At 39.2% G+C, this 55,251-nt stretch carries 67 protein-coding genes, 5 tRNA genes and 1 other RNA gene (2 of these 73 cut by a window edge); 55 read left to right on the plus strand and 18 right to left on the minus strand.

Annotation, left to right across the window (positions count from 1 at the left end):
* The 4 genes from IMZ28_RS00555 to IMZ28_RS00570 form a co-directional block, all read left to right on the plus strand.
* Positions 1–221, plus strand: partial view of a TAXI family TRAP transporter solute-binding subunit gene (locus IMZ28_RS00555; protein ID WP_232087483.1) — the 3' portion only. The gene continues 730 nt to the left of window position 1, outside the view; 221 of the gene's 951 nt are visible here — the last part of the coding sequence; its start codon lies beyond the left edge, outside the window; the stop codon is at positions 219–221.
* A 27-nt stretch (positions 222–248) separates the two neighbouring features.
* Positions 249–2,303: a TRAP transporter permease gene (locus IMZ28_RS00560; protein WP_232087484.1), complete on the plus strand. Its 2,055-nt coding sequence runs from the start codon at positions 249–251 to the stop codon at positions 2,301–2,303.
* 23 nt (positions 2,304–2,326) lie between these two features.
* Positions 2,327–3,553 carry an OprD family outer membrane porin gene (locus IMZ28_RS00565; protein ID WP_197548721.1) on the plus strand — a complete coding sequence of 409 codons (1,227 nt, stop codon included), beginning with the start codon at positions 2,327–2,329 and terminating at the stop codon, positions 3,551–3,553.
* Positions 3,554–3,657: 104 nt separating this feature from the next.
* Complete coding sequence (locus IMZ28_RS00570) at positions 3,658–4,266, plus strand: fumarylacetoacetate hydrolase family protein (RefSeq protein ID WP_197548722.1); 609 nt, start codon at positions 3,658–3,660, stop codon at positions 4,264–4,266.
* Positions 4,267–4,507: 241 nt separating this feature from the next.
* Here the strand turns inward: IMZ28_RS00570 and IMZ28_RS00575 are convergent, their stop codons facing one another.
* The 3 genes from IMZ28_RS00575 to IMZ28_RS00585 all read right to left on the minus strand — a co-directional run bounded on the left by IMZ28_RS00575 (position 4,508) and on the right by IMZ28_RS00585 (position 5,608).
* Entirely contained in the window at positions 4,508–5,116 is a 609-nt protein-coding gene (locus tag IMZ28_RS00575) for a porin family protein (RefSeq protein ID WP_197548723.1), read from the minus strand.
* Between the two features lie 272 nt (positions 5,117–5,388).
* Positions 5,389–5,476 (minus strand) — tRNA-Ser (locus tag IMZ28_RS00580).
* A gap of 56 nt (positions 5,477–5,532) precedes the next feature.
* A tRNA-Cys gene (locus IMZ28_RS00585) sits at positions 5,533–5,608 on the minus strand.
* A gap of 19 nt (positions 5,609–5,627) precedes the next feature.
* Between IMZ28_RS00585 and IMZ28_RS11035 the strand changes: the two genes are divergently transcribed.
* Complete coding sequence (locus IMZ28_RS11035) at positions 5,628–5,762, plus strand: hypothetical protein (protein WP_269472896.1); 135 nt, start codon at positions 5,628–5,630, stop codon at positions 5,760–5,762.
* On the opposite strand, the gene IMZ28_RS00590 is transcribed toward IMZ28_RS11035, so the two are convergent.
* Together IMZ28_RS00590 and IMZ28_RS00595 are read right to left on the minus strand one after the other, a co-directional pair.
* Positions 5,722–5,808: transfer RNA gene (locus tag IMZ28_RS00590), tRNA-Leu, on the minus strand. The genes IMZ28_RS11035 and IMZ28_RS00590 overlap by 41 nt on opposite strands.
* A 97-nt stretch (positions 5,809–5,905) precedes the next feature.
* Positions 5,906–5,980 (minus strand) — tRNA-Gly (locus IMZ28_RS00595).
* A gap of 199 nt (positions 5,981–6,179) precedes the next feature.
* Here IMZ28_RS00595 and ilvD point away from each other — a divergent pair.
* Positions 6,180–7,868 carry a dihydroxy-acid dehydratase gene (gene ilvD, locus IMZ28_RS00600; protein ID WP_197548724.1) on the plus strand — a complete coding sequence of 563 codons (1,689 nt, stop codon included), beginning with the start codon at positions 6,180–6,182 and terminating at the stop codon, positions 7,866–7,868.
* 333 nt (positions 7,869–8,201) lie between these two features.
* Here ilvD and IMZ28_RS00605 read toward each other — a convergent pair whose 3' ends face one another.
* The gene (locus IMZ28_RS00605; protein ID WP_197548725.1) at positions 8,202–9,395 is read right to left on the minus strand and encodes a C40 family peptidase; all 1,194 of its coding nucleotides are present in this window, start codon (positions 9,393–9,395) and stop codon (positions 8,202–8,204) included.
* 263 nt (positions 9,396–9,658) lie between these two features.
* Between IMZ28_RS00605 and radC the strand changes: the two genes are divergently transcribed.
* Entirely contained in the window at positions 9,659–10,366 is a 708-nt protein-coding gene (gene radC / locus IMZ28_RS00610; RefSeq protein WP_232087485.1) for a RadC family protein, read from the plus strand.
* Positions 10,367–10,430: 64 nt separating this feature from the next.
* Here radC and IMZ28_RS00615 read toward each other — a convergent pair whose 3' ends face one another.
* Both IMZ28_RS00615 and IMZ28_RS00620 read right to left on the minus strand, forming a co-directional pair.
* Positions 10,431–10,778: a hypothetical protein gene (locus IMZ28_RS00615; RefSeq protein WP_197548726.1), complete on the minus strand. Its 348-nt coding sequence runs from the start codon at positions 10,776–10,778 to the stop codon at positions 10,431–10,433.
* A 261-nt stretch (positions 10,779–11,039) separates the two neighbouring features.
* Entirely contained in the window at positions 11,040–11,798 is a 759-nt protein-coding gene (locus IMZ28_RS00620) for a TIGR01458 family HAD-type hydrolase (protein WP_197548727.1), read from the minus strand.
* Between the two features lie 279 nt (positions 11,799–12,077).
* Between IMZ28_RS00620 and IMZ28_RS00625 the strand changes: the two genes are divergently transcribed.
* From IMZ28_RS00625 to IMZ28_RS00635, 3 genes are all read left to right on the plus strand, one after another.
* Entirely contained in the window at positions 12,078–12,305 is a 228-nt protein-coding gene (locus IMZ28_RS00625) for a helix-turn-helix domain-containing protein (protein WP_197548728.1), read from the plus strand.
* On the plus strand, positions 12,306–14,279 hold the full coding sequence (locus tag IMZ28_RS00630) for a DUF2075 domain-containing protein (protein WP_197548729.1): 1,974 nt from the start codon (positions 12,306–12,308) through the stop codon (positions 14,277–14,279).
* A 315-nt stretch (positions 14,280–14,594) separates the two neighbouring features.
* Entirely contained in the window at positions 14,595–15,686 is a 1,092-nt protein-coding gene (locus IMZ28_RS00635; RefSeq protein WP_197548730.1) for a tyrosine-type recombinase/integrase, read from the plus strand.
* 77 nt (positions 15,687–15,763) lie between these two features.
* On the opposite strand, the gene IMZ28_RS00640 is transcribed toward IMZ28_RS00635, so the two are convergent.
* A complete protein-coding gene (locus IMZ28_RS00640; RefSeq protein ID WP_197548731.1) occupies positions 15,764–16,906 on the minus strand; it encodes a Fic family protein in 1,143 nt (380 codons plus the stop codon).
* A 339-nt stretch (positions 16,907–17,245) separates the two neighbouring features.
* On the opposite strand from IMZ28_RS00640, the gene IMZ28_RS00645 reads away from it, so the two are divergent.
* The 3 genes from IMZ28_RS00645 (at position 17,246) to IMZ28_RS00655 (ending at position 20,030) form a co-directional block, all read left to right on the plus strand.
* A complete protein-coding gene (locus IMZ28_RS00645) occupies positions 17,246–17,491 on the plus strand; it encodes a helix-turn-helix transcriptional regulator (protein ID WP_197548732.1) in 246 nt (81 codons plus the stop codon).
* Positions 17,492–17,514: 23 nt separating this feature from the next.
* The gene (locus IMZ28_RS00650; RefSeq protein WP_197548733.1) at positions 17,515–18,690 is read left to right on the plus strand and encodes a hypothetical protein; all 1,176 of its coding nucleotides are present in this window, start codon (positions 17,515–17,517) and stop codon (positions 18,688–18,690) included.
* Between the two features lie 185 nt (positions 18,691–18,875).
* Positions 18,876–20,030 (plus strand): hypothetical protein, encoded by a 1,155-nt coding sequence (locus IMZ28_RS00655; RefSeq protein WP_197548734.1) that lies wholly within the window; start codon positions 18,876–18,878, stop codon positions 20,028–20,030.
* Between the two features lie 34 nt (positions 20,031–20,064).
* On the opposite strand, the gene IMZ28_RS00660 is transcribed toward IMZ28_RS00655, so the two are convergent.
* Positions 20,065–21,152 (minus strand): IS3 family transposase gene (locus IMZ28_RS00660; RefSeq protein WP_197547972.1). Its coding sequence is split into 2 segments (ribosomal slippage): positions 20,065–20,900 and positions 20,900–21,152, totalling 1,089 coding nucleotides; the frame shifts between segments, so codons are not numbered across the junction.
* Positions 21,153–21,409: 257 nt separating this feature from the next.
* Between IMZ28_RS00660 and IMZ28_RS00665 the strand changes: the two genes are divergently transcribed.
* The 3 genes from IMZ28_RS00665 (at position 21,410) to IMZ28_RS00675 (ending at position 24,864) form a co-directional block, all read left to right on the plus strand.
* Positions 21,410–21,646, plus strand: a complete 237-nt coding sequence (locus IMZ28_RS00665) for a hypothetical protein (protein WP_197548735.1) — start codon at positions 21,410–21,412, stop codon at positions 21,644–21,646.
* Between the two features lie 392 nt (positions 21,647–22,038).
* Positions 22,039–23,103, plus strand: a complete 1,065-nt coding sequence (locus IMZ28_RS00670) for a DUF4297 domain-containing protein (RefSeq protein ID WP_197548736.1) — start codon at positions 22,039–22,041, stop codon at positions 23,101–23,103.
* Between the two features lie 42 nt (positions 23,104–23,145).
* The gene (locus IMZ28_RS00675) at positions 23,146–24,864 is read left to right on the plus strand and encodes a synaptonemal complex protein 1 (protein ID WP_197548737.1); all 1,719 of its coding nucleotides are present in this window, start codon (positions 23,146–23,148) and stop codon (positions 24,862–24,864) included.
* A gap of 77 nt (positions 24,865–24,941) precedes the next feature.
* On the opposite strand, the gene IMZ28_RS00680 is transcribed toward IMZ28_RS00675, so the two are convergent.
* Positions 24,942–25,205, minus strand: a complete 264-nt coding sequence (locus IMZ28_RS00680; protein WP_197548738.1) for a hypothetical protein — start codon at positions 25,203–25,205, stop codon at positions 24,942–24,944.
* A gap of 128 nt (positions 25,206–25,333) precedes the next feature.
* Between IMZ28_RS00680 and IMZ28_RS00685 the strand changes: the two genes are divergently transcribed.
* The 7 genes from IMZ28_RS00685 to IMZ28_RS00715 all read left to right on the plus strand — a co-directional run bounded on the left by IMZ28_RS00685 (position 25,334) and on the right by IMZ28_RS00715 (position 34,884).
* Positions 25,334–25,576 carry a helix-turn-helix domain-containing protein gene (locus IMZ28_RS00685; protein WP_197548739.1) on the plus strand — a complete coding sequence of 81 codons (243 nt, stop codon included), beginning with the start codon at positions 25,334–25,336 and terminating at the stop codon, positions 25,574–25,576.
* Positions 25,577–25,681: 105 nt separating this feature from the next.
* Complete coding sequence (gene hsdR / locus IMZ28_RS00690; protein WP_197548740.1) at positions 25,682–28,039, plus strand: EcoAI/FtnUII family type I restriction enzme subunit R; 2,358 nt, start codon at positions 25,682–25,684, stop codon at positions 28,037–28,039.
* Entirely contained in the window at positions 28,036–29,517 is a 1,482-nt protein-coding gene (locus IMZ28_RS00695) for a type I restriction-modification system subunit M (protein ID WP_197548741.1), read from the plus strand. Before hsdR ends, IMZ28_RS00695 begins: the two co-directional genes overlap by 4 nt.
* Positions 29,518–31,284 carry a restriction endonuclease subunit S gene (locus tag IMZ28_RS00700; RefSeq protein WP_197548742.1) on the plus strand — a complete coding sequence of 589 codons (1,767 nt, stop codon included), beginning with the start codon at positions 29,518–29,520 and terminating at the stop codon, positions 31,282–31,284. It abuts the gene before it with no gap.
* Between the two features lie 9 nt (positions 31,285–31,293).
* Positions 31,294–33,126: an SIR2 family protein gene (locus IMZ28_RS00705; protein WP_197548743.1), complete on the plus strand. Its 1,833-nt coding sequence runs from the start codon at positions 31,294–31,296 to the stop codon at positions 33,124–33,126.
* A 76-nt stretch (positions 33,127–33,202) separates the two neighbouring features.
* Complete coding sequence (locus IMZ28_RS00710; RefSeq protein WP_197548744.1) at positions 33,203–34,243, plus strand: phosphoribosyltransferase-like protein; 1,041 nt, start codon at positions 33,203–33,205, stop codon at positions 34,241–34,243.
* Complete coding sequence (locus IMZ28_RS00715) at positions 34,243–34,884, plus strand: NADAR family protein (protein ID WP_197548745.1); 642 nt, start codon at positions 34,243–34,245, stop codon at positions 34,882–34,884. Before IMZ28_RS00710 ends, IMZ28_RS00715 begins: the two co-directional genes overlap by 1 nt.
* A 155-nt stretch (positions 34,885–35,039) precedes the next feature.
* Here IMZ28_RS00715 and IMZ28_RS00720 read toward each other — a convergent pair.
* The 3 genes from IMZ28_RS00720 to IMZ28_RS00730 form a co-directional block, all read right to left on the minus strand.
* Positions 35,040–35,127, minus strand: a tRNA-Ser gene (locus IMZ28_RS00720).
* A 15-nt stretch (positions 35,128–35,142) separates the two neighbouring features.
* Positions 35,143–35,240, minus strand: an RNA gene (gene ffs, locus IMZ28_RS00725) — signal recognition particle sRNA small type.
* A gap of 119 nt (positions 35,241–35,359) precedes the next feature.
* Positions 35,360–36,439, minus strand: coding sequence for an AAA family ATPase (locus IMZ28_RS00730; protein WP_197548746.1), 1,080 nt, complete (start codon positions 36,437–36,439; stop codon positions 35,360–35,362).
* 190 nt (positions 36,440–36,629) lie between these two features.
* Between IMZ28_RS00730 and rpsJ the strand changes: the two genes are divergently transcribed.
* From rpsJ to IMZ28_RS00890, 32 genes are all read left to right on the plus strand, one after another.
* On the plus strand, positions 36,630–36,941 hold the full coding sequence (gene rpsJ, locus IMZ28_RS00735) for a 30S ribosomal protein S10 (RefSeq protein WP_197548747.1): 312 nt from the start codon (positions 36,630–36,632) through the stop codon (positions 36,939–36,941).
* A gap of 9 nt (positions 36,942–36,950) precedes the next feature.
* The gene (gene rplC / locus IMZ28_RS00740; RefSeq protein WP_197548748.1) at positions 36,951–37,532 is read left to right on the plus strand and encodes a 50S ribosomal protein L3; all 582 of its coding nucleotides are present in this window, start codon (positions 36,951–36,953) and stop codon (positions 37,530–37,532) included.
* Complete coding sequence (gene rplD / locus IMZ28_RS00745) at positions 37,529–38,122, plus strand: 50S ribosomal protein L4 (protein WP_197548749.1); 594 nt, start codon at positions 37,529–37,531, stop codon at positions 38,120–38,122. The genes rplC and rplD overlap by 4 nt, the downstream gene beginning before the upstream one ends.
* 1 nt (position 38,123) lies before the next feature.
* On the plus strand, positions 38,124–38,405 hold the full coding sequence (locus tag IMZ28_RS00750) for a 50S ribosomal protein L23 (RefSeq protein WP_197548750.1): 282 nt from the start codon (positions 38,124–38,126) through the stop codon (positions 38,403–38,405).
* Positions 38,406–38,414: 9 nt separating this feature from the next.
* Positions 38,415–39,242, plus strand: coding sequence for a 50S ribosomal protein L2 (gene rplB / locus IMZ28_RS00755; protein WP_197548751.1), 828 nt, complete (start codon positions 38,415–38,417; stop codon positions 39,240–39,242).
* Between the two features lie 11 nt (positions 39,243–39,253).
* The gene (rpsS, locus tag IMZ28_RS00760) at positions 39,254–39,532 is read left to right on the plus strand and encodes a 30S ribosomal protein S19 (RefSeq protein WP_197548752.1); all 279 of its coding nucleotides are present in this window, start codon (positions 39,254–39,256) and stop codon (positions 39,530–39,532) included.
* A 1-nt stretch (position 39,533) separates the two neighbouring features.
* Positions 39,534–39,872 (plus strand): 50S ribosomal protein L22, encoded by a 339-nt coding sequence (rplV, locus tag IMZ28_RS00765; RefSeq protein ID WP_197548753.1) that lies wholly within the window; start codon positions 39,534–39,536, stop codon positions 39,870–39,872.
* Position 39,873: 1 nt separating this feature from the next.
* The gene (gene rpsC / locus IMZ28_RS00770; RefSeq protein ID WP_197548754.1) at positions 39,874–40,572 is read left to right on the plus strand and encodes a 30S ribosomal protein S3; all 699 of its coding nucleotides are present in this window, start codon (positions 39,874–39,876) and stop codon (positions 40,570–40,572) included.
* 2 nt (positions 40,573–40,574) lie between these two features.
* Positions 40,575–41,000 carry a 50S ribosomal protein L16 gene (gene rplP, locus IMZ28_RS00775; RefSeq protein ID WP_197548755.1) on the plus strand — a complete coding sequence of 142 codons (426 nt, stop codon included), beginning with the start codon at positions 40,575–40,577 and terminating at the stop codon, positions 40,998–41,000.
* Positions 40,987–41,178 carry a 50S ribosomal protein L29 gene (gene rpmC, locus IMZ28_RS00780; RefSeq protein ID WP_197548756.1) on the plus strand — a complete coding sequence of 64 codons (192 nt, stop codon included), beginning with the start codon at positions 40,987–40,989 and terminating at the stop codon, positions 41,176–41,178. Before rplP ends, rpmC begins: the two co-directional genes overlap by 14 nt.
* Before the next feature lie 10 nt (positions 41,179–41,188).
* The gene (gene rpsQ / locus IMZ28_RS00785) at positions 41,189–41,437 is read left to right on the plus strand and encodes a 30S ribosomal protein S17 (RefSeq protein ID WP_197548757.1); all 249 of its coding nucleotides are present in this window, start codon (positions 41,189–41,191) and stop codon (positions 41,435–41,437) included.
* Positions 41,437–41,805: a 50S ribosomal protein L14 gene (gene rplN, locus IMZ28_RS00790; protein ID WP_012084107.1), complete on the plus strand. Its 369-nt coding sequence runs from the start codon at positions 41,437–41,439 to the stop codon at positions 41,803–41,805. The genes rpsQ and rplN overlap by 1 nt, the downstream gene beginning before the upstream one ends.
* A complete protein-coding gene (gene rplX / locus IMZ28_RS00795) occupies positions 41,805–42,038 on the plus strand; it encodes a 50S ribosomal protein L24 (RefSeq protein WP_197548758.1) in 234 nt (77 codons plus the stop codon). Before rplN ends, rplX begins: the two co-directional genes overlap by 1 nt.
* A 4-nt stretch (positions 42,039–42,042) precedes the next feature.
* Positions 42,043–42,588: a 50S ribosomal protein L5 gene (gene rplE, locus IMZ28_RS00800; RefSeq protein WP_197548759.1), complete on the plus strand. Its 546-nt coding sequence runs from the start codon at positions 42,043–42,045 to the stop codon at positions 42,586–42,588.
* The gene (locus IMZ28_RS00805) at positions 42,588–42,773 is read left to right on the plus strand and encodes a type Z 30S ribosomal protein S14 (protein ID WP_046551842.1); all 186 of its coding nucleotides are present in this window, start codon (positions 42,588–42,590) and stop codon (positions 42,771–42,773) included. Before rplE ends, IMZ28_RS00805 begins: the two co-directional genes overlap by 1 nt.
* A 13-nt stretch (positions 42,774–42,786) precedes the next feature.
* A complete protein-coding gene (gene rpsH, locus IMZ28_RS00810; protein ID WP_197548760.1) occupies positions 42,787–43,182 on the plus strand; it encodes a 30S ribosomal protein S8 in 396 nt (131 codons plus the stop codon).
* Between the two features lie 9 nt (positions 43,183–43,191).
* Positions 43,192–43,728 carry a 50S ribosomal protein L6 gene (rplF, locus tag IMZ28_RS00815; protein WP_197548761.1) on the plus strand — a complete coding sequence of 179 codons (537 nt, stop codon included), beginning with the start codon at positions 43,192–43,194 and terminating at the stop codon, positions 43,726–43,728.
* A 10-nt stretch (positions 43,729–43,738) separates the two neighbouring features.
* The gene (rplR, locus tag IMZ28_RS00820) at positions 43,739–44,095 is read left to right on the plus strand and encodes a 50S ribosomal protein L18 (protein ID WP_197548762.1); all 357 of its coding nucleotides are present in this window, start codon (positions 43,739–43,741) and stop codon (positions 44,093–44,095) included.
* A gap of 9 nt (positions 44,096–44,104) precedes the next feature.
* On the plus strand, positions 44,105–44,551 hold the full coding sequence (gene rpsE, locus IMZ28_RS00825; RefSeq protein WP_197548763.1) for a 30S ribosomal protein S5: 447 nt from the start codon (positions 44,105–44,107) through the stop codon (positions 44,549–44,551).
* Between the two features lie 10 nt (positions 44,552–44,561).
* Entirely contained in the window at positions 44,562–44,960 is a 399-nt protein-coding gene (gene rplO, locus IMZ28_RS00830) for a 50S ribosomal protein L15 (RefSeq protein WP_197548764.1), read from the plus strand.
* 2 nt (positions 44,961–44,962) lie between these two features.
* On the plus strand, positions 44,963–46,225 hold the full coding sequence (gene secY, locus IMZ28_RS00835) for a preprotein translocase subunit SecY (protein WP_197548765.1): 1,263 nt from the start codon (positions 44,963–44,965) through the stop codon (positions 46,223–46,225).
* Positions 46,225–46,992 carry a type I methionyl aminopeptidase gene (gene map, locus IMZ28_RS00840; protein ID WP_197548766.1) on the plus strand — a complete coding sequence of 256 codons (768 nt, stop codon included), beginning with the start codon at positions 46,225–46,227 and terminating at the stop codon, positions 46,990–46,992. The genes secY and map overlap by 1 nt, the downstream gene beginning before the upstream one ends.
* Before the next feature lie 26 nt (positions 46,993–47,018).
* On the plus strand, positions 47,019–47,237 hold the full coding sequence (gene infA / locus IMZ28_RS00845) for a translation initiation factor IF-1 (RefSeq protein WP_197548767.1): 219 nt from the start codon (positions 47,019–47,021) through the stop codon (positions 47,235–47,237).
* Positions 47,238–47,532: 295 nt separating this feature from the next.
* Positions 47,533–47,646: a 50S ribosomal protein L36 gene (gene rpmJ / locus IMZ28_RS00850; protein ID WP_008244830.1), complete on the plus strand. Its 114-nt coding sequence runs from the start codon at positions 47,533–47,535 to the stop codon at positions 47,644–47,646.
* 2 nt (positions 47,647–47,648) lie between these two features.
* Entirely contained in the window at positions 47,649–48,011 is a 363-nt protein-coding gene (rpsM, locus tag IMZ28_RS00855) for a 30S ribosomal protein S13 (protein WP_197548768.1), read from the plus strand.
* A gap of 13 nt (positions 48,012–48,024) precedes the next feature.
* Entirely contained in the window at positions 48,025–48,399 is a 375-nt protein-coding gene (gene rpsK, locus IMZ28_RS00860; protein ID WP_197548769.1) for a 30S ribosomal protein S11, read from the plus strand.
* A gap of 2 nt (positions 48,400–48,401) precedes the next feature.
* Positions 48,402–49,028, plus strand: coding sequence for a 30S ribosomal protein S4 (gene rpsD / locus IMZ28_RS00865; RefSeq protein ID WP_197548770.1), 627 nt, complete (start codon positions 48,402–48,404; stop codon positions 49,026–49,028).
* Positions 49,029–49,047: 19 nt separating this feature from the next.
* Complete coding sequence (locus IMZ28_RS00870) at positions 49,048–50,049, plus strand: DNA-directed RNA polymerase subunit alpha (RefSeq protein ID WP_197548771.1); 1,002 nt, start codon at positions 49,048–49,050, stop codon at positions 50,047–50,049.
* A 26-nt stretch (positions 50,050–50,075) separates the two neighbouring features.
* Complete coding sequence (rplQ, locus tag IMZ28_RS00875; protein WP_197548772.1) at positions 50,076–50,426, plus strand: 50S ribosomal protein L17; 351 nt, start codon at positions 50,076–50,078, stop codon at positions 50,424–50,426.
* Between the two features lie 213 nt (positions 50,427–50,639).
* Entirely contained in the window at positions 50,640–50,918 is a 279-nt protein-coding gene (locus tag IMZ28_RS00880; protein ID WP_197548773.1) for a NifU family protein, read from the plus strand.
* A gap of 1 nt (position 50,919) precedes the next feature.
* Positions 50,920–51,501: a hypothetical protein gene (locus IMZ28_RS00885; RefSeq protein WP_197548774.1), complete on the plus strand. Its 582-nt coding sequence runs from the start codon at positions 50,920–50,922 to the stop codon at positions 51,499–51,501.
* Positions 51,498–52,790, plus strand: a complete 1,293-nt coding sequence (locus IMZ28_RS00890) for a UDP-N-acetylmuramoyl-L-alanyl-D-glutamate--2,6-diaminopimelate ligase (RefSeq protein WP_197548775.1) — start codon at positions 51,498–51,500, stop codon at positions 52,788–52,790. The genes IMZ28_RS00885 and IMZ28_RS00890 overlap by 4 nt, the downstream gene beginning before the upstream one ends.
* Positions 52,791–53,024: 234 nt before the next feature.
* Here IMZ28_RS00890 and IMZ28_RS00895 read toward each other — a convergent pair whose 3' ends face one another.
* The 4 genes in view from IMZ28_RS00895 to IMZ28_RS00910 are tightly spaced (at most 20 nt apart) and all read right to left on the minus strand, a layout consistent with a single transcriptional unit that may run on beyond the window.
* Positions 53,025–54,326 carry a hypothetical protein gene (locus tag IMZ28_RS00895; protein ID WP_197549754.1) on the minus strand — a complete coding sequence of 434 codons (1,302 nt, stop codon included), beginning with the start codon at positions 54,324–54,326 and terminating at the stop codon, positions 53,025–53,027.
* A complete protein-coding gene (locus IMZ28_RS00900) occupies positions 54,319–54,579 on the minus strand; it encodes a DUF2249 domain-containing protein (RefSeq protein ID WP_197548776.1) in 261 nt (86 codons plus the stop codon). Before IMZ28_RS00900 ends, IMZ28_RS00895 begins: the two co-directional genes overlap by 8 nt.
* Positions 54,580–54,583: 4 nt before the next feature.
* Entirely contained in the window at positions 54,584–55,024 is a 441-nt protein-coding gene (locus IMZ28_RS00905; protein ID WP_197548777.1) for a hemerythrin domain-containing protein, read from the minus strand.
* 20 nt (positions 55,025–55,044) lie between these two features.
* Positions 55,045–55,251, minus strand: partial view of a hypothetical protein gene (locus IMZ28_RS00910; protein ID WP_197548778.1) — the 3' end only. Its footprint extends 396 nt past the window's final position; the window shows 207 of its 603 coding nt (coding positions 397–603); its start codon lies off the right edge, out of view — the gene reads right to left on this strand; the stop codon is at positions 55,045–55,047.

Raw genomic sequence — 55,251 nt, forward strand, 5'->3', positions numbered from 1 at the left:
CGCCAAGTATCGGGGTAAAAGCAGTGCTTGTCACCAAAGACAGTATTGATGACAAGGTTGTTTATACTGTAGCAAAGACGATTCTTGATAATTTTGATGAGTTCAAAAAACTTCATCCTGCCTATAAAACGATCACAAAAGAGTCACTGCTTGATGGTCTTGCAGTACCGCAGCATCCGGGTGCGATCAAAGCGTTTAAAGAAGCAGGCCTTTTAAAATAGGGCCCTGCTATGAAGGAAAATCAGCATATGGATGAACAATTCATAGAGAATGAAGAGAAACTATTAGAAGAGCTTGAAGGGCAGAGAAACCTGAAAGAGGGTTCATGGCAGTACTGGATGATCGCCATTATTGCATTTACATGGTCACTGTACCAGCTTTATGTAGTAGTGGTGCCTACCAACAGTGTCTTTGTGAGATCTTTTCACCTGGCATTTGCCCTGGCACTGGTATTTGCAATGTACCCAATGTTTCGAACGCCTAAAACCATGAGCAGTATACCCTGGTATAATTTCCCCATAGGTATTGCTGCGGTCATAGGTACCTTGTACATCTTCATGAACTATGATGCCCTCAATGCACGAAGCGGAGCGTGGTCTCATCTGGATGTTGGTATGGGTATTTTAAGTATTATATTGCTTCTAAAGGCGGCAAGACGTTCTTTGGGTATGGCATTGCCGGTAATTGCGGCTATTTTTATACTGTATGACTATTTTGGTCAGTACATGCCCGACTTGATTGCACATAAAGGTGCAAGCATTAACAAGATCGTAGGACAGATGTATCTTACAACTGAAGGTATATTTGGTGTACCTCTTGGCGTAAGTGCTTCTTATGTTTTCCTGTTTGTACTTTTTGGAGCACTGCTTGAAAGAGCAGGTGCAGGAAAGTATTTTATTGACCTGGCTTATGCCCTGCTTGGCAAATATGATGGCGGACCGGCCAAAGCATCTGTCGCAGCATCAGGTATGATGGGAATCATCTCAGGCAGTTCTATCGCAAATACGGTCACAACGGGTACTTTTACGATACCACTTATGAAAAAGCTGGGTTTCCCTGGGCACAAGGCAGCTTCTGTTGAAGTAGCAGCTTCAACCAATGGACAGCTTATGCCTCCTATTATGGGGGCTGCAGCATTTATTATTGCAGAGTTTCTGGGCTTGGCATATACTGATGTGATCATGGCAGCAGCCATACCGGCATTTGTAAGTTACTTTGCACTTTTTTATATTGTGCATTTGGAAGCTAAAAAGCTGGGTATCAAGGGAGAAGACCCTTCCAAGTTAGCACGTGCATTTGATATTTTTAAGGGCGGGATCCATTATATCGTGCCTATATTTTTTCTTATGTACACGCTTATCATACTGAGACAGTCTCCTCAGATGGCAGCGTTTAATGCTATTTTCTTCATGATGCTTATTATGGTACTTCAACGTCCTGCATATGCATTTCTGGAAAAACGTGAGTTAACACAGGAAGTATGGCTAAGCGGTTTTGTTGATATTGGTCATGGAATGATCAATGGTGCCAAGAATATGGTACCTATCGCAATTGCCACAGCGGTTGCGGGTATTGTTGTCGGTTCGGTAACACTTACAGGTATAGGACTGATACTTGCTGAGGTTATTGAAGAGCTATCGGGTGGATATATTATCGCGGTATTGCTTCTTACAGCAGTGGTGTCACTCATTCTTGGTATGGGACTGCCCACAACGGCAAACTATATCGTTATGGCAGCACTTACCGCACCGGTGATCATGTCACTTGCAAATGATCTGGGTTATCTGATCCCTGCTATAGCAGCACATCTCTTTGTATTCTACTTTGGAATACTGGCGGATGATACGCCCCCTGTCGGGATGGCAGCTTATGCTGCCGCAGGGATAGCAAAGAGCGACCCCATTAAAACAGGCTTGCAGGGGTTTGCCTATGACATAAGAACAGCCATACTGCCATTTGCGTTCTTCTTCAATAATAAACTCTTGCTGATAGAGGGAGTAGATGCAGTAGATCCAAACAATCCTGCTTTATGGCAGTGGATCACAAATCCCGGTGAGATAGGGCTTATTTTTATTACAGCAGCTGCAGGAATGTTTGCATTCTCTTCTGCAACACAAGGCTGGGTATTGACTAAAACAACAGGTATTGAAAGAGTTCTGTTGTTGGCGGTTGTACCCTTTATGCTTATACCAAACATGACCAGTTCATGGCTTGGTATGGATTCGGAGTACTTATCGTACGCAATAGGTTTTGCAATATATGGCGTAGTCTATTTTATGCAAAAGAATAAAATTCAAGATTAAAAATTAAAAACAAGGGAGTTAAAATGAAAAAAGGTTTACTACTATCAATAGCGGCATCAACAATGATCATGGCAGGTGGAGATATCGTCCCCGCAGCACCGGCAGCAGAGGCACCAGCAGTAAGTACAGGAAGTTTTGGTGATGCGCTTGAAAATGGTACATTCACAGCGAATATGAGACTGTTCTATATGAACAGAAGCTTTGATATAGCAGGCACACCGGATGCAGAAGCATTGACTGCAGGAGGGATTGTGAAGTATGAGAGCGGTGACTACCATGGGTTCAAGTTTGGTTTTGCATACTATGGAAGCCACAAAGTAGGAGATTTCTTTGATAGAACGGATGGGATCGGTACAAGTCTTTTGCAGTCAAATGGTGATGATATCGCATTCCTTGGGGAAGCATATTTGCAATATGATGTGAGTAACACTATGTTTAAAGTAGGTCGCCAAAGACTTGCTACCCCGCTTATGCAGGATCATGACCTTAGACTCCTGCCATCTACGTATGAGGCTGCTATTGTGCGTAATAAAGATATTCAGGATACTATGGTAGAAGTAGGATATGTCAAGCGTTACAGCGGGTTTGTCTCCAAATTAAGCGGTTTTGATGATATAGATAATAAATGGGGTAAAGACGGTCTTGGATATATTTATATTAAAAACAAGAGTATTGAGAACCTGACAGTAAGAGCCCAATACATTAAAGCACTTTCAGATACAGCTGTGGACGGTACTCCTATTGATGTGGAAGACTACAGATATATTGATCTGAAATACAACCTTCCGTTTGGAAATAAAACATATTTCAAAGCACAGTACGGAGGCAACTCTTACCAAAATGCAGATGACTCTACACTGGTTGGGGCAAAAATAGGTACATCATTCGGTATGTTCGATGTTGCGGCACTCTATGACAAAATTTCGGATAACTCATTCAAAGCAGTTGAATCAGGGCCTATGTATTCTGATTGGCAACAGGGATACAGCAACTATGAAGCAAGTACAGCAGTTGGTGCTCAGTTGGTAGTAAGACCGCTTGATGGACTTAGTTTGAAATTCGGTTATGTTGATGTCAGTGCAGATGAAGGTAATGTAAGAGATGACTTTTCAGAGTTTAACTTTGATGGAAAATATGCTATTAACAGTTACTCCAAGATCAGAGTAAGATACTCTATCAAAGATCAGACAGATACTTCAGACAGAGAAGACAGAGATGACTTCAGAATTATCTACTATATGAACTTTTAAAACACAAGTATCAAGAGCGCTGCTCTTGATGCTGTTCTGTAATGTATTCTCAGTGAACCTATGCCTTGGTGGGTTTACTGAAAATAGATATAAAGGAGAGGTACATGCGAACCATACAATATGAAAGTGAAAATATCACTCCGTCAAAAGTGATCTGTGTAGGCAGGAACTATGTAGCCCATATAGAAGAGTTAAACAATGAAACACCAGACAGCATGGTATTATTCAACAAGCCAAATTCAGCGATTACAAACCAGCTTGAGTATATACAGGAAGATTGCCGCTTTGAAGGTGAGATCTGTTTTCTTATTAAAGAGAACAAGATAGAAGGCGTGGGCTTTGGGCTGGACTTGACCAAAGCAGGTATACAAAATAAGATGAAAGAGAAGGGACTTCCCTGGGAGAGAGCCAAAAGCTTCGACGGTTCTGCTGTTTTGAGCAGGTTTGTAAAATGCAGTGGAAATATAGAAACACTTGAGATGAAGCTCTATATCAATGATGTGCTTGCCCAGCATGCAGACTATGATCTGATGATATACAAGCCCGAAAGCATTGTAAGTGAAATAGCCTCTTTTATGAGCTTTGAAGATGGGGATATCATCATGAGCGGTACACCAAAGGGTGTAGCAACTTACTCCAAAGGTGATATTTTTGCCGCTGAGATCTATATGGATGGAAAGCTGGTGCTGCAAGAAGAGTTCATAGCACGGTAACAATGCAAGGAGGCAGTAGAGTGTTCTGGCAGAGAATAGTCAGGCGGATCGTACTGTCATCCTGTGGATGTGACTATTGCTGAGGGCAATCCATTTTGCACCTCTCAAAAGATAGTAAAACTTTATATTTCCCGAACACTACAAAATTCTGAAAATAGAGGTAGCAAAAAAGCAGAAAAGTATTAAATGCAAAAGAATAAATGAGGCCTCTTCAGACCATGAGGCCTGAAGAAAAAACTTCTTAGAATTTGTAGGTTACCCCAAAGTTCCAGGTATCAATGGTAAGGTCCTCACCACTATTCGTATCGTCATATAAACTGACATAATCCATAAATACAGCTATATCTGAAGTAAATTCATACGAGGCACCTAAACCCCATTGAAAACCATCTGTATCATAGGGAGGTTTTCCTCCGCCAATTTCAGGATCGGTATCACCATACCCAAGCAATGCATAAATGTCGATCTCATTGGTGACAGGGTACATTGGTTTTACATAAATACCCCATGCATCTGCAGAAAAATCCGCCGAGCCGTAAATATCACTCCACTCTCCATCAGTGAACCAGTATCTGCCCTCTACCGCTACATAAGGGTTGATTTTATACCCGGCCTGCAGCATCAATGCGTCAAAGTTCTCGTCATGATCGTAGCTGGGATCCGGATAGTTGTTGTAAGCAAGGCCCATATTCCCCAGGCCATATGCCATACCTACATAGAAACCGGCATCCTGTGGTGCTGCTACTACAGGGGTTTCTACTACTGGTTCAACCGGAGCGATGCTTCCACCCGCCATTGCGAATGTACCCATTGCTGCGAGCGCAGCAATTGAAAGTGTTACTTTTTTCATAATATACTCCTTGTTTGGTTCGTATATGTCTCCATTATAGCACAATAAATAAAGTATTGGTATAGTCATACTATTCTTTACCGAGGTAGTATGTCCGGATATAGTGGAAGATCCCTTCCTGGCAGAGAAATAACCTTTTCCCGGGATCCACAATAAATGCACTAAGCTCTGGATTGTATTTTGGTGTGGGAGGGAGAATGGAAATAGTAAAATAGATTGAAATATATCAAGTTAGACTGTATTGTGCATAAAGAAGGATTGTTTAAAATAGATGGCCGGGAGAGGGGGATTCGAACCCCCGGAGGTGTTACCCTCACCGGTTTTCAAGACCGGCACATTCGACCACTCTGACATCTCCCGACAGTAAAAAGAAGTATGCAATTTTACCCTAAAAAGATAAAAAATACATAGTATTATGGAGGAACCAGCCGGACTCGAACCGGCGAATAGCAGCTTTGCAGGCTGCGGCCTTACCAACTTGGCGATGGTTCCATGTAAAATAAATGGTTTGATGAGACATCAAATCAAGTACACTCAAAAAACGGCTATCCGTTTGGGCCCTGCATGGAGCAGAACAATAGTGTACCATTTGATGTCTCATCAAATGGTACCCGGAGCCGGACTTGAACCGGCACGGTCGCAATGACCGGGGGATTTTAAGTCCCCTGTGTCTACCATTCCACCACCCGGGCTTCGTAGGTACCAAATATATCTTAAATACTAAAGAACGTCAAACTATTTTATGTAAAGTCTGATTATTTTTATTTAGGCAGTGTTTTTTATAATTTATGGAGCGGGCGAAGGGATTCGAACCCTCGGCCCCCACCTTGGCAAGGTGATGCTCTACCCCTGAGCTACGCCCGCATATCCATACCGCATTCAAGCATATGCTTAAAATTGGAGTGCGATTATAACCAATTTTTTTTTAAATGTAAATAGTAATTGTGCTATAATCACCAAAAAATATGAAAATCTTCAAAATCAAAGCCCTAAAACCGTAAGGCAAAGCTTTAGTGAGAGGAGTTTCAGGGGGCATATTGCCTCAAAAAGGAGAAGTTGAACTATGAGAAGTGATGAGATAAAAAAAGGGCATAGCCGTGCGCCACACAGAAGTCTGCTTCGTGCTACCGGTCTGAGAGATGAGGATTTTGAGAAGCCGTTCATTGGAGTAGCCAATTCTTTTATCGAACTGATCCCCGGGCACTACTTTCTGAATAAAGTGGGAGAGATCATCAAAGAGGAGATCAGGGCAAACGGATGTGTGCCTTTTGAGTTCAATACCATTGGAGTAGATGACGGGATCGCAATGGGGCATGACGGGATGCTCTATTCTCTTCCAAGTCGTGAGATCATTGCCAACTCCATAGAAACGGTCATGAATGCGCATAAGCTTGATGCGATGATCGCTGTTCCAAACTGTGACAAGATCGTACCGGGGATGATCATGGGGGCATTGCGCGTGGATGTGCCGACTGTATTCGTTTCAGGGGGACCGATGGCGGCAGGACACAAAAAAGATGGTACTCCTATTGACCTTGCAACGGCTTTTGAAGCGGTAGGGCAGTTCGAAGCAGGCGAGATCGATGAGGAAGAGTTGACCGATATTGAATGTAACGCCTGTCCAAGCGGAGGGTCATGTTCGGGGATGTTTACCGCCAACTCTATGAACACACTGATGGAAGCTATGGGGATCGCGCTTCCGGGTAACGGTACGATTCTTGCATTGACCCCCGAACGAGAGGAGCTGTACAGAAAAGCGGCAAGACGTATCTGTGAGATCGCAAAAGCCGATGCTGCGACGCGTGAGAAATTCAGGCTGAGAAACATTCTGAACGAGAATGCTGTACGCAATGCTTTTGCGGTTGATATGGCAATGGGAGGAAGCTCCAATACGGTACTTCATATGCTTGCCATAGCCAAAGAGGCGGAAGTAGATTTCAACCTTCAGGATATCAATGCCATCAGCAAACGTGTTTCACATATCGCCAAGATCTCTCCGTCACTGACAACCGTACATATGGAAGATATAAACAAGGCCGGTGGTGTAAGTGCTGTTATGCATGAGATGGCCAAGAGGGGAGAGGATATCCTTCTTGACAACCCTACCATTACAGGAGAGTCTCTCTATGAGCGTATAAAAGATGCAAAGATCCTCGATACAAATATCATTCATACGATCGATAATCCGTACTCGGAAGTAGGCGGACTGGCAATACTGTACGGTAATCTTGCCGAACAGGGGGCAGTCATCAAGACAGCAGGGATCACCGGAGACAGAGTCTTTACCGGTACAGCGGTCTGTTTTGATTCTCAGGATGATGCGATAGAGGGGATCATCAGCGGCAAGGTAAAAGCAGGGAACGTGGTTGTTATACGTTATGAGGGGCCTCGCGGCGGTCCTGGTATGCAGGAGATGCTTTCGCCTACTTCACTCATCATGGGTATGGGACTGGGAGACAAGGTGGCGCTCATTACTGACGGGAGGTTCTCGGGTGCGACCAGAGGGGCAAGTATCGGTCATGTAAGCCCGGAAGCGGCAGAAGGCGGAATGATCGGTCTGCTTGAGGATGGTGACGAGATCCATATTGATGTGGACAACTATATTCTTGAGGTCAGACTCAGTGATGCAGAGATAGCTGAGCGCCGTGCGCGATTCAAGCCGATCGTAAAGCCGCTTAAAAGCAAATGGCTTAAGCAGTATCGAGCTCTTGTAACCAATGCAAGCAGCGGAGCGGTACTCGAAGCAGAGTAGTCTGCTGCCTGCTGCAAAGCAGCTCTTTTCTACAGGCTGTGAAAAGCCGATCTTATTTTATTTAAAGCCTCCAACACCTTTCATTCTGATACATCTGACAAGCTTTTGGGAGGGTTCACTGTGCATCATTTCCATATCACACTGCTCTTGTTGAGACGGTATTGTCAGAAGTACCCAGTTAGGAGGGAGTAGATCACAGGATGATAATGCATAGCTGTAAAGCAATGAGATCGTGATCTTTCTTATGTATTCAGGGATGATATATGGCAGGAGAAGAGTGGGGTATGGAGGGGGAGAAACTTCCTGCCTCTTCAGGGCAGGAAAGCAGGGCATTTATAGAGAAGCGACTCTTCTGGCACCTTTGAACCTCTGGCTGTAGAATGGTTTCTTCAGGCTTGTGATCACTACCTTCTTTTTAGCTGAGCTGGCATGGATGAATTTGTTGTTTCCGATGTATATCCCTACATGGTTGACGTATCCTTTACGCTTTTTTGAGGTATCGAAAAATACCAGGTCTCCAGGCTGAAGCTCATTTCTTTTGACGGGTTTACCGTACTTGGACTGCTCAATAGCACGTCTAGGGATATTGATACCGTTCGCCTTGCAGACATAGCTTGTAAGTCCGGAACAGTCAAAGGTGTTTTTCTGTCCTACCGCTCCCCAGACATAGCGTTTTCCAAGTTTCTTCTTGGCAAGAGAGATGATCTTTCTTGATTTTGCCGGAAGTTTTTCTTTGTGTTTGCTGCTTTTTCCGAAAACAATATCGTTGAGTGTATATTTCTTTGGTTTTTTGACACGTGTAGATGCAAGTCTTTTGGATTTAAGACGTGTCAGTGTTTTTGCCAGTTTTTTCTCTTGTGCTTTTGGTTTGTGTTTCGCGATCTTTATCTTTTTCTTATAGGCGGCTGTTTTACCGGGAATGGTCAGGACCTGTCCCAGTCTAAGTATCTGCCCCTTTTTGAGACGGTTGGCTTTACGCAGCGCTGCTACTGTGGTATGGTGTTTTTTTGCAAGAGTTGAGAGCGTATCACCTTTTCTGATAACATATTTTTTGTTTGTTCGGCTTTTTTGGGCAAGATGCTTTTTCTTTTGGTTGCTTTTTTGGGCTGTTTTTCTCTTTGCCTTTGTGTTTGATGAAGCTGTCGGTACTTTGATCACACGACCCAATTTCAGAATCTCGTCTTTTTTAATGCCGTTGATCTTGCAGAGCGCATCAATGGTCGTATGATTCTTTTTTGCAATGGTATAGAGAGATTCTCCGCTTTTGACCGTATGTTTGGCGGTTCTGTTTGCTGCTTTTGTGTTTGATGAAGCTGTCGGTACTTTGATCGCACGACCTACTTTCAGTATCTCGTCTTTTTTAATGCCGTTGATCTTGCAGAGCGCATCAATGGTCGTATGATTCTTTTTTGCGATGGTATAGAGAGATTCTCCGCTTTTGACCGTATGTTTGACGGTTGTGTTTGCTGCATATGATGTAACTGTTGCGATGGAGAGTGGAAGCAGTAGTTTGTAAAGTCGTTTCAATCAAATCTCCTCTAAAATATATTATATTTGGCATATTTTCCAGTCAGACAAATATCCATACTAAAAAATATGTAACATATGATTCTAGCAATTGTAACTATATTCGATTAATAAAAAATAAACACACATTTAAATATAACTTAAAGCTATACCTGTATATTAAAGCAGGTTCGCTGTTGGAGTATTTTTATCTGCATAGTTCAAGTCAAATGACTTTTAAAAACAGATGTATATCTGTCTTGTTCCGCTAAAAATATGACAATATGACAGATATTTTATTTTTATCCGGCAGTCTGGTTTATACTGCTTCTATGAAAACGATCAAAGAGCTGCATAAACAGGATAAACCCAGAGAGAAGCTTGTCCATAAAGGTGCCCAGGCATTGAAAAACGATGAACTGCTCTCCATACTGCTTGGTTCGGGGGTACAGGGCAAAGATGTCCGTAAACTCTCCAAAGAGATCATTGCGCTGTTTGAGAAGGGTTTTGATGAACTTACGGTCGAAAAACTCTGTGATGTCCATGGACTCGGCATGGCAAAAGCATCACAGATAGTGGCTGCCATAGAGCTTGGCAGACGTTACTTGATCAAAAATAATAAACGGATCACGTCTGCGCAGGATGTTTATGAGGAGCTCAAGGCATATGTTGACAGGGTACAAGAGTATTTTTTGACCATTACACTTGATGGAGCTTCACATATTATTCAGACACGTACCGTGTTTATCGGGACGCTCAATCAGTCACTGGTGCATCCGCGTGAAGTCTTTGCCGATGCTATTTGTGACAGAGCTGCCGGTATTGTCATTGCACACAATCATCCCTCCGGTACTCTGGAGCCAAGCAGAGCCGATCTGCAGATCACAGACAGGCTTAAAGAGGTTGCCCGACTGGTCGGCATAGAACTGCTCGATCATGTCATACTCTCAAAGCATGGCTATTACAGTTTTTCTGATGAAGGATTATTGTAGGATACGGTACTTGCCATGCATCTTCCCGCCTTCCTGGAGAAGGTGTATATAGCGGAATTTTGGATTAATCGTCCTCTTTCAGGGCATAGGCACCGGGAGAGGGGGTAATACTGTAGATTTTGTAGATGGACAAAATGTTTTTTGTAAATGCGGTATCCATACCAAGCTCTTCTGCGGTTTTTTTAAGCACTTGAACAACCTTCGGGTCCATTGTCGTTACTTCAATAAGCAGGTCCCCTTTATATCCTCTATAGGTTCGGATATCTATAATATCATACTCAAGTGCCTTTCGGATGAATGCCTTTCTCTCTTTGCTCATGCTGCAATCTGAGGAAGCAAGGTTTGCTACCGGTTTTCCGTGTACCCAGATATTCTCTTCAAGTGCATTCTCACTGAAAGACTCATTGGCCATTTTTTCCCCTTTTGGTTTTATTGTTTTTTCTAGATTATAGCACAAAACAGTTTTTGGTTTCCGTGTGCTGATGTTTCTGTGATCTTATACTGTTATGTTGGACGATTGTTGTCTTCACTGAGGCACATTTTGACCCTATATGTCATGACTCCAAGAGAGGAAAGTATGGAGGTTGGGCAAGGATAATGGCAGGTTTTTGGATGTCAGTTCTGCTGACTGGAACAAGCAGTGCGGGCAGTCGATAAAACAGCATGGATACCCTTATATGGAAAGATGTCTGTTCAGTGCATTGACATCTTCCAGGAGCAGGTCCGGGACGATCCCTTTGTCAAGGTCTTTGCTGCCGAACTTCCCTGTTTGGACCAGTGCAGTTTTCAAACCGGCATCCTGCGCCCCTTTGATGTCTGCTTCGATGTCATCACCGATCATCAATACTTCGGAAGGTCTCACTCCCATGGATTCGACTGCAAGATGAAAAAAGGTTCTGCTTGGTTTCCCGATGATCTGAGCCTCTTTACCGGTGGCATACTCCAAAGCCTGAACAAAGCCTCCTGCATCCATCGAGAGTGCACCGTCATCATCTTTAAAGTATCGGTTCTTTGCTGCTGCAATGAGATCTGCTCCGTTTACAAGTGCCCGAAATGCACGGTTGAGGTGCGGGTAGTCGAAGTTGGTATGGGCATCTCCCACCACTACATAGTCAGGGTTCTCCGAGGTCATCTCTTCAAAATAACGTGATGCTTCATCTGTCATGACTGTCAAGGCAGTTGCCTGTTGTTTGCTTAAAAATGCTCTGGTCGCACTCAGGGCGGTAAAAAGCTCTTCTTCTGCAACATGGAAACCAAAATCGGTAAGTTTTTTTAAAATAGAAGAGGGGAGACGTCTGGTGGTATTGGTCAAAAAACGCATGGGATATTTTTTTTGCAGAGAGTCGATGGTCTCTGGAGCCCCTTCAATGACAGAAGAGCCTGTATAGAGTACCCCGCCAATGTCAAAAAGCAAGCCTTTGATCTGTTTCATGCACGTCTCCTTTCTGTAGTTTGTTTCCATAGAAGCTATTATATAACAAACGGGAGGGAATGTGTGTGGAGTATGAAACTTTAATAAGGGATGGGCTTATTAAAGGATAATTGGGTTTCCTTTAATAGTGGAGTTTGTTATTAAAGTTTTGTAGGGTAAGTTTTAATAATGATATATGAAGTATCTAGGAAGCTTTATAAAGCTATTCAATAATTATAACATATAAATGAGACTTATTGTCCGTTGTTTTACTGTCATCAATTCTTGTAAACTTGGATCATGGAAAATCAAGAACAAGAACTACTAAATCAGCTTGCAAACAAAATTAAATATCAAAGAAATAAACTTGGAATATCTCAAGAGAAATTAGCAGAAAAATGTAATTTTGATAGGACATACATAAGTTTATTAGAAAGAGCAAAACGAAATCCATCTTATTTGAGTTTGAAAAAATTGTGTCACGGCTTGGAAATAGAATTAAGTGATTTATTAAAAGAGTCATCATAAATGACACGAGCATACTATTCAAATACATTAAAGACATTTTTAATTGATAAAAACAATAATATTTTAGGACAGCTTGCAAGATATCATACACATGCGTTGGAAGATTTACAAAAAAATGCATGGCTAAAACAAATCGATATTCTAAAAAAAACTTTTAGAAATATAGAAGATGGATATATATTTTTTGAGTTTTCAATTCCAAGAATGGGAAAAAGGGTTGATAATATTGTTGTTATTGATGATTCAGTTTTTATTATTGAATTTAAAGTGGGTTCAACTTCATATGACAACTACGCAATAGAACAAGTTTTAGACTATGCATTAGATTTAAAAAATTTTCATGAAGGAAGTCATCATGTAAAGCTATTTCCACTTTTGGTAGCTACAGAATCAAGTACAAAAAATAATAAAATTAAAACTCTACATGAATTACTCTTTAGTCCGTTGCTTGTTAATAAAGATAATATTCTTGAAAATATCAACAGCTGTTTAGCATATAGTGATTCTGATAAAGTTGATCCAAATATGTGGGCTAATGCAATTTATAAACCTACTCCTACTATTATTGAGGCAGCACAGGCTTTGTACAAGGGGCATAACGTTCAAGAGATATCCCGGTCAGATTCGGGAGCTATAAATTTATCTATTACAACTGAGACAATAAATAACATCATTGAGTATTCCAAACAAAACAGCCTAAAATCTATTTGTTTTATAACAGGTGTTCCTGGTGCAGGTAAGACACTTGCGGGATTAAATATTGCAAATGAAAGAATGAATATTGATGCAAATGAACATGCAGTTTTTTTATCTGGAAATGGACCGTTAGTTGAGGTATTGCGAGAAGCATTAACAAGAGATGAAGTACTCAATGCAAAAAGTAATGGGATAAAATTAACAAAAAAAGAAGCTGCCATTAAATCTCATGCGTTTATTCAAAATATACATCACTTTAGAGATGATGCATTAATAAATAGTCAAGCACCTATAGAGAAAGTTGTTGTATTTGATGAAGCTCAAAGAGCATGGAATAAAAAACAGACAAGTGATTTTATGAAAAGAAAAAAAGGACAGGATGATTTTGATTTATCTGAGCCGCATTTTCTTATTGAGGTTATGGATAGGCATACGGATTGGTGTACAATTATTTGTCTGATTGGTGGGGGACAAGAAATAAATGTAGGTGAAGCGGGATTAGAAGAATGGATCAATTCGTTAAAAAATAATTTTACTGACTGGAATATATTTTATTCAAATTTAATCATAGAAGACAAAAATTATTTAAGAGATTTTACTTTGAAGCAATGGTTAAAAAGAAAAGTAAAATCTGAAGATAAATTACATTTATCAGTATCTGTGCGTTCATTTAGGTCAGAAAAACTATCTGAGTTTGTACACTCAATACTCGATATAAATACAATAAAAGCTAAAGAAATATATACAAATTACTTAAAAAATAACTATCCTGTCAAAATTACTAGAAATTTCCATAAAGCAAAACAATGGCTAAAAGAGCAGACATTGGGAAGTGAGCGTAATGGGGTAGTAGCATCATCGGGTGCATATAGATTAAGACCTTTTGGTATTAATGTAAAAAGTAAAATTGATGCTCCAACTTGGTTTTTGAATGATAAAAATGATGTAAGATCATCATATTTTCATGAAGAGATAGCTACAGAATTCGATATCCAAGGTTTAGAATTAGATTGGATATGTGTTTGTTGGGATGGTGATTTTTATTTAAAAAATAATCAGTGGGTATATAGAAAATTTAAAGGAACGAAATGGCAAAAAATCAATAAAGAAATAACAAGACACTATTTATTAAATGCTTATAGAGTCTTATTGACCAGGGCACGGCAAGGCATGATTATATTTATTCCAAATGGATCAGATGAAGATCATACGCGATTGGCTGAGTATTATGATGAGACTTTTCAGTATTTCAAAGAAATTGAAATTGAAGAAATTTGATTACACTAATTCAAGGAATCAGTGCAACCTCTAAGAAGAGGATGTGAAAGAGTTGTTTGCGTATAAAGAATGATATAAAATTTAAAATATGATGGATAAGTTTGAAGATTTTATAAAGAGAATAGTGTAAGTATATGGCAGAGAGGAAGGGAAAAGCTTTGGAGTATAACCCGTCTTTTTTGAATCTTACCCGTTATTTTCTATAGTTCCCTATAGCTCGTGCTTTCCTCGTATTTTTGTTATCTAAGGTTTCCTATAATTATTTATATTTTATAGAAAGTTGGTTGCCAGAGGGTTGCCAAAATAGGAGTCCATATGAGCAGAATGAAGTCCAAAAAATATCAAGGTGTTTATCTTAATAAACTAGCAAATGGAGATATTAGTTATTCCATAGTTTACAAGGATGAACTTAATAAAACCAAACGGTTTACAGTAGGGAAAAAGTCTCAAGGTATCACAGAAGTCTATGCCAATCATAAACGTAATGAGTTTATCAATAAAATACATTTAGGGGAAGATCCTCTCGCACATAAAAAGAGAAGAGAAAAAATCACCTTAGATGTCTTAGCTGAACATTATTTTACAGATAAAGAGTATGAAAATAAAAGTAATCGTAGATCCTATCAAAAGTATCAACTGCATATACAACCAGTATTTGGCAATAGACATATCTTTGATATAGAAAAGCAAGATGTGCTTAATTTTCGTAATAGCTTCATCAAGAAAAAAGCTCCAAAGACAATCAACGGTATTATCCAACTTTTAACAGCCATCATAAACTACAGTATTAAAACAAAGGGACTAAAAATAGTCAATCCTTGTGTAGGGGTACCACGTTTAAAAACAAATGATAAAAGAGAACGATTTTTAACGACCAAAGAAATAGAGACGTTAATGTATGAGTTAGAAGATGAAGATCTATTTTTGTTTGCAAAACTTGCATTATGTACAGGTGGTAGGCTAGAGACAATTTTACATATTCAAAAAAAAGACATAGATCTGGATAATAGATTTATTACCTTATGTGACTTGAAAAATGATGAAACCTATACAGGTTTTGTTCCTCATGATATGGTGGAGTATTTTAAAGAGTATCTGCCTAACCTGCGTAAAAATGATTATATTGTAGGTGGATATCATAAAAAATATCCTACAAGAACCATTAGCCGACATTTAAAAACCATTTTGGATGATTTGTTTAATCAAGGGTTAGATAAAAAAGATAGTAAGAACAGGGTAGTAATACATACCCTGAGACATACTTTTGCAAGCCACCTGGCGATCAATGGCACACCTATCTTTACGATTCAAAAGCTTATGAATCATAAAGATATTGAACAAACTATGAGATATGCAAAGTTAGCTCCAGAGAGTGGTAGGGATAAGGTGGAGGGATTATATAAATAACTATATCTAGTAGTTACTTGGCAGTTAATGATATTAATTGACTATATAGTGTATGAGAATTTAGGAATCTAAATATTCTAGATGATTTTATTTTTCAAAACAATATCATAACAAGTACTTCTCCCGCCATGTCCTTCAACCTCACGTAATAAACCTTTATCTACTAATTCTTTGATATGGCGTGAAGCAGTGACTTGGGTAGTACCTGTAATACTTCTATATTTTTTATTAGTCAGACCACCTTCAAATTTTCCTTCTCCTGCATCGAGCAGCTTATTGAGGACTTTTATTTGTTTTTCATTCAAATTTAGATTTCTAGCTCTATCCCAAAACTTTGTTTTATCTACTACTATTTTTATATTTTCAAGAGAGATGGTAATTGCATGATTTATCATGTTTGTATGCCATGTCATCCACTCAGTAAAGTCGAATTTTTTATTATAAAGCAGTTTATTGGTACGTTCTAAAATATCATAATAGTTTTTCTTATCATCTTTTACTGCAGAAGAGATAGAAAAATACTTATAATTAAAGCCTAACTCTTTAGAGAGTACATAGTTTGTAATTGCTCTAGCTATTCTGCCGTTACCATCATCATAAGGGTGGATAATGACAAACCATAAATGAACAATAGCACTTTTAATGTAGGGGTTATCTTTAGAAGTATTGACATACTCAAGAAATACATCCATTTCATTTTCCAGTGTAGTGTAAGGAGGTGCTTCATAATGTACTTTTTCTTTCATGCCTCTACCAGATACTACAGACATCTCTTCTGAGCGATATTTGGCTACATCTATTTTATGCAAGCCACTGTACCCACTAGGGAAAAGGGCATTATGCCATCCATGTAGTCTTTGGGTAGTAAGAGGTTTGTGATTGAAACTACTATCCATTAGTACATCGACTAAACCATCTGTATGATATGTAGATGAGTCATTGATATAATCAAAGGTATCATCCAGTCTTTTTCGTACAGATGATCTCACGCTGTCTCTATTGAGTATCTCTCCTTCTATTTCTGATGAAGCAACGATTTCATTGGTAACAGCATCTATTTGTATAGAAGTGATGTTATCTGCATTAAGTGAGCTAATGGTTCCTTCAAGTATCCCAGTATTTCGAGATACCTTTGATAAAAGTGAATCAAGTTCTGCATGACTATATGGAAAGTTTGGATAGTTTTTATGTTGCCATATCCATTTTTTTGTTTCTTCCATAATATACCTTTGATATGAATAAGTGATTAATCATATCATAAAATGATAAGAATAGCAATTTAATCAGATCATTTTGTCATTTCGAGAAGAAAAATAGTTAAGTGAATTATGTAAAAAACTTGGGTGAAAATAAAAGAATGGAGAAAAATATGTTTCAAAAATACACAAAATAAGGAAGTAAAAAATTTCAATATTTCTCTTAAGATATATCAAAAAACAGATAATCTTATCATATTTTTCATTATAGACAGCTTATTTTCTATTAGCTAGCATTAGGTCATATATATCAATTTGATGTTGAATATATAACAAATTATATGACCTAATAAGGAGTAAGTTATGCAAGAGCAAACAAACAGAGATGAAATATATGAATATCTAAAATCAAAGTACAAAAGAGCTGTTATCGGTAAAAAAGAATTAGCTACAGAGCTTGGAATTTCACCCTCAACTGTTGATCTTTATATCTCTAAAGGTATGGGTATTCCGTCATATCGAAAATTAGGCACTGCCCGTAATGCAAAGGTCGTATTCACATTGGTTGATTTAGCTGATTACCTTACCCAGACAATTAAAACGGTTTAGATTTAAAAAGTATCTATATTCAAATGACTGTAAAAAAGTACAAACAGCTCACTATTTACGATATCTACTTTGATGAAGAGAGAAAACTACTTAAACCTGAAAAAGCAAATATCTCTAAAAAAGTTAGAGAGGGATATATCAATGCAGATTGGTTTAGGAAAACTTTATTTAATGCTACTTCTACTGGAGCTTGCATTAAATATAAAAAACCCAAAAGCATCTTCAATCAAAATGGGATTGAAATACTGGTGTCCCATTCCCTTAACCAGAAACATGCAGATGTTTTATCTATTTTATATACCGATAATTTACGTTTTAAAAAGATGAAACTCAAAGATGATGGAAGCTTCTATATTTATACAAGCTTATATCATATAGCTAAGAAGATGGGTTATAAAACCCCTAAAGGTGCAGTGCATAGAGTAAAAAGTTTACTGAATGATCTACGAGATACAGACTTTATCATCAAAAAAAAGATTCCAAACCATATAGACAAATATGATGAAATTAAAACAAAGATTCTAGGTGATTCTGAATACAGTAATTTAGATGAAAGTTATAGGGTTGTGGTTGGTGGTAAAAGTGCAAGAGTCTTAGCAATGAGTGTGGCTGTACGAATTGATAAAGCACTCAATGAAAAGATAGTTGCTATCCCAGATAATAGATCTAAAATAAAGGCATTAATTCGATATATCTTATCTAATCAAAGTTCCAAATATGGTTATACACTTGAACGTATTTTTGAGCGATACAACATTGGACAAAAGCCTACTAAAAATGTATCACAAGAGCTTAAAAAGAAAAATGATGCGATGAATAGAAAAGATAAAAGTGTCTATAGAAATCAACTAAGAGAACATCAAAAACTCTTAGAAGAACTCAATATTAGATTTGACGAAGAAGAGCAAAAAATCTACTATAAACAGCATAATCTTATTAGCTTTGATATGGGTATTGACCCTGTGCTTATTATGGCTCAAAATGAAGCCAATGGCACAGATAAATATATAGGCAAATGGATTAAATTACAAGATGAAACTTTAGCAAAAATTACAAATATTGAAGAGCTAAAAGATAACAAATTATCTGTAGATTTTTATATCCAACTAGAGGACAAAAAAGGAAAAATAAAAAGCATCTCAAGAGAAGAACTTGAAGATCTTTTTGATGAACATCTTAATGAATATTATGGTGTGTAATTTTACACACAACAAGCGTAGTGCGTAGTAAGTGTGTGCAAACACACATGCATCAAAATCAAACGAACTTGGGAGTTGATTTTCATACAGCATCTTGCAGAAGTGCTAGTATGCATATTAGCACTATTGCATAGATACTATATGTTTTTTGAACTCCACAAGCTACATTCAAAAAAGGATTAAAAATGGCAAAATCAAGTATGAACTCACAATCCGCACCAACTACAAGTGGTGGACACACAGAAGCAGAAATGATGAGAGAGTTTTTACCAGAGTACTTGCTCGAAAGAGATAAAAACTTTAGTGGGAATATGTATAAAGACTATGGTCTAAAACCACAAGAGTATTTAGAAAAAGCCAAGGTTGCAGCTAAAGAGAAAACAGGTAGAAAAATGCAGACAAAGGCGATTGAAAATTTTCTACAGGATTCTGTGATAAATTTAGAAAAACATCACACCATAAAAGACATTGAAAATCTCTTTTCAAATCTCAATAAAAGGTTTGGTGGATTCAAGGTTTTTAAAATTGCTATTCATCATGATGAAGGAGTTTTTTTAGATACAAAACATAATGTGAAAGATCTTGAATATGATAGTGAAAATCTTAAGTGGTATAAAGATGAAGAAGATGTCACATTAGAAGTTACGGACTATGCACCCAATAGAAATATTTTTTATAATGAAATAGATAATCATTGGTATTTTGATAAAGCTTTTTTACATAGAGCTGATATTAGCAAGCTTCAAAAACATATTAACTATCATGCCCATGTCCAGTACACGAAATTTAACATGGAGTTTGGTAAAAATCCACGACTTAGAAAAGCAGAAATGTCTGAGCTGCAGACTATTGTGGCTGATTCATTAAAAATGGAGCGTGGAGAGGTTTGGAGCAAAAGAAGAAGGCAAACACATTGGCAGAGAAAAGAAGCTCATGATCAGCAACGTGAAATCATTGCTAAACTTAAAGATGAGCTTAACACTAAACTCACTGCAATGCAAGAGAAGTTGGACAAAAAAGGTAAAGTCTCCAAAACAGATATTTCAGAGCTAAAAGAGATGCATAGGCAGGAGATGATTAAAAGTAAAGAGATTTATACGCCAGAGCAGTACCAATCTTTAAATGCTCTTTACAAGCAGGCAGTAGAAGATAATAAAGCTAAAGCGTTTGATCTAGTAAAATTTGAGTATGAAGTAGAACAATTAAAGCATGAAAATTCTATGTTAGAAGAAGACCTTGAAGAGAGTCTTGGTGAAGCGTATTTGGTAGAAGAGTCATGGAATCCAGATATAGAAGGTGTTAAAACGAGTGAAGTTCTATATAAAGACCTGTATGGGTAATCCTCCCATTTCCCAACCCCTCCAAAAGTAGAGACTAAGCTGCAAGAGCCAACTTCTGTTTGGGAGTGATCCCGCCTATTGCCATGTTAGGGCGTTCGTTATTATATACCCAAAGCCATTTGGTTGCAAATTCTCTTACCTCCTCGATTGTGTTAAAGATGTATTGATTAAGCCAATCATATCGAACAGTACGGTTGTAGCGTTCGATATAGGCATTCTGCTGCGGTTTGCCTGGTTGGATATACTCCAGCTTGATCTTTTGCTTTTTAGCCCAATTTTGTAATGCTGTAGAGATATATTCCGGACCATTATCACACCGTATGATCTTAGGCTTACCTCTCCATTCAATAATTCTCTTCAAAGATCTTATAACTCTTTGTGAAGGCAATGAGAAGTCTGCTTCAATTTCCAATCCTTCACGATTATAGTCATCAATCACATTAAAGAGCCTGAAGCTTCTACCGTCACTGAGATTATCATGCATGAAATCCATTGACCATACTTCATTGGGTGCAGTTGGTACACTCAGAGGCTCTGGTGCTTCCCTTTTGATACGTTTTTTAGGCTTGATCCTGAGATTGAGCTCCAGTTCTTTGTAGATGCGGTAAACTCGCTTATGGTTCCACTTATACCCTTTGACATTTCTCAAATATAAAAAGCACAATCCAAAGCCCCAGTTTCGCTGGTTATGCGTTAAGCGTATCAGCCAATCGGCTATAATCTCATTTTCCTCATTGAGTTTAGCTTCATACCTGTAACAGTATTCACTGATTCTAAAGGCTTTACAGGCTAAACGGACAGTTACTTGTTTTTCTTGAACAGCCCTCATAGCCATCTTCTTACGCAAAGATGGCTTTACCACTTTTTTTCCAAAGCCTCCTGTACGATCTCTGCTTTTAAACGCTCTTCTGCATACATCTTTTTTAGACGACGGTTTTCCTCTTCAAGCTCTTTGAGCCGCTTCATCAAGGAAGCATCCATACCTCCATACTTAGATCGCCAGTTATAAAAGGTCGCACTACTTATACCATGCTCTCTACAAATTTCAGGAACCGGTATTCCGCTTTCTGCCTGTTTTAAAATTGATAGTATCTGTGTATCACTAAATCGTGACTTCTTCATAGAAAATCTCCTTATAATATTTTACTGGAATTTTCTACTTTTGGGAAGATTGGGTTTTTGGGAGGATTACCTATGAATCTGAAAAAGAAGAAAAAGAAGAGTTAGAAGAAGCTGTTGAAGAGCGTAATAAGTATATTAAGGACTTAGAAGATGGGTATAGCAAAATAGAAACGCATCTTTTTGGTAAAGATGAATCAAGAGCTATAAATACCATAGTAACTAAGGTTTCCATACTGCAAAGCATGGTTAGTAAATTTGTGAACTTGATTGAGTTTGTGAAAGAAAGAGTTCCTCTTATCTCGACTATGTTTAGTATAGCTGATAAAGAACTTATAAAAGATGCTATTAAAATAACAAAACAGGCTCAAAATGCCTTAGAAGATGAAAATACAGGTAAAGAGGCATCTAACATAAAAAAAGAGACTACAAGCGATTCTGGGCAATCAAATAAATCTAAAAAATCTCGTCCTCAACGAGAAAAAAGGAAAATTTAAAAGCTCTCAAAGCTTTTTTTGGATTTTTTCTTTTTCTGCACTAATAGAGAACCGTTAGTTCTCTATAGTACTATGTTCTAAGAACAGTACTATATATAGTACTAATAAATATCATACCTCGATGGTAACAATGTAATATATCAAGGGTAACAGGGTAATACGTCGATGGTAACACTCTAATATATCAGTGGTAACAATGTAATACATGAGTGGTAACATTGGGTATTTTTTTGGAAGGGAATAGCATATTTGATAAAACTATTTAAAATATGCGAATAGATGACTATATAAAACTCTGAATAATTTTGGATAGAATATAGTTAATAATCAAAAGAAGGTATGAAAAATATACGTAATAAAGTTATATTTGGAGTTGCAGAGGGAGACTTTTAATGAATAATGATAATCCCTTACTTGCTTCACAAAGAGAAAAAGCAGGTTCTGAAACTTTTGGAAAATATTTGTATCAATATCATTGGGCACTTTATCGAGTTTTAAAAGAACATGAGGAAGGAAAAGAATACGCAGTATTTGTAGAATTACATGAAGATGTTGTCTTAGCGACTTCTTTAGATAAAAATCTAGCTAATTTTGAATTTTCTCAAATAAAAACTACAAAAGCAAATTTTACTCAAAATAGCCTTGTTAAAATTGGTAAACAAAATTCTGTTTTAGGCAAATTAATTGATAGTAGTACAAAACAAAAATTCGCAGATTCAATTACAAAGATAAATCTTGTTTCAACGGGAGGATTTAATAAGGATTTTCATCCTAAAGGCTTAGATTTAGAAGATATCTGTATTAGTGATATTCCTGTTGATAATATGTCTGTGTTATGTAGTGAGATTATGAAAGAGCTTTCATTGCAATGTTTTCCTATTAATTTACATTTTATTACTCCCGAGTTACCAGAAAAAGGTTTTCAAGATTCTATAATTGGGTATATATCAAAAGTTGTTTCTAAACTTTACCCAGATTCCATGACACAAGCAGAATATATCTATAGACCATTATATGACGAGTTAACAAGAAAAGGTATTGTTAAAAATGATTTTAAAGAATGGGAAGAGCTTTTAGATAAAAAAGCATTAACTTCTATAACTGTTAATAAAGTTATTAGACAGTTTACGAAGAGAAAAGATGATGATAAAATTTTTAGAGAATTAGATGAAATTTTGAAAGAGTTAGGGTTAAATACTATACAGCGGAAAAGTTGGATAAAGTCTTTTGAAAGATATTATTTAAATCGTATTGGAAATAAAACATTGCATCAATTAGATATTCAAAAAGAAATTGAAGTTAATATAAATGATTGTAATGATGAAATTTCTCAACTGATTGATCTTTGTTTAATAAATTTATCTCAAAATGTCAAAGAAAAATTTAATGAGGAAAAAGATATAAAAACAGCAATTATATGTGAATTTATTTTGAAGGACATAGAATGCAAAGAGTAGAAAATTATAAACTGCTAATAAGAAACTTAAGGAATAAACATAATGAAAAACTTATACTTCAAACAACTGCTACTACTGTCAAATTCCCAAAAATCTGCAAATCTATTCGAGTTCAAAAAAGGGTACAATCTAATAACAGCGAATGATAATAGTGTAGGGAAATCAACTTTAGTTAAGTTGTTATTATGGGCAATGGGATGTGAACCAGAACTCGATGGTACATGGAAAAGTTTAGATTGTAAAGTATTACTTCATTTTTCAATTAATGAAATCAATTATTCTGTGCTTAGAGATGCAAATCTCATATATTTAAAAGAGGGAGATAAAGATTTTATAAAATTTACTAGTATTTCTGGAGATTATTCTAAAGTTTTTTCCCAACTAGTTGATTTTAAAGTTTTACTTCCTGATAGATCTGAAGATACCCAACTTATTACGCCACCACCAGCATATTATTTTTTACCATTTTATATAGATCAAAAAAGGAGCTGGGCAAAAGCATGGGATAATTTTGAAAAGTTAACACAATTAGCTAACTGGAATCCAACTGTTATTAAATATCATGTTGGCTATTTACAAGCAAAACATTTTGAATATGAGGAAGAGTATCATATTGAACAAAAGAAAATAAAAGAATATATGCATGAAGTTGAAAAAATAGATTATGCTCTTGAGGTTGTTACTTCACATACGATAAATGCAGGGAATACAGAAGTTACTTTAGATTCAACAGTCTTTGAAGATATGACGCAGGAAATACAGAAAGAGTTACTTGATTTGTCAAATCAACAGGAGGATATTTTAAATAATTTATCAAATGTTATGTCAGATAAAGCCTATTTGGAACACCAAAAATCACTTGCTGAACATTTAATGAAAGAATTAGATAAAGATTATGTTTTTAGTGTAGAAAATATCGATAGTGATGAAGTAGAATGCCCTCTATGTGGAGTGATACATGAAAATTCTTTAGTTAACAGAGCTTCAATTCTTTCAGATAAGGAACAAGCAAATGAACAGTTAATTACTATTGATAGTAAATTAAAAACAGTAAATAATAAAATCATAAATTTAAGAAAAAAATCTACAGATATTAAATCTAAAATTAATGAAATAAATGCGAAATATACAGTAACGGATGAATCTAAACAACTTCAATTAAATGAAGTAATTGAAACTTTTGCATATCAATCTATTGATAGAAATATAAAAGAAACAAAGAAAGAAAAATTATTAGATATTGAGGATTGTAAAGAAAACCAAAAATCAATTAAGAAAGATCAATCAAAATTATTACCAAAAGAAAGAAAAGATGATATCAATAATGCTTTTATGGATTTATTAAAAACATATATTAAAATTTTAGATGTTGAAGAACTTAGTTTAGCAAAAGTTAACACACCTCTAAATTATAACCCTATAATAAAAGAAGGAGGTGCAGCAGAAGGGGCTCGTGGTATTTTAGCATATTACCTTGCCATCTATTCGCTTTCTGATATGTATGCAGATGAAGTAATATCTCCTCTTATTATTGATACACCAAATCAACAAGAACAGTCTCATAAAAACTATGAAAATATTATGAAGCTTATAACTACGAAAATACCTTCTGACAAACAGGTAATTATGTGTGCTATGGAAAATAATATTTTAAAGGAATATGAAGAACAGGCAAATATAATTAATTTAGATAAGAGTAAGCTTTTGAAAAAATCAAAATATACGCAGATAAAAACTATTTTTGATGAAATTGAGGGATAGATTATCTATCTCTCACATAAACCTTATAACCAGGCTCAGTATCATAAAGATCCTTATCTCTTCACGATACTCTGTCATTAAGAATCCTTCTGAGAAATAATTTCCATTTCTTCTTCAATAATGATAGAAAGCTTTGTTGAATAAAGAGCCTTATTGTATTTTATGTTTCTAGTCGTTGTATAGTGGTTCTCATTAATTTTTTTACGTTTGGCTTGTTGTACAGTAAATGTTTCAAAGTTAATATATTTAATTTGTTGGATCTCTCCATCCTCATCAATAATATGCACGTCACGAAGTAACTCTCTTGCTTTAAAAAGTTTATCTACATTAATTACTTTCATATTAACCTTTTTTATTAATTTTTATAAGAGAGTTTTCCTCTCTGTATCATTTTATTATGACAAAGAAGAGCTTAAATAATGACTAGTGAGTCATTGTAATAGTTTACTGATACATATATCATTACTCCATGACTTCAGAAAAGCTAAATAAAATTACCGAAGAGACGCTAGATAGGGTTTCTAAGAATGTGGTTAAATACAGAAAAGAAAAAAACTACTCACAACTACAATTAGCTTTAGACATAGGACTAACAGGTAATGCTTTCATAGCAAGAGCAGAGAACAGAACTAACAATGCTCATTTTAATATTGAACATCTTGTAAAAATATCTACTGTATTAGATGTAGAAATTTCTAAATTTTTTCAATAGCTTTTATGAATAATATACTATAGAGAACTCTAGGTATCTTTACGCTAAAATAAATCTTAAATAAAAATATTTCGTTTAAGTGTGACATCTTCATAAAGGCTTATTGTGGATAAGAAAGAAAAACTAGAACTCAGTGAATCAGATATCCGAGCACTTTTTATCACACCAGCTATTAAGAATGCTGGATGGGATGAATTTATACAAATTCGTCGTGAAGTTACGCTTACTCCCGGTCCTGTAGTTGTACGGGGACAAATGTCTCATCGCAATAAAAAGAAAAAAAAGTTTGCAGACTATGTTCTCTCTTGGAAAAAAGGTGTACCTGTAGCCGTGGTGGAAGCCAAGGAGAATAACTATACTGTAAGTCATGGTATGCAACAGGCTTTAGGGTATGCAGATATTTTGGAAGTTCCCAGTGCTTTCAGTTCCAATGGGGATGCCTTCGCCTCACACAATAAAGTGCCAGAACCTCATGAAGATATTGAAACAGAATTCCCCCTAGAAGCTTTTCCTTCTCCAGAGGTACTCTGGAAAAGATATAAAAAATACAGAAATATTGAAGATGATACAGAAGATCTAGTCACAGAACCATATTATGAAGATGGATCAGCTAAAGAGCCTCGATACTACCAGGTAGAAGCCATTAACAGAGTGGTTGAAGCAGTAGCTAATGATCAAAAAAGGCTACTGCTTGTTATGGCAACAGGTACGGGGAAAACCTATACGACGTTTCAAATCATTTGGAGACTTTGGAAAGCCAAAAAAGTTAAAAGAGTTCTTTTCCTTGTCGATAGAAATATTCTCGCAGATCAAACGATAGTCAATGATTTTAAGCCTTTTGGTTCAGCGATGAATAAAGTGAAAAATAGGAAGATCGACCCCTCGTATGAGATCCATTTAGCACTTTATCAGGCGATTACCGGACCCGATGAAGAAGATAAGATCTTTAAAAATGTATCGCCCGATTTTTTTGATATGGTTGTGATAGACGAGTGCCACCGTGGAAGTGCAGATGAAGATTCATCATGGCGGGAAATATTGGACTACTTTTCCAATGCTATTCAACTGGGACTTACCGCTACACCAAAAGAGACAAAATATGTCTCCAACATCACCTATTTTGGAGACCCGGTTTATACCTATAGTCTGAAACAAGGGATCGAAGATGGATTTCTTGCTCCCTACAAAGTCATACGTATAGACATAGATAAAGATATTTATGGATGGACTCCTCCAGAAGGTATGACTGATGACCTTGGGCAAGAGTTGGAGAAGAGGGTATACAATCAAAAAGATATGGATCGCATATTGGTGCTGAACCAGCGTACAAAACTGGTAGCCAAGAGAATCATGGAGTACCTCAGAGCAACCGACCCTTTTGCCAAGACTATTATTTTCTGTGAAGACATCGATCATGCGGAACGTATGAGAAGAGCCATTGTAAATGAAGCTAGAGAGTTGGCAATAGAGAATCCTCGTTATGTAGTACGCATTACAGGAGATAGCGTTGAGGGTAAAGCAGAGCTTGATAACTTCATAGACCCGGAGAGTAAATTCCCGGTGATCGCCACAACATCAGATCTGCTAAGTACAGGTGTAGATGCCAAGACATGTAAACTCATAGTGTTAGATAAAACGATCAATTCCATGACCACTTTCAAGCAGATCATTGGTCGGGGGACACGGATCGAAGAGGAGTTTGACAAATACTTTTTTACCATCATGGATTTCAAGAAAGCTACAGAACTCTTTAAAGATGAAGAGTTTGATGGTAAGCCAGTAGTTATCTATGAACCTGATGACGATGATGATCCTGTGCCTCCAGATCCGGAAGGTGAAGATGATGATGAAGGTGAGGAAGAAGAGGGTGAAGAAACCGGAGACGGTATCAGAAAATTCTTTGTCGATGGTGTGCCTGCCAAAATCATAGCAGAGCGTATAGAGTACATAGGAGATGACGGGAAGCTCATCACAGAGTCCTATCGTGATTTTAGTAGAAAGAAGATCAAGTCCGAGTTTGAATCTTTAGATGTATTTTTGCAGCGTTGGAGCAAGACCAAAAAGAAGCAGGCTATTTTAGAACTTTTGGAAGAACACGGGGTGATACTGGAAAACCTGAAAGATGAAGTAGGCAAGGATTATGGAGAGTTTGACCTCATTTGTCATATCGCTTACGATAAACCGCTACTCACAAGAAAAGAGCGTGTCAACAATGTTAAAAAACGTAACTATTTTACGAAGTATGAAGAGAAAATGAGAGCTGTACTGGATGCATTGCTTGACAAATATAAGGATGAAGGTATTAAAACATTGGAAAATACTAAAGTATTGAAGTCAAAAGAGTTTGCCAAAATAGGAACTCCCATAGAGATCATTACCCAGATATTTGGGAGTAAAGAGAAATATGAAGATATGGTAGCAGAGTTGGAAGAAGAACTGTTTAGAGATGAGGAATCAGCATGAGTAATGTATCGGGTGTCATAAAATCCATTCAGGATATTATGCGTAAAGATGTGGGGGTCGATGGCGATGCCCAGCGTATCAGTCAACTGGTCTGGATGTTTTTCCTCAAGATCTATGATGACCGAGAGGCAGAACTGGAAATATTGGAAGATGATTTTAAGTCACCTTTACCCGAAGAGTTAAGATGGAGAAACTGGGCAAAAGACCCGGAGGGTATTACTGGTGAAGAGCTTTTCAATTTTGTCAATAATCAGCTTTTTCCTGCACTCAAGAAACTGACAGTTTCAGGAGATGATAAAAAACTTGCCCAAAGAGCCAAAGTTGTACGAACCATTTTTGAAGATGCCTACAACTATATGAAGTCAGGTACGCTCATGCGACAGGTGATCAACAAGATTTCCGAGATAGACTTTAACAACACGAAAGACCGCCACACCTTTGGGAATATTTACGAACAACTCCTAAAAGACCTCCAAAGTGCAGGGAATGCCGGAGAGTTCTATACCCCTCGTGCGGTAACCAGTTTCATTGTTGACAGGGTTGATCCGAAGTTACATGAAAGTGTACTTGACCCTGCGTGTGGAACGGGTGGCTTTTTGACTACAGCTGTAGAGCATAAGCGTGAGCGTTATGTAAGTTCAGTTGAAGATGAAGAGACGCTTCAAACTTCCATTCATGGGGTAGAGAAAAAAGCGATGCCGCATATGCTCTGCGTGACAAACATGATACTGCATGGCATAGACACACCGGAAAACATCTTACACGGTAATACACTTGAGCGCCCCTACAAAGACTACACAGAAAAAGACAGAAGAAATGTCATTATGACGAACCCACCTTTTGGCGGTACAGAAGAAGACGGGATAGAAAATAACTTTCCCTCAGACCTGCGTACTCGTGAAACAGCCGATCTTTTCATGGCACTCATCATCAGGCTTCTGAAAAATGAAGGGCGTGCGGCGGTGGTGCTTCCTGATGGGTTTCTCTTTGGTGAGGGGATGAAGACACGACTCAAAGAGAAGCTGATGACTGAATGTAACCTGCATACGATTGTCAGACTCCCAAAAGGGGTGTTCAACCCCTATACGAGCATCAAAACAAACATTCTCTTTTTTACCAAAGGCAAGCCTACCAAACAGGTTTGGTACTATGAGCATCCATACCCGGAAGGGGTCAAAAGCTATAACAAAACAAAGCCGATGCGTTTTGAAGAGTTCAAGCCTGAGCAAGAGTGGTGGGGTGATGAAACAGATGGTTTTGCCTCACGGGTACAGAACAGACAGGCGTGGAAAGTCTCTATGGAGGAGATCATAGAACGAGGGTACAACCTGGACATTAAAAATCCGCATCTTGAAGAGCAGATCGACCATGATCCAGATGAACTCTTGAAGCTCTATGCCTCACAGAAAGAGTCCATCGCATCCATCCAAAACCAGATAAAAGATGTGCTTCAAAAAGCGTTTGACGGAGAGGCATAAATGACTGATGTCATCATAGAACATTTAGATATCTGGACTTCAGCCGTTGTAACGAAAAAGTCCGCAGGGCGTGGCAGCAGCAAAAAGCAAGAAACCTATGGCATTAAAAAACTGCGTGAACTCATACTTGAGTTGGCTGTACGTGGGAAGCTTGTACCACAAGATCCAAATGATGAGCCAGCGAGTGTGTTACTTGAGAAGATTGCTGAAGAGAAAGAACGGTTGATTGAAGAGGAAAAGATTAAGAGGCATAAGCCTTTACCTAAAATAGATGATAATTTTAATCCATTTAAATTACCCGAAGGATGGAGTTTTGTACGTTTAGGCGATATTACAAATCGTATTGGTTCAGGAAGTACACCAAGAGGAGGTAAAAGTGCCTATGTAGAAAAAGGAATTCCTTTTCTAAGATCACAAAATATCTGGAATCATGGTTTAAATCTTTATGATGTTGCTTATATCTCTGAAGAAACTCATGCAAAAATGTCAAATACTACAGTCTATGAGAATGATATTCTTTTAAATATTACGGGGGGTTCATTAGGACGCTCTACAATATTTCCCAGTGGTATTGGCGAGGCAAATGTAAGTCAACACGTCACAATTATAAGGCTCACAGATATAACAATGAAAAACTATGTGCACCTTTGTATTTTGTCACCATATATTCAAAAAATGATTTGGGATCGTCAAGTTGGTGTTGCACGTGAAGGATTAAGTAAAAAGGTGCTCGAGTTATTTGAGATACCTTTGCCACCTATAAAAGAGCAATATCGAATAGTCAAAAAAGTAGATGAGCTCATGGCTCTTTGTGATAAATTGGAAGAGGAGCAAGAAGAGAATAGCATCACACATCAAATACTGGTAGAGACGCTGCTTGGTACCCTTACCAATGTTGAGATAGCAGAGGAGTTCACCGGTGTATGGCAACGCATAGCAGAGCATTTTGATGTGCTTTTTACGACAGAGCAAAGCATAGACAAACTCCAGGAGACCATCTTGCAACTGGCAGTCATGGGCAAGCTTGTACCGCAAGACCCCACTGATGAGCCGGCGAGTGTGTTGCTTAAGAAGATTGCGGAAGAGAAAGAAAAGTTGGTTAAAGAGGGGAAGATTAAGAAGCAGAAGCCTGTCTCTGAGATTGAAGAGAAAGAAATACCTTTTAGTTTACCTAAGAGTTGGACATGGGCTAGACTTTCAGAACTATGTATTTTAGAAAATGGAGATCGTAGTAAAAATTATCCAAACAAATCTTTATTAGTAGATAAGGGTATTCCATTTATTAATGCAGGACACCTTCAAAATAATATGATAAATATTGATGATAAAAGCTATATAACTAGAGATAGGTATGATTTACTAAGAAGTGGAAAAGTAAAGGAGGGTGATATATTGTTTTGTCTTAGAGGATCACTTGGAAAAACCGCATTAATCAAAGATATTGAATTTGGAGCAATCGCATCTTCTTTAGTTATAGTTCGACTTTTCTCTATAATGTACAACAAATATACTCTTGCATATTTCAATAGCCCATTATCAAAAGAAATAATGAAAAACTATGACAATGGTACAGCCCAACCTAATCTCTCTGCTAGTGATTTAGGTAAGTTTTTAGTTCCCATCCCTCCCTTGTCTGAACAATATCATATAGTTAAAAAATTAGATGAACTCATGGTTCTGTGCGATAGATTAAGATCAGCCATCCGTGAACTACAAACAACTCAAGTCAATTTGGCAGATGCCGTGGCACAGCAGTTGGTAGAATAGGTAGCAGAAATGACAAAAAAAGCAGAAAGCTGGTGTGATAGAGATGAACATCACCTTTTTGAACTCTATGAGGACTTTAATGAATGGCTGGAAGGTGATGAAGGACTAGCAGTAAGAGAAGCTAACTATATAGATGGACTCTCTCAACCCAGCAAAGCATTTTACGCTAGTGATAAAGAAGCCTATGAGCAAGCGTTAGAACGTTACAGGCAAGAGCGTTACCATGAAGTGTTGAGTAAAGAGTATATTGCTGAACACTTTTCAGATGAACATTGGTATGAAAAAAATGTTTCACGTTTTGACCAACTTGTAGATCGCATAGCTTCCGGAGATGTGGTTCCTTTCATTGGTGCAGGACTATCTGTAGCTGGTGGTTTTTCTACATGGGAAGGTCATTTGCGCCAGCAGGGAAGGACAGCAGGCATAGATGCTGAGCACATCGAAGGGTTACTTTCATCGGGTCAGTATGAGACCGTCATTGAAGAGATAGAAGAGAGTAGAGGTAGAGAGGTCTTTGCTCAAGAGATCAGAGATGTGTTTGGCAAAACAGGGGAGCTTACGCAGGTAACACTGCTCATTTCAGAACTTTTTACCGACACACTCTTGACGACAAACTACGATAAGCTTATTGAACAGGCTTATGACACCGGTGCAAATAACTTGCAGATCATCAGTGGAAGAAATGCAACGGAGGAACCCAAAGCAGATCATGTAACCGTTGTTAAACTTCATGGAGATGTAGATGATCAAACTACCTGTATATTGAGTAAAAACCAATATGATGAAGCTTATGGCAATGAACATATCAATATGCACTTACCCATCCCTAAACTGCTAGAGTATTACTATAAAAACAGTAGCTTACTCTTTTTGGGTTCCAGTTTGAACAGTGATAGAACCGTACAAGTTTTTCGCACAATTAAAGAGAGTTTAGGTGATGTAGAGATACCCCCACACTTTTCCATAGAAGCTGCTCCTGAGACTGAAAAAGAGTTGGTAGAGAGAAATGCTTATTTGGTGAACTTGGGTATTGCACCTATCTGGTTTGAAAAAGGTCGATATGAGTATATAGAAAACATATTGAGGCTAGCTAGAAATGAAGTGCGATATAGAGGCATAGGAGAGTCTGAAGTAGAAGAAATAGTAGAGACTAAGAAGCCATGTAAATTAGACATAGAGCTTTCTGAATTTCTACATGACCTGATAGACTTAATGCCATTGATGCATTGGTTACACAGGCACGTACCCCAGAAAGAAACAGCAAAATATTTGCAAAGTATGCAACGTGTATTTTATGCAGATTCATTTTTTATAGACAATGTAGATGAAAACTTACGCATAGGTGTCGAAAACTTAACAAGAGCATTGTCTAATAAACCTAAATTTGATGGCTATACACATGAAAAACTATTGGTTGCTTTTAAAAGCTTTCAGAAGTACTTTCAATCTATAGGTATACAGCCATATCCTACAGATGGCACAGAGTGGAACATACATGAACTGTTTACTATCCCTTATACTCAATTTGATAGCAGTGAACTTACAGCATCAAACCCAAACCATCATCTCTCCAGATTAGCCATGATACTTTTAGAACATGGACGAAATCAAAAACACAGTCCTAAAAATTATTGCGAATTACCTTCATCCCTAAACGTAGAGATAAGTGATTACTTGACAGTTATCCTCAAAGAAAAACTTGGAATTGAGATCCCCGACCGTATACAGAATGGACATATTGATGAGATAAGGGAATTGTGTAAGAGTGCTTGGGATCATCAGGAGGAGTTACATTATGTAGGTTTTCTACAAAGGGTTATGAGGTGTTTTAGTAAAACTTAATTAGACAAGTTTGATACTTTGATATACTTTTTACAAGGCTATATGAAGTTAAAATGATAATAAAAAGGTTAGATATATGAATAAAAAAATTGATAAGATTATTAAAGTAGCCAGTGATTATCATAAGCCATTAACTAGAGAAAGTGTAACTCAGTGGATAAATCAATTTGATGAAGTAGATAGGATATTTATATTAAAAGAAACACTTCATATACTTAAACAAACATACATTTCAGAGGATCAAGCTAAAAATAATTTGCGGGTTATGCTAAGTAAACTATGTACTAAATATGGTTTTTCTACAGTAGAGGACTTTCTTGAGAATGTTACTTTTTTAAAGTGTCAAAAAGCATATAAAAGCCAAAGTGTATTATTGGATATGTTAAAAACCATAGCTCAATCAGATTATGATATAGATATTAGTATTAATGATTTGGATAATAATAAATATTGGTTTTATCTAGATGATAATTTATCGACGGGTAGTACATTTTTTAATAATATAGTAAAAACTATTGATACTTTTAGTTATGATAAATTTAAAGAACAAAATATAAGAATAATTTCATGTTTTTTTTATTTACATGTCTGGGGATTTAAGAATACAAAATTTAGATTGACTAAAAGATATACTACTGAGATAGACAATAAAATAACTTATCATCGATTTAATATAATAAATAACAATCCAAGAATACATAGTCATTATAATAATCCTGCGTTTAATTGTGCTTACTGCAAGGATACAAAGGATGTTAGAGTAATAGAATATTTAGATAATTTACCGACTATGACAGACTATGATAGTATGAGTAATAAAGATTTTGCCTTCAGACCAAATGATAGACCAAAGGTAGAGACTCTATTTTCATCTAAGGTATCAAGAGATCGGTATGAAAAAATAATTTTAGATAAGGGTTTAGATATTTTAGAAAAAGTAGGAGATCATGGAAAGTCAACACGTCCATTGGGATTTGTCAATCCTACATATCAAACTTTAGGAATGGGAAGTTTTGTTTTTACTTGGCGTAATATTTCAAATACTTGTCCAATTGTATTTTGGTGGGAACCAAATGGTTGGAAACCTTTGTTTTATGTAGCCAATAGAGGGTTATAGTGTATACAAATAATAAAAATATAAGATCCTATACTAAAGATGAATGTATCTCTTTTAGAAAGACAAAAGAAGCATATGGGGAACTGTCTAATATGGTTTCAGGATATCCTTTAGTTGTAAACAATACTTTTTTCTTATCCTCTGAAGCGTTATACCAATGTTGCCGATTTCCTCACCTACCTGATGTACAAAAAAAGATAATAGAACAAACTAGTCCAATGACGGCAAAGATGGTGTCTAAACCATTTAGACATCAATCACGACTTGATTGGGATATGCATAGAATAAAAATTATGAAATGGTGTATAAGAGTAAAATTAGCACAAAACTGGGATAGATTTTCAAAAGTTTTATTATCTACAAATAGTTTAGCTATAGTTGAAGATTCTCATAAAGATGAATTTTGGGGTGCAAAATTTAATGGAGAAACTTTTGTTGGAGTAAATGCATTAGGTCGCTTACTGATGGAGTTACGTGAAGAGATAAAAAATAAACCAAAAGAAGAATTTAGGCAAGTCCCCCCTCCGATGATAAATGATTTTTTATTATTTAGAAAACAAATCGGAATAGTTACTGAAACAGATAAAAAGATTTTTTTAGAAAATAGTAATATATATCAGCAAAAAAATTTGTTTGGGTAATATAGTTTTTAGTTATTATATTGATATTTTTAAAGTTTGTTTTAATATTTAGAGATTACAATAGTTACCAATAGGTTACCAATTTGGTTTAACAAGAATATGAAACTTTATGAAAAGCCCACTGCATCGGTGGTTGTGAATGTATGAAAATTAACTGGCAGAGAGGAAGGGATTCGAACCCTCGAGGCTGTTACACCTACACGAGTTCCAGTCGTGCGCCTTCGACCACTCGGCCACCTCTCTACGGTCTGTAAGTACCCCTTCCCAGATGGCTGCGGCACACGAGAAAGAGGGGTGGGCTGCTACGTTCCCGTCCTGACCCGCTGTCCCTCAGTCCCGTTGCACAGGTCTGAAAAGAGGCGGGGAAATTATAGCGAAGCCTTGCTTATGCAAGCCTAAGTAGGTAGTGATAGTGATGGGGAAAATAGGCAGAAGAGAAAAATAAAAATCCTCTATCAATCATCACTGTCACTAATCACGCATCACTCTCCGCGTGCGCAATGCTCCATTCGTTGAACGGTATGGCCTCAAAGTGCAGCTTCTCAATATCAAAAGCATAACTGTTTGCTACGGTTACGATGGTGATCTTTTGAATGCCGTGCTTTTTGTAGAGGGAAAACTTGTTCTGCGATTTGACCCAGATACTCTCTTCGCTCTCGAAGGGGGCAGGGATGATCAGCTCATTTGCATCGGTAAGGTATCCATGTACGCCAAGTGTTTTAAGACGGATGCCGTGTTTGATGAGTGTAAGGGTGATCATGGTATCAAACTGGGTACCGAACGGCTGGTGAGCAGTCAGGTACTTGACAAAGGCAAAATCGTACAGAAGCATCTTTTTGCCGCTTCGTTTGATGGCATTGTCTATGAAGTAGAGCAGCCCCTCTTCCTGGAAACGTTTGATCGTACTGTAGACAAAATCTTTCGAGATCCTGAAATGCTCTTTGGTAAAACTGTAGATCTGGTGTACGGTCATAGGTTGTGCATTGTGGCGTGCCAGAATGAGGATGAGCGACTGCTCATTGGGGCTGAACTGCTGCTGAAAGAACTGTTTCATCAAAAGTGTGGTGCTTCTGGTATGTTTTGCCATAGCCGGAAGCGTACCGGTTTTAAGAAAATGGTTCAAAGCTGCAGTAGCAGAACCGGCATGTTCAAAGGCAAGGAACTCTTCATAGTCCAAAGGAAAGAGCTGCAAAGGCATAAAGCGTTCATTATGCAGCGGGATACGACTGACAATGATGAGACGCGTTACATCCGGAAACTCATCGAGCATACCTTCCTCATAATGGTCGAGTATCAGCTCCGCTATCTCATACTCTTTTATGTACTCCTGCAGCGGCAGCGTATCGAATGTGTTGAGGATGAGGTTCGGGTCTTCCAGGTCGATATAGAGTGTGTGTTCATCTCTTTGCTGAAGATAATCAAGCACCAGTGCAGTTTTCCCGCACCCTCTCGCACCGTAAAGGTTGACATCTCCCATAGGAGGGATCATCGTTTTTCGTAAAGTAAAATGGTCGTTCACAGGAGGATGTTCATGGTAATGTTCAAGAAGATCCATTGAAATATCTCCAATCCTTCCTTTTTAAAAGGAAACAATTTTTTAAATTGTACCGTTATTGGCCTGAAAAGTATTGCACCTTTGCAAAAGTTTGGGTATAATTCGCGTTCCTAAATTTATGTTAGGCGTATCGGAAGCCCCTGTTTACAGTGTCGGAAGGTATTACTAACGAGTTCTTTAAAGGGTAAAAATGGAAAAAATTAGATTGAAGCTTAAAGCTTATGATCACCGTGTTTTAGACAGATCAGTTGCTGCTATCGTAGATGCAGTCAAGCGTACAGGTGCAGAGATTAGAGGGCCAATTCCAATGCCAACTAAGATCAAGCGTTATACCGTACTTAAATCACCACACGTAAACAAAGATTCACGTGAGCAATTCGAGATCAGGATTCATGGAAGAATGATCGACATCGTTTCAGCGACCTCAGATACAATCGATTCACTTATGAAGTTGGATCTTGCACCTGAGATCGAAGTTGAAATCAGATCAATGGACAAGTAGGAGTAGAGAATGGAATTTATCGTAGAAAAAATTGGTATGAGCAGAACTATCGACGTACCAAGTGTTCCTGTTACACTTCTTAAAGTCGTTGATACAAAAGTGTGTGAAGTAAGAGAAGACGGGAAAGCACTTGTTGCGTATAACAGCTCAAAAAAGATCAACAAAGCGATCGAGGGTCAGCAAAATAAATTTGGGATCTCCAAAGAGTTCAACAAATTTATGACAATCGAAGTTGCTGAAGGTACTGAAGCTGGTGATCTTGATCCGGCAGCATTGGCTGAAGCAGCAGTGGTTAAAACTTCTTTGAACACCAAAGGTAGAGGTTTTCAGGGTGGTATGAAGCGTCACGGTTTCGGCGGCGGACCTGGTTCACACGGGCACAGATTCGGTAGACGTATCGGTTCTATCGGTAACGCGGAATGGCCTGGACGTGTTCAGAAAGGTAAGAAAATGCCTGGACAGTACGGTAACACTAAAGTGACAGTAAAAAATGAAGTCATTTCATTCGATGCTGAGAACGGCATCCTAGTATTAAAAGGTTCAATTCCTGGTCACAACGGTGCCAGAGGATTGGTAAGGATCGTTAAATGAGTAATGTAACAACTATTAAAACAACTGACCTTCCACAGAAATTCCTGGAAGTACACCCGCACAACCTTTACCTTTACTGTAAAGCGTATGCTGCAGGGCTTAGAGCAAATACTGCCCAGACCAAGAACAGATCTGCTGTAAGCGGCGGTGGTAAGAAGCCATGGGCGCAAAAAGGCGGCGGACGCGCAAGAGCAGGTTCATTGAGATCTCCACTCTTTGTCGGCGGTGGTGTAGCGTTCGGACCAAGTACGAACAAGAACTATGACCAGAAAGTAAACAAAAAGCAGAAGAAACTTGCACTTTATCATGCCCTGGCTGAAAAAGCAGCGAACGACGCACTTTTTGTTGTAGACAACATCACTGTTGAGTCTGGTAAAACAAAAGATGCTTTGGCATTTGTGAACAGTCTTGAGCAGAGAGATGTACTTGTAGTAAAAGAGATGATCGATGACAAAACATTCCTGGCATTCAGAAATCTCCAGAACGCATACCTTGTTGAATCAAATGAGCTTAACGCTTATCTTGCAGCGGCATATCACTCTGTAGTGATCGAAAAAGCTGTATTTGAAAAATTGACGAAAGAGGCTTAAGATGGCAGATATTACAGATATCAAATCAATTATGTATACAGAGAAGAGTCTGGCTCTTCAGGAAGAGGGTGTCATCGTAGTTCAAACAACTCCAAGAATGACTAAAAACGGTCTTAAAGAGGTTTTCAAAGAGTTCTTTGGGATCACACCACTTAAAGTGAACTCTATGAGAGTGAACGGGAAAGTGAAGAGATTTAAAGGTATCGAAGGTAAAAGACCGGACTCTAAAAAGTTCTATGTCAAGCTTCCTGAAGATGCAAAAATCGAAAGCTTAGCGGTATAAGGATAGAAGATGGCAATTAAAACATATAAACCAACCACACCTTCACGTCGTTATATGACTAACCTTGACAGCGGTGATATCACTGCAAAGCCAAGCGTTAGAGCTCTACTGAAGAATCTTCCGAGATCTGCAGGTAGAAACAGTAACGGTAGAATTACATCTCGTCACAGAGAAGCGGGTGCGAAAAAACTTTACAGAATCATCGATTTCAAAAGAAACAAGTTCGGTGTTGAAGGTACAGTGGCAACTGTTGAGTACGATCCGTACAGAAACTGTAGAATCTGTCTTGTTAAATATGTAGACGGAGACAGAAGATATATCCTTCAGCCAAAAGGGCTTAATGTCGGTGACAAGATCATGGCAGCGGAAGCTGGACTTGACATCAAGACCGGTAATGCAATGAAACTGAAGAATATCCCTGTAGGTACACTGGTACACAATATTGAGCTCAGTCCGGGACACGGCGGTCAGATTGCACGTTCTGCCGGCGGTTATGCTCAGATCATGGGTAGAGACGGCAAATATGTATCTCTCAGACTCCCTTCCGGTGAGATGAGATATGTGCTTGGCGAGTGTCTGGCGACTGTCGGTACTGTAGGGAATGAAGACTTCTCCAACATCGTTATCGGTAAAGCAGGTAGAAGCAGACACCTTGGTATCAGACCACAGACACGTGGTTCTGCGATGAACCCGATCGATCACCCGCATGGTGGTGGTGAAGGTAAGACAAACTCTGGTCGTCACCCGGTATCTCCTTGGGGTATGCCAACAAAAGGGTTTAAGACTCGTAAGAAAAAAGCTAGTGACAAACTTATCATTAGCAAGAGAAAAAAGTAAGGGGCTGAGATATGGCAAGATCGTTAAAAAAAGGTCCATTCATCGATGGTCACCTAATGAAAAAAGTGCTTAAGGCAAAAGAAGAGGGTTCTAACAAACCGATCAAAACCTGGTCAAGAAGATCTGTGATCTTCCCAGAGTTCATCGGTCTTACTATCAATGTACACAACGGAAGACAATTTGTTCCTGTGTTCATTACTGAGAACCACGTAGGATACAAGCTTGGTGAATTCGCACCAACAAGAACATTCAAGGGCCATAAAGGTTCTGTTCAGAAGAAGGTAGGGTAATATGAGTAGAGCATTATTGAAATTCGTAAGAGTATCACCTACAAAAGCTAGACTGATCGCCAGAGAAGTTCAGGGAATGAATGCGGAACTTGCATTGGCATCTCTTGAATTTATGCCGAACAAAGCAGCGGGTATCATCTCTAAAGTGATCGCTTCAGCGGTTGCAAACGGTGACTATGAGCCTGAGGAAGTAGAGATCACTTCCTGTAGAGTTGACAAAGCGGCGGTAATGAAAAGATGGAGACCTAGAGCAAGAGGTACTGCGTCAAGAATCATTAAACCAACAGCACATATCCTTGTTGAAGTTGGTCCAGCTAAAAAAGATGGGGAGGACGCATAATATGGGTCAAAAAGTCAATCCGATAGGTCTTAGACTAGGGATCAACAGAAACTGGGAGTCAAGATGGTTCCCTGCAAAAACAAGAGCGGCTGATTTTCTTGCTGAAGATTACAAGATCAGAAAATTTTTGAAAAAAGAGCTTTTCTATGCAGGTGTTTCCAACATCATCATTGAAAGAACGGTCAAGAAGCTCAGAGTGAACATCGTAACGGCACGTCCGGGTATCATTATCGGTAAAAAAGGTGCAGATATTGAAAAATTGAAAGCAACACTTACCAAAATGCTTGGTAAAGATGTAGCGATCAATATCAAAGAAGAGAAACGTCCTCAGGCATCTGCACAATTGGCAGCTGAGAATGTTGCGACACAGCTTGAAAGACGTGTTGCGTTCAGACGTGCAATGAAAAAAGTGATCCAGGGAGCACTTAAATCAGGTGCTAAAGGGATCAAAATTTCAGTTTCCGGTAGACTTGGCGGAGCTGAAATGGCTAGAACCGAGTGGTACCTTGAGGGAAGAGTTCCTCTGCATACACTTAGAGCAAAAATCGATTACGGTTTTGCTGAAGCACATACTACATACGGAATTATCGGTATCAAAGTATGGATCTTCAAAGGTGAAGTACTTGCCAAAGGAATTCAGCAAGAGCCAAAAGAAGAGAAAAAAGGTGGCAGAAGACCATCTAGAAAAAGAGGTGAATAATCATGTTAATGCCTAAAAGAACCAAATGGAGAAAGCAGCAAAAAGGTCGTAACCGAGGTAAGTCTTTCAGAGGTAACAAGATTGAGTTCGGTGATATTGCGATCAAAGCAGTTGAAGCTGGCAGAATCGATTCCCGCCAGATCGAAGCAGCGCGTATTACAATGACAAGAAGAATCAGCAGAACAGGTAAGACATGGATTAGAGTTTTCCCTGACAAGCCTCTTACAGCAAAGCCTCTTGAAACAAGAATGGGTAAAGGTAAAGGTGCTGTTGACAAATGGGTTATGAATATCAAGCCGGGAAGAATTATCTTTGAAATGGCAGGTGTTGAAGAGTCTCTTGCAAGAGAAGCACTTACACTAGCGATTCATAAAATGCCGTTTAAGTGTAAAATCATCACTGCAAAGGATAGTCATGAAATATATTGATTTGAAAGACAAAAGCGAAGCAGAACTGGTTGCTATGCTTAAAGAGAAAAAACTTGAATTGTTTACCTTGAATGCAAAGCAAAAGACTATGCAGCTCACAAACACTTCAGAGTTGAGAACAGCGAAAAAAGATATCGCTAGAATCCAAACAGCACTCACTGCTGTGAGATCGAAGTAAGGGGTCATCTATGCCAAAAAGACAAATAACAGGTACTGTGATTAAAAAGGCTGGAGACAAGACTGCAACCGTATTGGTTGAGAGACGTGTTCTTCACCCAAGATATCACAAGACAGTAAAAAGATTTAAGAAATATCTTGTTCATGATGAGAAGAATGACATCAATGTTGGAGATACAGTGACTGCTATTGAATGCAGACCGCTTTCAAAGACAAAGAGCTTCAGACTTCTTGAGATCGTGAAGAGAGGAGAAGTGTAATGATCCAGGGATTTACTAGACTGAATGTAGCAGACAACTCAGGTGCGAAAGAGATCATGTGTATCAAGGTTCTTGGCGGATCCAAAAGAAGATATGCATCTGTAGGTGATGTGATCGTTGCTTCTGTAAAGAAAGCACTTCCGACAGGAAAAGTTAAAAAAGGTAAAGTGGTTAAAGCGGTTGTTGTCAGAACAAAGAAAGAGATCCAGAGAGAAAATGGTTCACTTATCAGATTTGACGACAATGCGGCAGTGATCATCGATGACAAGAAAGAGCCAATAGGTACACGTATCTTCGGCCCTGTAAGTCGTGAAACAAGATATGCAGGATTCATGAAAATTGTATCACTTGCACCGGAGGTATGGTAATGGCGAAGAAATTCAAGATCAAAAAGGGTGACCAGGTAATGGTTATCGCTGGTGATGACAAAGGTAAAACCGGAGAAGTTCTTCAGGTTCTTACCAAAAAAGATGCAGTGATCGTTGCAGGTTGCAAAATAGCTAAAAAAGCTGTAAAACCTAGCGAACAGAACAAAGAGGGCGGATTTGCAAATGTTGAAATGCCGATCCATATCTCAAATGTAAAAAAAGTAGAGGGTTAATCCTATGAGTAGAATGAAGCAAAAGTACAATGACATCGTGCCTGCACTTAGAGAAGAGTGCGGGGTTAAAAACCCGATGCAGACACCTAAGCTTGAAAAGATCGTGATCTCTGTAGGTGCCGGTGAAGAGGGGAAAGACTCTAAACTCATCGCCAACATGGCAGATACGATCTCTCTTATTGCCGGACAAAAAGCAGTGATCGTGAACGCAAAGAAATCTGTTGCCGGTTTTAAAGCAAGAGAGGGTGCACCTTCAGGTATCAGAGTGACACTCAGAGGTGAAAACATGTATAACTTCTTTGACAAGCTCGTCTCAATCGCGCTTCCAAGAGTTAAAGACTTTAGAGGTACACCAAGAAAAGGTTTTGACGGACGCGGTAACTACAACTTTGGTCTTCAAGAGCAGTTGATGTTCCCTGAAGTTGAGTTTGACAACATCATTAAGACACACGGTATGAACATCACTATCGTTACAAGTACCGAAGATGACAAAGAAGCATTCACGCTTTTGGAAAAGCTTGGTATGCCTTTCGCTAAAGGGAGAAACTAATGGCTAAGAAATCAATGATTGCAAAGCAGAAGAGAAAAGCAAAATTCTCAACTCAGGCGTATACAAGATGTAACATTTGTGGTAGACCTCACTCAGTATATAGAGACTTTGGTCTTTGCCGTGTGTGTTTAAGAAAAATGGCCAATGAAGGTCTTATTCCTGGTATGCGTAAAGCAAGCTGGTAAGGAGAAGTAAAAGATGATGACAGATATAATTGCAGATTCTCTGACTCGTATCAGAAATGCTGCGCAAAGAAAACTAGACGTTACAACACTTCTTCACTCTAATACAATTGAGGCGATCGTATCTATTTTTGTAGACAAAGGTTACCTTGAGAGTTACAAAGTGAAGGAAGACGGCAACAAGAAGACCATTAAAGTGGTATTGAAGTATGATGACAATGAAAAAAGTGTTATCAATGAAATCAAGAAGATCTCTAAGCCCGGTAGACGTGTCCACCAGGGTAAAGATGCGATCAGAACATTTAAGAACGGTTACGGTACATTGGTTGTTTCAACAAGCCAAGGCGTACTTGCTAACGATGAAGCGTACAAGCGTGGTATCGGCGGCGAAGTAATCTGTAGTATTTGGTAAGGAGACAAGATGTCAAGAATAGGAAAAAGACCAGTAACTGTAGCGAGCGGTATTGAGGTATCTCTCGACGGTACGACTCTCGTGGCTAAAAAAGGCAATCTTGAAAAGAGACTTGAGACACACGGAAGAGTGGATGTGAACATCGACGGGAACGAAGTGATATTTATCAGAAAGGGTGACGACAAGCAGTCTGCAGCCTACTGGGGAACATACAGAGCACTTTTCAACAACATTATCATCGGTCTTGACAAGGGCTTCCAGAAGTCTCTCGAGATCAATGGTGTCGGTTACAGAGCTGCAGTTCAGGGTAAAGTACTGAATCTTCAGCTCGGTTTCTCCCATGATGTCAACTTTGATATTCCTGAGGGGCTTGATATCTCTGTTGAGAAGAATATCATTACTATCAAAGGTAGTGACAAGCAGGCGGTCGGTCAGGCTGCTGCAGAGATCAGAGCGTTCAGACCGCCAGAGCCTTATAAAGGTAAAGGTGTGAAGTACACAGATGAAGTGATCATCAGAAAAGCTGGTAAAGCAGCTGGTAAGTAAGGGGCGATAGATGTTAAAAAGTATTCAAAAAAGAAAAAATAAACTTCGCGCTCAGAGAAAAGCGAGAGTTAGAGGTAAGATCTTTGGAACAGCAGAGCTTCCAAGACTCTCTGTTTACAAGTCGAACAAATACTTCTATGCTCAGGCGATCGATGACAATGCCGGTGTAACACTTGCAGCCGTTGACGGAAGAAAGCTCGGACTCAAAGCAAACAGAGAAGATGTAACAAAAGTAGCTGCCGAGATGGCAAAGAACCTTGCTTCTAAAAACATTGAAAATGTAGTATTTGACAGAAACGGTTACCTTTACCATGGTGTTGTCGCTGCATTTGCAGATGCTCTTAGAGAAGCCGGAATTAAGTTTTAAGGAAGCATGATGGAAAATCAAGAAATCGAAAAAGAATTCGAAGAAGTAATCGTTAATATCGGTCGTGTTACCAAAGTTGTCAAGGGTGGTAGAAGATTCAGATTTACAGCTCTTGTTGTCATCGGTGACAAGAAAGGTACAGTAGGATACGGATTTGGTAAAGCCAAAGAGGTTCCGGATGCGATCAAAAAAGCGGTTGATGATGCTCACAAAAATCTTGTGAAAGTAAACATCAAAGGTACGACCATCGCTCACGACATCGAGCACAAGTTCAACGCAAGTAGAATCGTGCTTAGACCGGCGAGTGAAGGTACAGGGGTTATCGCCGGTGGTGCTGCTCGTCCAGTACTTGAACTTGCAGGTGTACAGGATGTACTCTGTAAATCTATCGGTTCTAACAACCCAAACAACCTGGTAAGATGTGCAATTCAGGCACTTACCAGAATCAAAGCATAAGGGGTAAAGTATGGGTCTACATAATTTACAACCAGCTCCAGGGTCTACTCGCAACAGAAAAAGAGTAGGTCGTGGACAGGGTTCAGGAACAGGTAAAACAGCCGGACGCGGTAACAAGGGTCAAAAAGCAAGATCCGGTTACAGCAAGAAAAGAGGATTTGAAGGTGGTCAAATGCCTCTTCAAAAAAGATTGCCAAAGATCGGCTTCACATCCAAAGTAGAGAAGCCGTATGTGATCAACGTTGAGAAGATCAAAGCAGTGGCGGAACTTGATGAGATCACACTTGAGAGCATCAGATCTGTTCACAAGCTGCAAAAAACAGTTAAAAGAGTAAAATTGATCGGTGCATCAGCAAAAGAGCTTGCATCCAAGATCAAAGACGACGCTGTCACAACAAGCGGAAAATAATCATGGGTAACGCTTTAACTCAAAAAATCCTGATCACATTGGGATTCCTTTTTGCGTACAGAGTTTTAGCCTATATTCCTACTCCGGGTGTTGACCTTGGTGTTATCAAAGAGTTCTTTGACAGTAACACCAACAACGCCCTTGGGATGATGAATATGTTCTCTGGTAATGCTGTTGAGCGCTTGAGTATCATCTCCCTGGGTATTATGCCTTACATCACCGCATCCATCGTTATGGAACTTCTTGCAGCAACTTTCCCCGCACTTGGACAAATGAAAAAAGAACGTGACGGTATGCAGAAGTATATGCAGATCATTCGTTATTTCACCATTTTCATTACAGTTGTTCAGGCAATTGGTGTCTCTATGGGACTTCAAAGTATGACAGGACGTGCAGGGCAGAGTGCAGTCATGATAGATCCGGTAATGTTTACCGTATTGACAACCTTCTCCATGCTGACAGGAACCATGCTGCTTATGTGGATCGGTGAGCAGATCACTCAAAAAGGAATAGGAAACGGTATTTCACTTATTATCTTTGCCGGTATTGTTTCAGGCTTGCCTTCAGCAATAGGTAATACGATCAGAGCAGTGAATGCAGGTGAAATGAACTTTCTGCTTGTACTTGGTATTCTGGCGATCATGCTTATTACGATCCTTGCTATTATCTATGTCGAGCTTGGAGAAAGACGTGTACCTATCTCCTACTCAAGAAAGACGATAATGCAGAACCAAAGCAAGAGAGTGATGAACTACATTCCTGTAAAAGTGAATCTTTCAGGGGTAATTCCTCCAATCTTCGCTTCGGCTGTACTGATGTTCCCGCTTACAATGCTTCAGGCCAGTACAAATCCGATCATTACTGCGATCGCTGATACATTGGCTCCGGGTGGTATCGTCTTTAATGTAGCAACTTTCTTCCTGGTTGTTTTCTTTGCATTCTTTTATGCATCTATCGCATTCAATGCAAAAGATATTGCTGACAACCTTAAAAGACAGGGTGGATTCATTCCTGGTGTCAGACCCGGAGAACACACCAAAGAGTTTCTGAATGAAGTTGCCAGCAGACTGACAGGTTCGGGTGCAGTCTATCTCGGTATTATTTCTACGGTACCGTTCGCGGTTATCTCCGGAATGGGAGCAAGCTTTTACTTCGGTGGAGTTTCTGTACTGATCATCGTGCAGGTAGCACTTGATACGATGAGAAAGATAGAAGCGCAAAGAACAATGAACCAGTATGATACCCTAGGTAATGTAGGTTTATAATGGCAATTGCTATCAGAAAACCGGACGAGATCGCCAAGCTCAAAGCAGCCGGCGAGATCGTCGGAAATACACTGCAATATCTCCAATCAATCATTAAACCGGGTATGACACTCAAAGAGATCGATGCATTAGGTGAAGCTTTCATTCGCGAAGCCGGTGCCATTCCTTCCTTTAAAGGACTCTACGGATTTACAGGTTCGGTCTGTACTTCTCTCAATGAAGTCTGTATCCACGGTGTTCCGGATAATACAGTGGTCAAAGAGGGTGATATACTTGGACTTGATATCGGAACCAAACTTGACGGATATTTCGGTGACGCTGCGATCACGATGGCAGTAGGGGAGATTTCCGCTGAAGATGAAGCGCTTATTGAGTGTGCCAAGGGTGCACTCTATCATGCCATTGATTCTATCAAGGTTGGTATGCGTTTTAAAGAGTTGACCAAGATACTCGAAGATTATATTACCGGTGCCGGATTTGTTCCTTTGCGTGATTATTGCGGTCACGGTATTGGTACGAAGCCACATGATGAACCGAATATTCCCAATTATCTTGAGGGCAAACCCAACCAGGGACCCAAGATAAAGAATGGTATGGTCTTTTGCCTGGAGCCCATGGTATGCCAGAAGAGCGGCAATCCTGTACTGCTGGAAGACCGTTGGTCTGTTCTCAGTGAAGACAGGCAGCGTACGGCACACTATGAGCACCAGGTAGCTGTAGTGGACGGTAAAGCGATCATATTGACTGAAGCGACAGCTTCTGTATAACATAGTAGAAAGACAAGGAATTCAAAATGGCGAAAGATGACGTAATCGAAATCGACGGTAAAGTGATTGAAGCGTTGCCGAATGCAACCTTCAGAGTAGAGCTTGACAACGGACATGTCATTCTCTGTCATATCGCGGGGAAGATGAGAATGCACTATATCAAGATCCTTCCCGGTGACAAGGTGAAAGTTGAATTGACACCGTACAGTCTTGATAAAGGGCGTATCACTTTCAGATACAAATAGTCTGCCGGGTGTTGTCTGCTGACAACACCTTTTTTATTTTTTTGGTACCGTCAGGAGACACCATCCTGCATAAATCCCTCATTAAACACACAATATAAGAAAACGTTAAAATAAATTTGGGTATAATCCTCCTCCCTATTACTATAGGTATAGGAAACTGCGCGAAGAATCTTTGATTAATTCGCACCGATTACTCAAGGGTTGGATCGCTACAACATCCGCGATCCACGCAACAAACGGGCTTTGCCCAAGGTGCTGAACAGAAATGTTCTATTAAATCACAGGAGTCACCATTATGAAGGTTAGACCATCAGTAAAAAAAATGTGCGATGATTGCAAAGTCATTAAGCGCAAGGGTATCGTACGCGTGATTTGTAAAAATCCAAAACATAAACAGAGACAAGGATAAACATGGCACGTATTGCAGGTGTTGATTTACCACAAAAGAAAAGAATGGAGTATGCACTTACTTACATTTACGGTATCGGCTTGACAACTTCAAGACAAATTCTTGACAGAACAGGTATCAGCTATGACAAAAGAGTTCATGAGCTGACAGATGCTGAAGCAGCAACGATCCGTAACGACATCCAAGAGCATGTTATGGTGGAAGGGGATCTTCGTAAGAAGGTAACACTTGACATCAAAGCATTGATGGATCTCGGTAACTACAGAGGACTCAGACACAGAAGAGGTCTTCCTGTACGTGGACAAAAAACAAAGACAAATGCGCGTACCCGTAAAGGTAAGCGTAAAACTGTCGGTGCAGCGTAAGGAGTAGCGAAGTATGGCAAAGAAAAAAGCAAAAAAAAGTATTGCTAAAGGTGTCGTATACGTAGCGGCTACTTTTAACAATACAGTGATCACAGTAACAGATGAAATGGGTAATGTTATCTCTTGGAGTTCTGCCGGAGCACTGGGGTTCAAAGGTTCGAAGAAATCAACTCCTTTTGCAGCGACAGAAGCAGTTGCAGATGCAATGGCAAAAGCGAAAGAACATGGTATTAAAGAAGTCGGGATCAAAGTTCAAGGTCCTGGTTCAGGTAGAGATACAGCAGTAAAATCAATCGGTGCGACAGAAGGGATCCGTGTAACATTCCTCAAGGATATTACACCACTTCCACATAACGGTTGTAGACCACCTAAGAAGAGAAGGGTATAAGCATGGCAAGATATAGAGGTCCAGTTGAAAAACTAGAAAGAAGACTTGGTGTTGATCTTGGTTTGAAAGGTGAGAGAAGACTTGCCGGAAAATCAGCATTGGAAAAAAGACCATATGCGCCAGGACAACATGGACAGAGACGTACAAAGATCAGTGAATACGGTCTACAGCTTCAAGAGAAGCAAAAAGCGAAGTTCATGTACGGTGTTTCCGAAAAGCAGTTTAGAACACTTTTTAAAGAAGCGAACAGAAGAGAAGGGAATACAGGGGCAATCCTTATTCAGCTTCTTGAGCAGAGACTTGACAACGTCGTTTACAGAATGGGATTTGCAACAACAAGAGCATCTGCAAGACAATTTGTAAACCATGGACATGTACTTGTTGACGGTAAACGTGTTGATATTCCGTCATTCAGAGTCAAAGCAGGTCAAAAGATCGAAATTAGAGAAAAAAGCAAGAACAATCCTCAAATCCTTAGAGCAATCGAGCTGACCAACCAGACTGGTATGGTCGAGTGGGTTGACGTAGACAAAGAGAAGCTTTTCGGTATCTTTACAAGAGTTCCGGAAAGAGAAGAGATTTCAATCCCAGTGGAAGAGCGTCTAATCGTTGAGCTATACTCTAAATAATCGTAGTAAAGGCTAGTTAATGAGAAAAATTAAAGTTGCACCATTTATGCCGACAGAAGTAGAAGTAAATGAGATCAGCGCCAACCGCGCTGAGATCATTGCGTATCCTTTTGAGAGCGGTTATGCTGTTACACTCGCTCACCCGTTAAGACGTTTGATCCTTGGATCATCGATCGGGTATGCACCGATTTCTGTAAAGATAGAGGGTGCAGCACATGAGTTTGACACTATCAGAGGTATGCACGAAGATGTGGCTGTATTTATCATCAACCTCAAGAACATCCGTTTTAAGATCAAAGATGAGAGTGACAGAGTTGAATTGAAATACAGCTTTTCAGGACATAAAGAGGTGACTGCACAAGATCTCAACAATGATCAGATCGAAGTTGTGAACGGGGATCTGCCATTGGCAACACTGAATGAAGACGCAGAGTTGAACTTCACTGTTGTTATCGCAAAAGGGATCGGATATGTACCGAGCGAAGACCTTAGAGATGATGTTGCCGAAGATGCGATCGCACTGGATGCATTCTTTACACCTGTAAGAAAAGCAAATTATAAGATCGATCCTGTATTGGTTGAAGACAATCCGAACTTCGAGAAGATCACATTTGATATCGAAACAGATGCTCAGATCGGTCCTGTTGAAGCATTTACCAATGCACTGGAAGTGATGAATAAACAGCTTTCAGTCTTTAATGGTGTACTTGATGTGAATATCAGCGCACCTGCACCGAGAAAAAGCGGTGATGAGAGTGAACTCAAACCATTCCTTCAGACCGTTGACTCTCTGGGCTTGAGTGCAAGATCATTCAACTCACTTGACAGAGCCGGGATAAAATATCTTGGTGAACTGGTATTGATGAGTGAGAACGAGATCAAGAATATCAAGAACCTCGGTAAGAAATCCCTTGATGAGATCAATGAGTGTCTTGTAGAACACGGATTTGGTCCGGAGTTTGAACTTGCAGAGAATACAAGAGTAAATCTTGTGAAAAAAATAGAGCAGCTTAAAGTATAAGCGTCTCTTTAGAATAAAGGAAAGATATGAGACATAAACACGGATACCGTAAACTTAACAGAACGTCTTCCCATAGAGCTGCATTGCTCAAGAATCTTGCTATTGCTTTGACGAAAGAGGGAAGAATCGAGACTACACTGCCAAAAGCAAAAGAGCTTAGAAGTTACTATGAGAAGCTCATTACAAAAGCTTCTGCCGGTGATTTCAATGCACATAGAGCAATTTTTGCGATGCTGCAGGACAAAGAGTGTACCAATAAGATCGTTACTGAGATCGCACCTAAGTATGCGGACAGAAACGGTGGTTACACCAGAATCATCAAAACACGTATGAGAAGAGGTGATGCAGCACCTATGGCGATTATCGAACTCGTATAATCGTACTGCACTTCGTATCACAAGGCTTTGCCTTGGATACAAACCTACTGTTTTTTTTCTTACTTTTACAAAAATCATTAAGCCCATTGACAAACTTACACTTTTAGTGTATAAACAGATATAAAACAAACTATAACAAAAGCTTTACATGGATTTTGTTATAATAATATAACTATAGAGACATCCGGAAGGATGTAAAATGAAGGAGAAAAGTTGATCCCGTTTACAGATGAAGAACTACTGCCGCCGGTAAAAGATGTGATTGAGAAGGTACGCCCTTCCATTAAACTTGACGGTGGTGATATCGAGTTGATAGATATAAAGAACGGAGTGGTCTATGTACAGCTTCAGGGTGCCTGTGTAGGGTGCGGAAGCAGCGGAACAACACTGAAGTTCGGTGTTGAAAGACAGCTGAAGACCCTTATCCATCCTGAGTTGACTGTGATGAATGTACCACAAGGTTTTGAAGATAAACTGGATCAATTAGGATAATATGAGTAAAGTAAGTCCAAATTTATTATTACAACGTGCAGAGAAAGAGTTCCTGGAGGGAGATTACCGTATGGCACTGCAGACCTACGGGCTTCTGTTGAAAGACTACCCTACTATGGAAGAGGCAAAGGTGGGTGTTTACCTGAGCGACCTCGGTATTGAAAGTGAAGAAGAAGCACAGGCTCTTTTTGACTATTATCAAGTGATCAAAAAAGAGAAAGAGAATGCTGCAGATATCATTGATGGGCTTATAGAGTCCCTTTCTGTAACAAAACTGAAGCTCAATGAACTGCTTGTCGATCCGATACAGGAACAGGTAGAGTATGGTGACGGCATACGATACAGTGATTTTTTGGATCTGGTAAAGAGCAGAGGAAGTTTCAGAAAAGCGTTTGAAGATATTATGTTCTCTACCAAAGTGGTCATTACCGATAAGGATCAGTTTATCGATTTTGTGACCAAGTTGGCAGAAGAGGGCTTTGATGAGATGGCACTGAACTATCTGGATGCAACAAGCAGTCTCTTTGGTGATGACCAGGACATCCTGGCACTTTACAACGTGGTCAAAGGCATGAAGCAGTGAAACTCCCTTTCGAAAAGAAGGGGTACACCTTCATTACAGATGATACGAACAGTGTAGAGAGTGATACGCTTTTTTTAAAAACAGCGCAGAATACCCCCTATTTTGAGAAGCTTGAAACGAAACCGGAGTATATCGATGCAACTGAGTTGATCAGGCTTTGGGAACTGGATAGTATGAAGGTGGTCGGTGTAACGGGAACGAACGGGAAAACGACTGTTACTGCCGCTATCTACTCTTTTCTGCTTGACCTGGGAGAGAAGCCTGCACTTCAGGGAACACGCGGTCTTTTTGCACAGGAACAGCGTCTTGAAGAGAAGAGTATGACTACACCGTCTATTCTTGAGACACTGCACAACATGAAGCAGACAAGAGAGTTGGGGTGCGAGTACTTCATTATGGAAGTGAGCTCCCATGCGATCGATCAAAAACGCATAGAGGGGCTGAACTTCGTACTCAAGGTACATACCAATGTCACCAGTGACCATTTGGACTATCATGGAACAGTTGAGGAGTACAGACGTGTCAAAAGTCTCTTTTTTGCTGATGATACAATGAAACTTCTCAATAAAGATGATATTAAGAGTATTTCCTACAATCCAAGGAATGCCTACAGTTACGGTGTTGATGAGCCGGCAACCTATAAAGTACAGGCATTTTCCCTGCTGCATGGCATTACAGCAGGTATAAAATATCTGCAGGAAGAGGCCTCTTTTCACTCACCGATGGTAGGTTTGTTCAATCTCTTTAACCTGATGGCAGCGGTCGGTTCTGTACATCTTCTTACCAAACGTCCAATTCAGGAGATATGTGATGTGGTAGAGAACTTTGCCGGGGTAGCAGGACGCATGGAAGTTGTCAGTACCGATCCGCTTGTTATTGTGGATTTTGCCCACACTGCTGACGGGATGCATCAGGTACTCGACTCCATTAAAGACAGAGATATTTCGGTAGTATTCGGTGCAGGCGGTAATCGTGACAAAGAGAAGCGTCCGCGTATGGGAATGGTCGCAGGCCGTTTTGCAAAAAAGATCTATGTTACCAGTGACAACCCGCGTGATGAAGTACCGGAGATGATCCTTGAGGATATTTTGGTCGGACTCGTAGGCAAAGAGCATGTGACAGCTACACCTGACAGACGGCTTGCCATCAAAATGGCGCTTGATGATCTGGAAGAGGGTGAGGTTCTGCTCATTCTCGGCAAAGGGGATGAGGATTATCAGGAGATCAAAGGGGTGAAACATCCCTTTGATGATCGTGAGGTTGTCAGAGAGTTACTTGCAGAGAAGTAACTCTTTTTGTTTCATATACTTCTTCTGTCACTTTTTTCTTTTTTGTACTACGACAAAAGAGAAAAAAGTAACCAAAAAAGAAAAAAACGCAATCACGTGTGACTTTAGATATGTTTCCTCTTAACAACAGCCTTTTTTATGGATGTGTAGGGTGGACTTCAGCCCACCATTTAATGTTGTTGTAAAGCTGAATATGAAAAAATTGCTCATTGCTCATTGCTCATTGCTCATTGCTCATTGCTCACTGCTCACTGTATCCATATTCATCTCAAACTTCTCCCCTGTCTCCTGCGTATGTTTGTAGAGTTTCCATGCATGGACGATCTGCCACAGCATCCATCCGAAAGAGAGTATGGTCAAACCTCCTGCCAGATAGATAAGCGGTGAAATGAAGAGTGCCAATATATATGTGACAAGAGTTGCGAGGTGGATATAGAGGTGTTTCATGGCAGTTTTGGGGTGTATGACCTCATGCATCATTGGGGCAGTAAAGTAACCCTGACTGTTAAGGTGGAACCATGTCAGGAATGGCACGATCTTATAGAACATGGCAAAAACGATACTCAGGGCAAAACCGGCAAAGGTGATATAACTCAGTGCTGCGATACTCTGCGGCAGGGGTGTCAATGTATCGACGATTCTTAAGAGCATGCTTACGATCAATACTCCCAGTCCTGTACGCCAGAACCAGACCGTAGCATCGGCAATGGGGCGTTTACGCTGTGTCAGCCGTTTAAGAGTGAGTATAGCATAGGCTGCAAGCATAAAGGCAATTATAACAGTGATGATACTCCATGTATCGATAGAAAGAGATGAGAAGATCATACCGATTACAAGAAGTCCCAAAAGTACAGGAGGCAGATAGTGGCTGAAACTCTTTGGATAGGGAGGTGTCACATAGAACATCTCAATGACCTGAAAAGAGATAGAGATGATCAGCAGTGCGATCCAGCCGAAGAGTCCGAAGGAGTAGTGGGCAGTTTTAAATCCGGAGTAGTGTACCCCTTCCGTAAGGCCTGAGAGTGTACTGGTAAGATAGAGTGCAAGTATGGTCAGTATGACCAGTGCAACAAGTGCCGCACTCATCCCCCTGGATGAACTGCTGTGGTTTGGCAGAGCAAGCAGGTTTTTCAGCATGATGAATGAAATACCAAGGATTGTTCCGCCAAGAAGTGCGGATGCTGTCAGGAAAAGCAGAGGCTTTCCTGTGTGAAATGCCAAAAGCAGAGTAGAAACACCAAAGATGAATGGATACTGTACCCAGTTGGCTTTCTGTACGGGTGAAGTAAGCTTGACCCCGGCAATGACCGGCAGCATCTGAAAAAGGGCAGCAAACATGAAAGAGAGCATAACCCCCAGCGTCAGGGTATGGGTGAGGATGACCGCCTGTATGCTGGAAGCATCAAAGACAGCAGTTTGAAAAAAGAGTATGAGTATACCCGCGAGGATACCAAAGAGGCTGCCTGAAAAGAAAAAGCGGAAGACTACCGATATAGGCGGTGCCTGATCGAGAGAAAGACCGTTCTGGCTAAACATCACACAGCTCGTCCAGATCGATTGTTGTATCTTTTGCGATCAGTATATGCCAGACTCCTTCATTGTCCTCTCTGCTAAGAACATTAAAGTTCTGTTCTTTGGCAAGATCGATGAGAGGAATAGGGTTTTTGCGGTGTATCATATAGAAGTAGTTTCCCTCTTTCAGTTCTCTCAGTGCATGTATCGCCCGTTCAAGCGGAATCGGGTGTTCCAACTCCCTGGCATCGAGTGAGATCCTTTTAAGGTTTTCCATAGTCTTAGAGCTCTACCTGCTTCATCTTTTCCAGTGTCTCATCTTTGAGATCCGGAGGCAGCAGTCTTTCACACATTGCATAGAGCATCTGCTCTTCTTTCATATTGTGCTGCTGAAGCAGGATCATCATCGATTCACAGAGTGAAAGGTAGGCATCTTTGTCCTGTGCCTCAAGTGCTTCAGCCATTTTTCCGATGAGACCTCTGACCTGATCATGTTCGTAGCGCATTACCTGGGTCGGTCCCTGTGTATTGCCTGTTTGTGTCTCAAAGGTAGGGAAGAGTTGATCCTCTTCCCGTTTGAAGTGTCTCAGTGTTTCGTTGGAGAATTCCAAAAAGGCTTTTTCCGCTTTGCCCCAGTCACCGTTGGCAGCAGCCTGCTCCGCTTCTGCAAAGATCGTGTCACACTCTCTGTGTTCATTTGTCATAAATTGTGAAATACTCATTGTTTTCCCCTTTGTTTAGTTTAGTGGATAGTGATCATCTGATCCCATAGGTCGCTTGAAAGCAGTATGGTCTCAACCCGTTTCTGCCATAGTTTTCCAAAGTGTTCTTTCTCTTCTTCAGAGGCTAGTCCCTGCAGGCTTTTGCCCATAAGTTGCCTCATCATCGGGTCTCCCGGTACTATGGATGGGTCATAGCTGAGTACGACACTCTGCTCAGTATCGAGTCT

It is taken from the genome of Sulfurovum indicum, from assembly GCF_014931715.1.
Taxonomy (GTDB): domain Bacteria; phylum Campylobacterota; class Campylobacteria; order Campylobacterales; family Sulfurovaceae; genus Sulfurovum; species Sulfurovum indicum.

Coding starts and splice junctions, on each gene's coding strand:
- rpsK (WP_197548769.1), top strand. CDS start 48,025: ATGGCAAAGAAAAAAGCAAAAAAAAGTATTGCTAAAGGTGTCGTATAC.
- rplX (WP_197548758.1), top strand. CDS start 41,805: ATGGCGAAGAAATTCAAGATCAAAAAGGGTGACCAGGTAATGGTTATC.
- IMZ28_RS00695 (WP_197548741.1), top strand. CDS start 28,036: ATGAGTAATGTATCGGGTGTCATAAAATCCATTCAGGATATTATGCGT.
- IMZ28_RS00710 (WP_197548744.1), top strand. CDS start 33,203: ATGAATAAAAAAATTGATAAGATTATTAAAGTAGCCAGTGATTATCAT.
- IMZ28_RS00885 (WP_197548774.1), top strand. CDS start 50,920: ATGAGTAAAGTAAGTCCAAATTTATTATTACAACGTGCAGAGAAAGAG.
- rpsE (WP_197548763.1), top strand. CDS start 44,105: ATGGAAAATCAAGAAATCGAAAAAGAATTCGAAGAAGTAATCGTTAAT.
- IMZ28_RS00805 (WP_046551842.1), top strand. CDS start 42,588: ATGGCTAAGAAATCAATGATTGCAAAGCAGAAGAGAAAAGCAAAATTC.
- IMZ28_RS00620 (WP_197548727.1), bottom strand. CDS start 11,798: ATGAAACAGATCAAAGGCTTGCTTTTTGACATTGGCGGGGTACTCTAT.
- IMZ28_RS00675 (WP_197548737.1), top strand. CDS start 23,146: ATGAAAAACTTATACTTCAAACAACTGCTACTACTGTCAAATTCCCAA.
- IMZ28_RS00645 (WP_197548732.1), top strand. CDS start 17,246: ATGCAAGAGCAAACAAACAGAGATGAAATATATGAATATCTAAAATCA.
- IMZ28_RS00635 (WP_197548730.1), top strand. CDS start 14,595: ATGAGCAGAATGAAGTCCAAAAAATATCAAGGTGTTTATCTTAATAAA.
- map (WP_197548766.1), top strand. CDS start 46,225: ATGGCAATTGCTATCAGAAAACCGGACGAGATCGCCAAGCTCAAAGCA.
- IMZ28_RS00705 (WP_197548743.1), top strand. CDS start 31,294: ATGACAAAAAAAGCAGAAAGCTGGTGTGATAGAGATGAACATCACCTT.
- ilvD (WP_197548724.1), top strand. CDS start 6,180: ATGAGAAGTGATGAGATAAAAAAAGGGCATAGCCGTGCGCCACACAGA.
- IMZ28_RS00650 (WP_197548733.1), top strand. CDS start 17,515: ATGACTGTAAAAAAGTACAAACAGCTCACTATTTACGATATCTACTTT.
- IMZ28_RS00615 (WP_197548726.1), bottom strand. CDS start 10,778: ATGGCCAATGAGTCTTTCAGTGAGAATGCACTTGAAGAGAATATCTGG.
- IMZ28_RS00575 (WP_197548723.1), bottom strand. CDS start 5,116: ATGAAAAAAGTAACACTTTCAATTGCTGCGCTCGCAGCAATGGGTACA.
- rplD (WP_197548749.1), top strand. CDS start 37,529: ATGAGTAATGTAACAACTATTAAAACAACTGACCTTCCACAGAAATTC.
- IMZ28_RS00870 (WP_197548771.1), top strand. CDS start 49,048: ATGAGAAAAATTAAAGTTGCACCATTTATGCCGACAGAAGTAGAAGTA.
- IMZ28_RS00895 (WP_197549754.1), bottom strand. CDS start 54,326: ATGTTTAGCCAGAACGGTCTTTCTCTCGATCAGGCACCGCCTATATCG.
- rpsM (WP_197548768.1), top strand. CDS start 47,649: ATGGCACGTATTGCAGGTGTTGATTTACCACAAAAGAAAAGAATGGAG.
- IMZ28_RS00905 (WP_197548777.1), bottom strand. CDS start 55,024: ATGAGTATTTCACAATTTATGACAAATGAACACAGAGAGTGTGACACG.
- IMZ28_RS00685 (WP_197548739.1), top strand. CDS start 25,334: ATGACTTCAGAAAAGCTAAATAAAATTACCGAAGAGACGCTAGATAGG.
- IMZ28_RS11035 (WP_269472896.1), top strand. CDS start 5,628: ATGAGACATCAAATCAAGTACACTCAAAAAACGGCTATCCGTTTGGGC.
- infA (WP_197548767.1), top strand. CDS start 47,019: ATGGCGAAAGATGACGTAATCGAAATCGACGGTAAAGTGATTGAAGCG.
- IMZ28_RS00655 (WP_197548734.1), top strand. CDS start 18,876: ATGGCAAAATCAAGTATGAACTCACAATCCGCACCAACTACAAGTGGT.
- rpmJ (WP_008244830.1), top strand. CDS start 47,533: ATGAAGGTTAGACCATCAGTAAAAAAAATGTGCGATGATTGCAAAGTC.
- rpsH (WP_197548760.1), top strand. CDS start 42,787: ATGATGACAGATATAATTGCAGATTCTCTGACTCGTATCAGAAATGCT.
- rpsS (WP_197548752.1), top strand. CDS start 39,254: ATGGCAAGATCGTTAAAAAAAGGTCCATTCATCGATGGTCACCTAATG.
- rplO (WP_197548764.1), top strand. CDS start 44,562: ATGGGTCTACATAATTTACAACCAGCTCCAGGGTCTACTCGCAACAGA.
- IMZ28_RS00630 (WP_197548729.1), top strand. CDS start 12,306: ATGACACGAGCATACTATTCAAATACATTAAAGACATTTTTAATTGAT.
- IMZ28_RS00670 (WP_197548736.1), top strand. CDS start 22,039: ATGAATAATGATAATCCCTTACTTGCTTCACAAAGAGAAAAAGCAGGT.
- IMZ28_RS00640 (WP_197548731.1), bottom strand. CDS start 16,906: ATGGAAGAAACAAAAAAATGGATATGGCAACATAAAAACTATCCAAAC.
- IMZ28_RS00750 (WP_197548750.1), top strand. CDS start 38,124: ATGGCAGATATTACAGATATCAAATCAATTATGTATACAGAGAAGAGT.
- rplF (WP_197548761.1), top strand. CDS start 43,192: ATGTCAAGAATAGGAAAAAGACCAGTAACTGTAGCGAGCGGTATTGAG.
- IMZ28_RS00570 (WP_197548722.1), top strand. CDS start 3,658: ATGCGAACCATACAATATGAAAGTGAAAATATCACTCCGTCAAAAGTG.
- rpmC (WP_197548756.1), top strand. CDS start 40,987: ATGAAATATATTGATTTGAAAGACAAAAGCGAAGCAGAACTGGTTGCT.
- rpsD (WP_197548770.1), top strand. CDS start 48,402: ATGGCAAGATATAGAGGTCCAGTTGAAAAACTAGAAAGAAGACTTGGT.
- IMZ28_RS00900 (WP_197548776.1), bottom strand. CDS start 54,579: ATGGAAAACCTTAAAAGGATCTCACTCGATGCCAGGGAGTTGGAACAC.
- rpsC (WP_197548754.1), top strand. CDS start 39,874: ATGGGTCAAAAAGTCAATCCGATAGGTCTTAGACTAGGGATCAACAGA.
- IMZ28_RS00625 (WP_197548728.1), top strand. CDS start 12,078: ATGGAAAATCAAGAACAAGAACTACTAAATCAGCTTGCAAACAAAATT.
- rplN (WP_012084107.1), top strand. CDS start 41,437: ATGATCCAGGGATTTACTAGACTGAATGTAGCAGACAACTCAGGTGCG.
- IMZ28_RS00565 (WP_197548721.1), top strand. CDS start 2,327: ATGAAAAAAGGTTTACTACTATCAATAGCGGCATCAACAATGATCATG.
- rplQ (WP_197548772.1), top strand. CDS start 50,076: ATGAGACATAAACACGGATACCGTAAACTTAACAGAACGTCTTCCCAT.
- rplB (WP_197548751.1), top strand. CDS start 38,415: ATGGCAATTAAAACATATAAACCAACCACACCTTCACGTCGTTATATG.
- radC (WP_232087485.1), top strand. CDS start 9,659: ATGACAGATATTTTATTTTTATCCGGCAGTCTGGTTTATACTGCTTCT.
- rplP (WP_197548755.1), top strand. CDS start 40,575: ATGTTAATGCCTAAAAGAACCAAATGGAGAAAGCAGCAAAAAGGTCGT.
- IMZ28_RS00680 (WP_197548738.1), bottom strand. CDS start 25,205: ATGAAAGTAATTAATGTAGATAAACTTTTTAAAGCAAGAGAGTTACTT.
- IMZ28_RS00560 (WP_232087484.1), top strand. CDS start 249: ATGGATGAACAATTCATAGAGAATGAAGAGAAACTATTAGAAGAGCTT.
- rpsQ (WP_197548757.1), top strand. CDS start 41,189: ATGCCAAAAAGACAAATAACAGGTACTGTGATTAAAAAGGCTGGAGAC.
- rplV (WP_197548753.1), top strand. CDS start 39,534: ATGAGTAGAGCATTATTGAAATTCGTAAGAGTATCACCTACAAAAGCT.
- IMZ28_RS00730 (WP_197548746.1), bottom strand. CDS start 36,439: ATGGATCTTCTTGAACATTACCATGAACATCCTCCTGTGAACGACCAT.
- rplE (WP_197548759.1), top strand. CDS start 42,043: ATGAGTAGAATGAAGCAAAAGTACAATGACATCGTGCCTGCACTTAGA.
- IMZ28_RS00700 (WP_197548742.1), top strand. CDS start 29,518: ATGACTGATGTCATCATAGAACATTTAGATATCTGGACTTCAGCCGTT.
- rplC (WP_197548748.1), top strand. CDS start 36,951: ATGGAATTTATCGTAGAAAAAATTGGTATGAGCAGAACTATCGACGTA.
- rplR (WP_197548762.1), top strand. CDS start 43,739: ATGTTAAAAAGTATTCAAAAAAGAAAAAATAAACTTCGCGCTCAGAGA.
- rpsJ (WP_197548747.1), top strand. CDS start 36,630: ATGGAAAAAATTAGATTGAAGCTTAAAGCTTATGATCACCGTGTTTTA.
- secY (WP_197548765.1), top strand. CDS start 44,963: ATGGGTAACGCTTTAACTCAAAAAATCCTGATCACATTGGGATTCCTT.